Consider the following 57,671-nt stretch of genomic DNA (forward strand, 5'->3'; position numbering starts at 1 on the left):
ATCGTGCAAGTAAGACGGATATTGCTGACGGAGAGCGAGCTCTTGATGAGGTATTTACGCTGGACATGGGCGCTGATTGGCAGTTAAACGAGCGGGTTCAGCTTCAAGCTAGCTGGCGTAACTTAACCAATCAACAGTATTACACCAGTGCCGATGACAAAGCGGCATTTGCGCAGGGAGAAAGTGTTCAACTGGCGATAACTTATCTGTTATGAGTTGTTTAAGCGCTGACGAAATTTGTTCTTTCGATATTTACTTTTCATGGTGGTGTACAGCATGACAAGGCCAGTTACCCACAGCACAAAAAGCAATAGGGCAGCGGGCAGAAACAGCCATAGCTTGGCGCCCTCAAAGAACCAGCTACCGTCATGAATAGCTTCAATGGTGTCTGTGCGTCGGTACGCAACCTGAAGTACATCACCATTTTGTGCATTCAGTTGAACCTCCCAATGGTTCTTCCCTCGCACTTTAATGATGCCTTTTGTGGGGCGCACGTCTAACCGGTCTATATCGTCCCAGCTGTTTAAACTAACCTCAGGCACTTGTTTTACAGCGTGTAGCACGTCGTCGAAGGAAATCGTAGGCCCGTTGGTTTGGGTATTCTGCACTTTTTGTGTTGGTGGTTGGATCCAGTCGAATTCTTTTTTAACCTGCAATAATAAACCGCTCGCAATAACAATGATCACAGGAATAAAAATAACCAGCGACAGCCACAAGTGAATACTGCGGCTGTATTTGCGACTGTTCTTGCGAAAGGAACCGGACATGAAACAACACTAATACTAAAACAATGAGAACATTGCTCACTATACGGTAATCTCAATAGGCAGTAAAAACACTCTAACGCGAGGTTTACCCGTTTAAACGGAATTGCTTAGCGTCATTTGATTGCAGGGTGATTAAAGTGAAGTTTCGTGTCGCAGGTAAGGGAGGTCACAGATTCAGTCAATGTCATTTCACCTATCTCTTGCCATTGGGCTTTATCTATCCCTGCATCGTTAAAATTGGCAGCAGATAAAACCCAAGATAGCGTCTTATTTGGGTAATGCTGCAACGACAATTCATCCCTAAAGTCATCTTTATTCACTAGCGGTGTATCAGGTTTTAACGACGCTTTTAGCCAGTAAGGACCTTGCCTCACGTTATTCGCTATTTCGTCGTTGGGGAGCAATACTTCTGCCAAATGTGAAACAGGTCTGAAACGCGCATTCGCATTTTTTCCGCTAAACGCTTGATCTGCTTCTTCAAGATCGCTTTCCAAGCGATAAGCGGTGAGTAATTGACTGAAAGGCGGCAATTCGCCCAGAGCGGGCTCGTTGGTCATAGGTAAGTTGGCCACGTGCTGGGTTTTAGTGCCACCCAGCGAGTGCATTAAAAATATGTTTTCAGTAATCGTACTTTGAGTATTGGGGAAAAGCTTGATTGCCATACCAAAAGCACGCTTATCTCGCTGCTTTGTACCGCTCAAGCTGACTGACGCTCTTACGATAACCGGCACGCTTGTGCGTGCTTGAAAAAGCCCCGAATAAGGGCTGCTGTGATTAATTTTCCATGTGCCAGCGAAGCAAATACCATTAGCTTGAAGTAGCTTATGCTTGGTACCTAATTCTATAAAATTTGCGTTGGAAGAAAGGGTTCTTTTAGCGTGACTTAGCAGCAGATTTTCACCGTCAGCATCGAAGTGTTTCCGCGACACTTCATATTGCGGTAGCGCCGAATAGGGATCTGAAAAAACACGGCTTTTTACTTCTTCGAACGAAGTCGACGTTGTTGTGAATAGCGATTGGTTTTCAGTTGTATCAGAAGAAGCGAGTGCGTTGCATGACAATAAAACTAGTGCAAAAAAACGGCACGCCGTGAAAGTATTTTTATATGTAATAGGTCTTTGTTGATACTGTGTAGTTCGAAAAAGGCGCATTGACATGGCGTGCTCCCCTGGTATCACTAGAAATCAACAACTTCGTCATACCCAAAAACGCATGGGTGAACATTTTACCCCAAATCAGTTGCTGGGCCGCACGCACACCATAGGTTGTGTTGCTGTTGAAATCACGCAAAAGTGTAATCTTGATTGCACCTTATGCTATTTATCTGAGCATTCGCAAGCGGTTCGCGACATTCCCATTCAAGAAGTGTTTAAGCGATTAGACAATGTCCTTCGTCACTATGGTCCTGGTACCAGTGTACAAATAACCGGTGGTGACCCTACGTTAAGAAAGCGCAGCGAGCTAATTGAAATTGTCGAATATGCCAATAAGCTCGGTTTGCACACCGCACTTTTCACCAACGGTATTGCGGCTTCCCGTGACCTGCTAACAGCTTTAGCTAAAGTTGGCTTAAACGATGTCGCTTTTCACGTTGATACCACCCAAGAACGTAAAGGTTTCCCTGATGAAGCATCGCTAAATGCTATCCGCGAAGAATACATAGAACGGGCCAAAGGCTTGGGGCTTATGATTATTTTTAACACCACCGTGCACACCGATAATTTCAAAGAATTGCCCATGTTGGTGGATTTTTTTGTGCAGCATGCAGACGCCGTAAGTTTCGCCTCATTTCAGCTACAGGCAGAAACAGGCCGAGGGGAATGGGGAGCAAGAGCTGATGTAATTGACCCCGTAACGGTGAAAGCCGCTATAGAAAAAACAATTAGCAAAGCGCTGCCGTGGGAAAAAGTACGTATTGGGCATAACGACTGTCATAGCTACATGCCAACGTTAGTGGCTGATAAACAGGTTTATTCCGTCGTTGATGATGCACTCTTATTTGCGCAGTTCATTGAGGATTTTAAGCACATACAAACAACCCGGCAGCACGGCACGGCACAGATTATATGGGATTACAGTAAAGCACTGCTTGCTAGGCCAAAGTGGATTTGGAAGCTTGCAAAAGCGACCTCATTGAAGCTGTTTGAAATGCGTAGCAGCCTTTTCAAAAGCAAAGGACGTGTGCACAAACTGTCGTTTTTTGTTCAAAATTTTATGGATGCCAACGCCCTTCAGCAAGACAGAATTGATGCGTGTTCATTCATGGTTATGACCGCAGATGGTCCCATCTCTATGTGCAAGCACAACGCCGAGCGCGATGAACATATATTGAAACCTCTGACATATACCGACCGCCATGGGCAGAAAAAGCAGTACCAGCCACTTGGAGAACGCTACAAACAAAATAATGTAATACCCATTCGCGAAATCCCAGATATAACAACACCTAGTTCGCTGTCAGCAAATGCGCATAGTACAAATGGCAAGCGTCACCATCCAGCCAAAAGCGTGTAAGGAGAAGATCATGAAGCCTCGCCGATTTCCTCAATTTGGGAGTGTGTTAGCCATTATCTTGTCCATGCTGCTGTTGTATATTTTACCAGCTGCCAACAGTAGCCAGGCGTCTGATAAGCAGATAATTGACTACAGTGTTGAAACCGCAGCGATAAAAGAGCTCAAGCAAGCCTATCGAAAAGCATCACAAGACTGGGAATATGTACTCCAACACTATGTAGATGAGCAGGGACGAACCGATTTCAAAGGGTTATCTAAAGATATAGCGCCCCTTGAAAACGTCATTAATTTTATTAGTTTTGCTAGCCCTGAAATGACCCCTGAATTGTTTGACTCACCACAATCCATAATGGCCTATTACATCAATAGCTATAATGCGTTAGCCATGTACGGTGTCATTGAAAAAGGTATTCCCGATGGCTTTACCAGTTTCTTTTCACGAGCAGCTTTTTTCAAGTTTCGCGATGTGGTGATTGGCGGTAAAGTCACAAATTTATATGATTTTGAAAACGATGTAATTAGACCGCTTAACGAGCCCAGAGCCCACTTTGCGCTTAACTGCATGGTAAAAGATTGCCCAAGGCTACCGCAAACGCCGTTTTATGCAGAAACCTTAGACGACACCCTTGAACAAGCCACCCGTGAGTTCTTTGGGAGTAAGAAACACTTTTACTTTGATGACAAACGCAAGCGCGTGTACGTTTCGGAAATCCTCGATTTTTATACTGAAGACTTTGTCGCTTCAGGCAAAGTAAAGGACTTGCCACAATACATTAACCAGTATCTAGCCGAACCTATTCCTAAGAATTATAAGCTGCGGTTTATTGATTATGACTGGCGTATTAATGCACAACCGGAACACTCGAAGGTTTCAACATTTACAAATAGCGACGTGGATAATGCTTCAAGTCAAGCCACAAAGAGCCCCATAGTTAAAGCTGCCCTCACTCTGCATTCTAATGAGAGCAAAACGTCAGGTTCAGCCCATGCACTAGCGTCAGAATCAGCGCTATCAACTACGCAGTCATCTACGCCGCTGCTAGCAGCAAATGTAGCGACAGACGTAGCAACAAATACAGCAACCAATGAATCAACAAACACGCCTTTTATACTTACCAGTACGCCCAACCAAACAATCGTCTTGGAACTTTATACATCCCAAGGTTGCAGCAGCTGTCCGCCTGCGGAAAAATGGATTTCAGGGTTTGTAAAGAGCGATAAATTATGGACAGAACTGGTTCCCATTAACTTTCACGTGGACTACTGGGATTATCTAGGCTGGAAGGATCCATTTGCTGACAGTACTTTTAGTAAACGGCAGCGAGACTACAAGCGTGTAGGCAAAGCAAACACCATTGCCACGCCAGGTTTTGCTTTAAACGGTCGTGCTTGGAATGGATGGTTTCGGGGGCAGCCGTTACCTAACCGAGTCGCCCCTCTGTCTGGCGAACTTCATGCTTCGGTTCAAAACAACATCATTGATGTGTCCTTCAACAATATCAACAGAAAGACATCGAACACGCTAGTTGTTCACGCTGCCTTACTTGGCTTTGGCATAGAAACCTCAGTCAAGCGGGGAGAAAACGCGGGGCGTAAACTCACTCACGACTTTATAGTAGTCGATTATGAAAACGCGTTATTGAGTAGCAACGGCGACAATGCTCAGCAATATGTGGCTACTCTGCCTTCGCCCAGTAACACTCATATAAAAGCCATAAAACACGCCCTCGTTGTTTGGGTCTCTGATACCAACGACCCCTCGCCACTTCAAGTTGCAGCGTCCTGGTGGCTCCCTTGAGTAAGGGAACACTCTCGATAGATGCGAATGGCCAAGTAGTGTAAAATATGCGAAAGCGCGCGTTGCGCTACACTTTAATCCATACCAATTACTAGCTACTCCACTTTTCAGGCCCATTTCCATGATCCACAACGATGTTCTACGTCGCCTTCGTTATGCATTAGCGATAAACGATACCGCCGCCATAAGTATTTTTAAATTAGTGAACTACGACATGGAAATTGATTATTTACATGCTGTGATGAAGCGGGAAGGCGAAGAGGGCTATCTGCCGTGTCGCGATAAGATTATTGCGCTGTTTCTAGATGGATTGATTATTAAAAATCGTGGTCGTCAAGAAGGGCAAATGCCTCAAGAACTGGGGCCAAAAGAGCGATTAAGCAATAACGAAGTACTGCGCAAAATCCGTATTGCGATGAGTTATAAAGATGACGATATGATAGCGGTGCTTAAATTAGCAGACTTTAGAATGAGTAAAGGTGAGCTATCGGCGTTTTTTAGAAAGCCAGACCATCGCAACTTTAAACCTGCTGGCGATCAAGTGGTTCGCAATTTGTTGCAAGGTATGGTGAAAAAATATCGACCGGAGTCCACGCGACAAACTTCGCCTAAAAAATCAGATAGCTCAAGCACTTCTGGTACTAAGCCAAGCTCATTTAATAAAGGCGCTAGCAAACAAAAAGAAGCGGCTGGCAAAAACACCAATACTAAAGTGTCGCCAGTGAAAAAAAGTGATGCAGGTTCGGTTTGGGGAAAGCTCCCTAAAAAATAAAAGCGCTGTAAAAATAGGCGTTGAATAAAACGCATCTGAGGTAAAGCGCGTAAGAGGATAGACTAAGTGCTGTTGTGAAAAGAAAATTACCCCTCACTTCTATGCACTCGTTTTTAGGCAAAGCAAGATTGCCTTGCCTTAATTATCTATATCGCTAAGGACGACTATTATGAGCCGACATTTCGATAAGGCCGAAGGCCTGTATGAAGAGAAAGATGCCGCGACACAAGGTTTTGTGTTCAACCAAACTATGCTGCGCATTGCCGACCCCAAGCGTTCGCTAGATTTCTATACGCGAGTTATGGGAATGACGCTAATTAAGCGTCTAGATTTTGAAGAAATGAAGTTCAGCCTTTATTTTTTGGCGGCAGGTGATGATTTCTCTGATATTTCTGACGATGTAGACGAACGTACTCAGCAAACTTTTGGTCGCCCGGCCATGTTGGAGCTAACCCACAATTGGGGCGATACACCAGAAACGGTTGATTATCATAACGGAAATACAGAGCCAAAAGGTTTTGGGCATATTGGTTTTCATGTGCCTGATGCTGAAGCTGCATGTGCACGATTTGCATCACTAGACGTTCCTTTTCAGAAAGGGCTTAATGATGGTTCTATGAAAGGGATCGCATTTATCAAAGACCCAGACGGCTATTGGATCGAAATTTTCAACGCGTCTAACGTATCCGCAACTTGCGCGCCCCATTTGAAGAAGTAGGCGAGGCACGCACTACGGTACCATTTGCTAGCTGGGTTTTAAGTAGCAAGTAGTATCAGAAGTCACTGTTTACAAAAAAGGGTAGCTTAACTGAATAAGCTACCCTTTTTTGTTTAGTGACCTTATGGAACCCTAAATTATAGGGTTTTATTTTCAAGCCAACCCGTTCATTACTTCGCTTCTAACGTTAATTCCACACCGCTAAATTCGGTATGTAAGTCGTGCTGAGTATTAAGCAAGAATAAGCGATTCGCTTCTACCTCAGCTTCATTTGCCAAATAACCTTTCACCGCTTTACTGCGCGCGTCAGCCAGAAGGATTAAGTCACTTTCAGGGATATCAATGTTGTTACGTAGTTTGTTGTATCGGGCAATGCTTAATGCTCGGTTTACACTTTCTTCGTTAATGACTTCCTTATTGTTATCAGCACTCTTTTGGCTCTGTTCATTGTCTGAATTTGCGAGTTCAGGGTAAAGCTGCGCCACCATGTTGTCATATTCTTGATTAAGGTCAGGTGTAAACACCTCAACATAGTAGGATAAAAGCGCATCGGCTAACGGGCCTTCCAGTGGGATACTACTGCCACTTATTGAGTCGCGCTGTACTCTGCCAAGGGTGTTGGAACTTTCATTTTCACCGCCAGCAAGATATTTTTCGTTAGTACTAACGTTGCCGGTAGTTGCAGATGAATCAGCATAGCCGCTTCTTGTTAAAAGTGTAGTGTTCAACTGACGTTGCGCTAGGGCACTTGCATCAGACATGGCGTTGACAGTACCTTCGATATTAACCCTAAGTCCTGGACGTTTTTTAAGGGCTTTGGCAAGGGTATTCAGTTTTTCTTGAGCATCCGCACTGAGCGAATGCTCTCCAAACCCGAACTCAACGTTGTCGAGTTCGTCGTCACTGCCAACCAGGTTCGCAAGTAGCGAAAAGGGTGCAGTAACTGCTTTGGTAATAATGTTACCAATGGCATTGAGGATAATAGAGCCAAAGCTAAAATCTGGGCTGTCGATATCGCCAGACACATCCAAACCCAAATCGATAACCCCGTTTCTGTCTTCTAGCAACGCAATGGCAAGCCCAAGCGGTAAGCTTAATGCCTGATCAGAGTTCGACTTCTTGCCCAACGTTAATTGATCAATAACAACATGATTTTTACCTTCCAGCGCCTTACCGTTTAGTTTGTATTGCACAGCCAAAGACAGCAAGCCTTTGTCAATGTAGTAGCCCATGTAGGTGCCTGAGTAGGGGTTGACTGAAGTCAGTTCGGCGCCTTTGACTGAAAAATCCAAATCAAGGTCTATATCATCTTTTAATGGGTGGATAGTGCCTGCTAGTTTGACCGGAGCATAGTTGTCTATCTTTCCGGTGATATCCACATTGGCAGGGGAAGTTGAGCGAGAGTCAATTCCCAATACTTTGCCATTTAAACTTTCTATAGCAGACGCAAATTTTGGCGTTAATGAATGGTCAGCAAAGTACGCTTTGCCGTTTTCTATTGATATGGTGTTAACGGCGATGGCCAATTCGTTGGCTTGTGAAGGCTCAGCTGTAGTGCCCGCAGGCACGTTTGCGTTTGATGCTTTCGACGCGGTTGCGCTGCCAGTTTCGCTGGCACTTTCACTGTTAGCGGACTTGTCTGATGAATTGACAATCAGCTTACTCACATTGGTCTGTTTAGCTTCATCAATAATAAGTCGTGCAAATGGCGCTTGTAGGTGAATGTTGTCTACGCTTAGCTGGTTCGATGCGTGGTCAAATTCGATGTTGTCTACATTTAAAGACTGCCATTGTAGTAGGGGAGAGCTGGCGTCATCCAGTACGCTTAAATTATTAATGCTAGTACTCGCCTTAACGTTTAGTGAGTCTATATCGTCTTTATCAGCGGCGTTGTTAAATGCCCCATCAAACTCAACGTTTAAATTAAGTAGCCCATCTTCAAGGGTCACATTTGCGTGGGGAGAAACGTACTGCTGGAACTGACTTAGCACCAGTTGTTCAATCGCTGCTTTACCCTGCACAGTTTGTTCTGCAATAACTACGCTGCCGCTACTGCTTAGTGCACCTTTGGATGTGTCGCTAAACGTCTGTGGGTCGGCAGAGACATGTAAACTGGTGGTGTAGGAAATAGGTTTAGAGAAGTCAGTAGTGACTTTTCCGCTTTTAATATTGAGGTTGCTGATGCGGTAGTAAGTACCGTCACTTACGCTACGCTCTAAAAGGTCAATGCTACCGTCATTAAATGCAAATTGGTGAAGTTCAACATACCACGACGTGTCATGTGCTAGTTCTTCTGTGCTGTCGGTTGCTACGTTGGAAACATCCCCATCTTCTGTTTCACTATTTCCCTTTTGCGCTGTGCTATTACTTGTATGCGCTGCGCTATTACCTATATGCGCTGCGCTATTTCCTTCTTGCGCTGCGCTGGGGTTAGCGTTAGCTGATGTAGCATCTGCCGCTGGGCTTTTTGGGGTAAACAGACGCTGTAAATCAAGCTCTGACTTGTCAAATAGGCCCGACACTCGAACGTTGTCAAAAGCAACTTCAGCAATGCTAACTTGCTGTTCTAATGCGTTTACGTTTATATCGTGTATGGCAAACGCGGGTATGGCAATGATCTCTTGCGAACTCTTGGCGGTGCCTGTTGTGGCAGGCGAAGAATCTGCGTTAAACACAAGATTGTTAACAGCAAATTCGCCACGCTCTAGAATAAACTGGAAGGCTGTATTTTGTTCAAAAACTTCAGCATGTAAGCTTAAGTTAACCTTGCCGTCTACTAAATCTGCTTCTATCAAATCTTTCGAAAGTGACCAAAGCGGCGTAAGCGCTACATCGTTTATTGCTATGTCTGTCGTGACTTTTAACGGAGATAGCTGAAACTCGCCATCAATGGCGATGTTACCTTTCTCTGCGGTGAGCAAGTTAAATTGATATTGATTGAACGCTAACTTACCTTTTGATTGAGCACTCTCACTTTTATCGCTTTTAGGGTTAGCGTTTTTGTTGCCAACACTGCTTGAACTGATCAAAGCGTGAGTATCCAAATCTTGCAAGTCAACGCTCAATTCTGGGTAATCAAGTAGGGTGTTGGTCACCTTGTCTTCAATAACCACTCGCCCTGCGTTAAGTGCAAAATCACGTAACGTAATTCGGGGAATTTGCCCTTCGCTAGTGTCATTAGGCTCTTCAGGTGCTTTTGTACTGCGTTTCTCTACGTGGGTAAGAATGTCAGAGAAGTTGAAGATTTGTGTGTCTTCACTTTCGCTTAAACGTGCAATGGAAACAAAAGGTTCGTCTATGGTTAGCGATTCAACGGCAGGAGTGAAGGTGAAAAGTGATTGCCAGAATCCAACGTCCAGTGAAACATTGCCTACGCTAAAGAAATGATTTTCTTGGTTCAGGATTACGACGTTATCTTCGCTTTCATTTGAAGAGTGTATATTTGGATAGATAACAAAATTAGTCACTTCTATCTTTAGCAAGAAAGGGTTGATTGCAATATCTTCAACAGCAGCATCTCTTCCAATGTTTTCTTTTACTATGTTGGGTAACTTTGCCTTTAACACCGCAGGCGTAACTACGCCGATAAGAAGCGCGTAAGTAAGGTAGATGAGAACAAGATAAGTGGATAGTCGAAACCATTTGGGCTTCGTAGAAAACCGAGACATTGCATTTTGCATAGGCGATTAGGCTGTGTATTTGAATGTAAAAAGATAAACAGGAGTTGCTATTTCACCAAGCTAAAAGCCCCTGCAAAAAAGTTAAAGCGTATTAATTTGGATTGTAGAAGAGAATTAATACGCCTTAGACAGGTTACAGAGCGGTTAGCAAATTATCTAGGCCAGATTTAAACAACGCCTGTGTTTCTTCATCTGCATTTACATTTAGATACGAGCTGATTTGAGTGACAAAGCTGGCAATCATATCGGTTGAAAGGCCTAACGCTTCAAATTGTTGCTTTAAGTCGTTTACCGATTTAAGTGTAGAGCTGTACTCAGAGCCCTTGTTGAGTAAGCCTGATAGTGAAGAACTTGAGCTTGCTGCTGAGTTACCACTAAGAGAGGGAACATCTTCAAGCAGGCTATCAATACCTGGAATGCTGCTTGCCAACTGGGCGTAATCAGCGCCTGAAAGGTTGCCTTGTACATAGTTCATAATTGACGCTATGCCACCTTCTGATTGGTTTTCAGACACGTTAAGGTTACCTGCAACTGAACTCACTAAGCTAGCCAAGTCGATATTAGATGCTGCGCTGGTTGCCATTTCAGTTAGGCTACTGGAAGTGACTGTCGATTCCGCTTTCTTACCGCCTAACAGACCTTTAAGCTGATCAATATTGGCATTAGCACAAGTAGTAAAAAAAGTAAGGGCAAGCACTGTAGGTGCTAAAACGATACGATTCATTATAGATTTCCTTTTTGTACACCAGCAGCGAAAGCCCGTCTGGAGTAACTTGATTGAAAATAACCATAGCAATTGCGCTATCGACTATTTAAACCTTCCATAAATTAGAAGTTTTCAGGTGTGTGAATACTCACATTCTAACGTAGTGAGGACGTAAATTCTCTATAGAAATTGTAAAGGCACTTTACATTTTATAAGAGACTTGGGTGATCGAGTGGTAGTGTGCAGCAGGCAGGAACTAAGTCAATTAGACAAAACACTAAAAGGAGCGATACGCTCCTTTTAGTATTCTGACAATTTTGGGGCTTACTTGCTCTGTTTGGGTGGAACGATTATACGCTCTACATCAGGGGAAGCGTTCTTTTCAACACTCGCCGTATCAAGAGAGGCACCAAGCTGATAGTCTAGCTGCACCAGAAGGCCGGTCTGCCTCACGCCTTTGCCACCTTGAATACGAGGCTTGTATTCCCATTGTTTCAGGGCAACTTTTGCACTTTTATCAAACACGCCAGCAGGTACCGATTTTACTACTTTTACATTATCTGTAGCGCCCGTTTCAGTAATATCGAAAGAGAGTACAACGAAACCTTCTACATTTTGCTGCGCTGCTTTTTCTGGATAGCTTGGTGGAACGCGTTTAACCGGCGATGCCTGGTTAATCTTAGCTTCAGATTTTGTCTCTGCTACTGGCGCATTGGCTAAAGCCGTGTTGATGGTAAGCATGGCGGCAATTGAAAGTACGCCTGCAGCCAGTGCCTTATTGTTACGCATAGGTTGCTTTATCGCGTTTAAACGTTTGATCATAGTCCTTTTTTCTCCAAAGGTTGGGTAAAGCCCGCGTGTAAAGTGCAGGGCGTCTGAACCATGCTCGGCACACTGCACGAGTGCTTTTGCATAGGTAAGTTTTTCGTTGTCTGTCTTGTCTTTCAGTACTGCGTGATCACAAGCCAATTCTTGATTAATTCTGAAGGATTTTAGCGCAAGCCAAACCAGTGGGTTGAACCAAAATACAATAGCGATAACCAGCGCTAACGCGTTCCACAGGTGATCGTAATGTTTGCGATGCACGTTCTCGTGCTCTAATACCAGTGCTTGTTGTTGAATCGAAAATGCACTTTTAAATGAGAAGGGAATAAGCACCTTTGGGAAGATAAAACCAAATAGCATAGGTGTGGTAGCTTTACTGGAATAGTAGGCATTGATGTGGATAGCGTGGCGCTTTCCTATCGATGCCCATATTTTAAGATGATGCGCTAAGACATAGGCTGTAATTGCGCTTACGCCAATCGCCCATACAGTAAACCAGGTTTCAAACTCAACGGTGTTTAATGTGGGCTTAACGCCAACCACATAGCGAGCAAAGCTATTTGATGGAATGTTAACCAGCGACATTGGAAGGTTGTTGACTATGAGGCAAGCTGGTATCAGCGCCCATAGCTTATAGGTAAGCGAAGCCCCAATTTTGTTAGTGAAAAAGTGTTCGCACACCATGAGTAAAACAAGCGCTAGCGACAAAATACCCTGCTGAGCAATAATCCAATCAATCATTGTTTTCTTCCCATTTCTTGATAAGGGCTTTGAGCTCGTCCACATCTTGTTTAGATAACGAGTTTTGATTTGCAAAACCGGCGACCATAGGGGCGATCTTGCCTTTAAACAGTCGGCTAACAAAACTCGTGGTTTCTTTCTTTGTATAGTCTTCTTTAGCAATCAGCGGATAATAAAGATACTGGCGCTGCTGCTTTTCAAACCCTAACACTTCTTTTTTTACTAAGCGGCCTAACAAGGTTTTGACGGTTTTTTCGTGCCAGTCTTTTTTGTCATTAAGTCGCGCAATAACCTCGTTCGACGTGGCAGGATGGTCGTCCCACAGTACGTCCAGCACTTCAAATTCAGCGTTTGAAATTTCGGGTTTGTCTGACATTTTACTCATAATTATGACGTCTGTTATTTTGATTACATTTGTAGTCCATGCTTTTAGATTACACTTGTAATTCTAAAGCGCAAGCTTTTTCTGCATATTTTTTAAACGGAGAGATAGTGTGAGATGGAGTACTACGCTTGGCGCTTCTTTGAAAGCGTTACGTTGGACGTATCAGTATAAAACGGTGAAATTAAGCTCGTTAGCTTCTAAGAACTCGCCGAGTATTCGTGCTTGTTGATTTCCACGTGGCACCATTACATAGCACGGCGGCTTTGGGGTTACTTCTTGTAAGTCGTACCACAGCGTATCCAGCACGTCGCTGCCGTGTCTCAAAAAGGTTTCACCCCAAGACGTCGTATAAAGAATGGATACATTCTCTACCGTGGCTTTTTGGCGTAGGGTGGGGAAGTTCACAATGGCAAAACATGCCGTTATGCGTTCTGGCGCCAGCAAGTCATTACGCGGTAGTGACGACACTTTGACAGGAGGAAAATACTTGCACAAATGCTTAAGCAAATCGTTCAAGTCTAGTTCGCTCACTTCACCGTAATTGTAATCGAGATAAACCTTACTGTTTGTATCTATTATTTTGCTCGACACAAGCCAGACCATCAGTGCAATGGCGCTAGTCGCTTGAGTAACTTTTTGTGAATCGTCGATAATGCCCGATTTACTCAGTAAATCACCAGCATAGGCTGACCATACTTCATCACCATTTTTGAGCTGACGCATAGCAATGGTGATTTTTTCGCAGTAAAGGCTTTCGTCAAAAGCGCGTCGCAAAAACTCAATTTTATCCGGCTTTTTAGCGTAATAGGTACTTAATCGGCGGCCCAGAACGGTCATGTCTTTTTGATCCATCACCTGTTGATGGTGACTAATCTCTTTGGAGATGCGGCGATAACACTTTAATAAAAAGCGGTGAATTCGACGGCTCAGCTGCACACGTTCATTGAATGTCCAATCTTGTTGGTTATCCAAGTGGGCAAGTAGTTTGCGGCTCCACCCCCACTGTTTTGCATACGAGGCCATAATTTTGCGTTTGAAATTCGCTTGCTCACCTTCTACAAGCGGGTGGCTCAATGTACACCCACATTTCAAATATAAACACTGCTGCAATACAGCAATATCTTCCGCCTGACCATTGGCTTTGTAGTGAGCGATGAGTTCGTCAAACATGAGTGCGTAGGGGTCGATATCTGCAACATGCCCTGGAGCTTCAGCACCGCGGTGTACATGCTTTTTCAAAAGGTTGCACAGTGGTTGTCCGTGAGAGATATTGGCAAGGTATACTTCAAGCTTTGCCATTTTTAATACGGACTTGAATGGCGAGTCCATGGCTTTGCCTAATTGCCAGATGGCGGCGCCAAAAAGTTCGCTTGCGTCTAGTCGCTCTAAGTGACCCAAGTCCATGAACCAGTCTACGTCTGGTGAGCCGCCTTTTTCCAAACTATTGTAAATAGCCTGATACTGCTTCTCTGTTGTTTTCTCTGGAGTAAGCCACCAAAACGGCGCTTTGCCTGCTACTACTATATTGGTGTTGTAAAACTCAGCTTTTAGAAACAGGGCTTGCGCCGAGCCCGCGCTTTCACCTTCAGCGACGCCAAAATCGTTTTGCTTAACCTTATCTATTTCAGATAAAAAGAAATGCACTTCAATACCAAAGGTGATATCCGCCCATTTTTCAATGGCTGTTAGCTTTTGTTGAAGTAAAGCTAGCTCAGTAGTCGAAAAACGTTTACCGTCAATACACACCCAAAAATCAAAGTCTGAGTCGTCAGTCTGAGCAATAGTCCCCACGCTGCCCATTAAAACCAGTGCATCAACCGCCCGCTGTCTTGGCCAAATTTGCTTAATGTCTGAAAACAAGTGACTCTGTGCAGGAAAACAGCGCTGCAAAGCTTGTTCTACATCAGGTCTAAACGAGTAATTGTTGATACCAAATGGAACGGTTTCACCCGAAGTGAGTGGGGCCACATATCCTGGAAGGGCTTCGTGGTTAACATGTACAAGAAAGGGAAGCACATGAAAAAGCGGCCTGTGCTTTTCAGGCATGAGCGTAAGTGCACGCTCAATACGTGCTTTGTTGTATCGCAATACGCGCAATAACCTAATGGTAAGGTTTTGCTGAACGGAAAGCGGCTGTTGCGCTGCCATTATGTCAATCTGCACTTCATCATGCAGCCAAGCATAGCGTTATTTCGCGTCGACTTCCTCTAATTTCGCACAGAAAAAGTGATTCTTAATTTGTGATATTCCGTACTTACCTGCTCTCGTGTAAGAGGGAGGTAATGAATAGAGACTTATTCACTTTGTAAGATTGCCCTTACTGCTTATCAAATGCATCAATTAGCGCATCAGTTTTACCATCGGAAGAAAAGCCGAACCCGTTTTTATTGAATATCAGCGTATTGTCAGACGTCACTGACGTTCGGGCTTCTTTTAAAAATGACTGGATAGTCGCTTCGTCAGTGCCTTTCTCTTGTAGTGTTGATGCAAATGTCGTGGCATCTCCCCATTCTTTGAACTGAGACAGACGAGATGTTTGTTGAATAAGTGACGTAAGGTTGGTGTCCTTTTCTAGGTACTGTTGTAGGCGCAACGTGGTTTTATCAAGCTCTTGCTCGCCCTGACTGCTTTCAATTACCAGCTCGCCTTTACTCACCGTTAGCTTTGTATCGTCTGAAATACCAAGTTTTGCCGCTAAATCACTTAATTCCGAGGCAAGCTTTTGCCGATTAAAATCGAGGTAGTTTGCAATTGTGTTGCCGTTGAGTGAGGCCTCGCCGCTTTCTATTTTTTCAAGATATGTGTCAATTTGATTGCCCTGTAGTTCACCATTAAACGCACTGAACGCATCACCGAGAGCATTAGCCTGCTTGGATTTTTCTACAACATCTTGAAGTGCGCTTTGGGCATTTGCTGTGTCGCCCAAGTAATTGAATAGTGAAGGTGAAGATGACAACTGGCTGTATGTGGTATCCATTTCTGACTCTGTGTAGCTCACTTCATAGCGTGGGGCATAAAAGTGGGGGACCTAATATAGGCATTCATACGCAAAATCAGCGCCAAGTTCATCGTTATGAAGAGTTTTTATGGAGTAAGGGCTCTTGCGAGCCCTTAGCGAAGAAGTCGGTTCTTATTGCTGACCCAGGTGTGAGCTATCTGTTAGACGGATATTGTTCAAGGAGCCTGATGACGAGTTCATCAAGTTTATTTTGAATGCTGATACTGTCTTTCGACTCCAGCTCTACCGCTCCTGACGCGCTGTAAACAAATGTACCGTCTTTAACCATGTCAATTTGAAGCCCTTGTTGAAGCGTGGTTTGCTCTCCAACCGGAATGCTAAAAATGCTGCCCAATGAAATGCCGCCAGAGCGACCGTAACTTCCGGTGCCCAGCCCTAGATTCAAGGTGGTGCCATCCTCTTTAGTGGTGGTGGAAGGTAGGTATCCCACCGCGATATCGGCGTCCTCCTCCGAAGATGGGGTGAGGCCTTTCTCAATGAGGCGCTGGGTAATGGCTGAGGAAAGATGATTGGCCAGCGTCGCGTTGATTGGGTTTAGAGGAGGCTGAATATAGAACGTTTTAATATCGGCAAAGTTTTGTGTTTCATCCATATTTACCTGAGGCTTACTACTACTGCATGCGGCAACCACGACCATACATGCTGTTAAAAGTAGCACTGTTTTCAAATACTTTGCCTTTTGCATTAAACCAGTTTCACGTTTTTTCATCATACTGCTGTGCATAATTTTCAGTAAAGTTTGTTAGCTCTTAACTTAAACGAGAGCATACCGTGTTTTGGATCTCATAAGTGGTAAAGCTAGTTTCACCACTTGATTTTCGTCAGCCTGCATAGATAAGCCGCTAAAAGGTGTTCCACATTCACGATAAGACCGTATGCTTTATTCCATTCAGTTTTGTTAATGCGCACCGCTTTGTGGTGTGTGCTGACAAGCGAAGCCACTAATTAAAGGTAAAAGGACATGAATACAAAGCGTATAAAACTAGGGTTACTTGCCACCACTGTCGCCGCACTTTTTTCTGTAAATGCAATCGCGCAACATTCATCAGACGCGAATGTTGAATTAGTGGGCGACATAAAGGGCACGCAAATTACCGGTGTTACGGTAAGTAATGATGGACGGGTATTTGTGAATGCGCCCAACTGGCGTGACGGCGTTCGCTTTTCCGTAGCTCAGGTTACCGACACCGGAGAATTTGTCGCTTACCCTAATAGCCAAACAAATGAATGTGTGGCACAAAGCGAAGTAAGAAAAGACTGCTTTTTAGCGGTGCAGTCAGTGGTTGCGCACAAGGATAAGCTGTATGTGTTGGACACCCGAAACCCTAAGTTTAAAGGTGTAGTGGATGCACCTCGCTTATTTGTTGTTGATTTAGCCTCAAACGAGATAGAAGGAACCTTGATACTTAGCGAAGACGCTTACCATCCTGATTCGTACATTAATGACTTGCGAGTAGACGAAAAAACGAATCGCATTTATATGACCGACTCGGCTCACGCGGGTTTAGTGGTATATAACCTTGATGACAATACCAGCTATCGAATTTTAGATAACCATAAAACCACTAAAGCTGAAGTCGATGCGTTAAGTATTCAGGGCAAACCCTTTACTATGCCTGTTCAGTCTGACGGGATCGCGCTAGATACGTTAAACGACACACTATATTTTCACGCATTGTCTGGTTATTCGCTGTATGCCATCAACACATCAGACATCGAGAAATCGTCAAACGACGTGTTGGCAGAAAAAGTGCGAAAAGTAGCGACGACAGGCGCACCAGATGGCATGATTTTTCATCAAGGTAATGTCTATTTAGCTGACCTGGAAAAGCAAGAAGTACAGTACCTTACGCCAAGTCTAGACCTTCGCACCCTTGTGAAAGGTGATGTGGTGAATTGGGCTGATACCTTTAGTATCTACAACGATGCGCTTTACTACACCAATAGCAAAATACAAGATGCGGGTAGTGATGTTAGCGACATGACATTTGAAGTGTATAAGACAGCGCTACCTGCGCGTTAAAGTTCGAGGAATTAGCAATGAGCATCACAAAAGGGGTTGGCAGCGCGTCACTGGGGGTTGCAGCAGCACTCTTAGTAGCCGGGCAAGCTTCAGCTAAATCAGATTTTGATTATGGCCCTGTGTTTGACACTTTCGGCAAGCATGCTCATGTTGAGGGCGTAAGTTTTCCTGAAAATCAGACATTCAAGGTTGCGTTTGACGTAGCCAAAGCGGCAAGCCCTGGTGAGGTAAACCGCAAGTTTGAGTCGCTGGCACGGTTTATCAATATGCACGTAGCCAACGGCGTTAAGCAGGAAAATCTTTCGCTTGCGCTTGTCGTTCACGGCTCTGCCACAGAAGAAGTGCTTAAAACTGCAAACTTCAAAGAGCGTAAGGGCTTACCTAATGGAAACGAAACGCTACTTGTAGCGTTGATGGCGAAAGGTGTAGACGTAATAGTGTGTGGGCAGTCTGCCGCTGCCCATGGCGTTGAAAAAAATGCGTTGATAGACGGAGTGAAAATGGATTTGTCAGCCATGACAGCACACGCGCGCCTGGCACAAAAAGGGTATTCGGTTAACCCTTTTTAAGTGGTGAGTTAATTCCTCTTGCGCACATGAGCTTAACTATAGCTCCTGTACATTGTCTAGGTAGGGCCTGTTGACCTTTGCTGTACATTTTTGCAGCGGTCTGTGTGCCATCTAGACAAGGCGAATGTTTGACGGTTTAGTGGTTCTAAATCGAGAACATTCAACGCAGTATAGATGGCACAAAGGCGCTGCCCGAAGGGGTCGTTATGGAAGCCTTTTACTCTTTGTCACAGTCCTTTAACTTAGCCCGCTAGGCTTGCAGGACTGTTTCGCGATTAAAAGGCTTCCATTTAGACCAAAATTCGTACACCAAAGGTCAACAGGCCCTAGACGATACCTGCCCAAACGCAATAATTTTCTCAAACGGTGTGGTGTCGGGTAATGTACCTAAGGCAAAACCACATGCATTGCCAAGCCTTGATTCACAGAAGGTGTGGGCAATGTCGATAAGGGCGTTGTCGTTATCGAGTGACGTAGCAAGAAGTGAACATGCTTGTAGCGCTAGCGCCATTTGTTCTGTTAAATATCGGCTGCGCGTTTCCATATTCTGCGTGTTTGATAGCTCGTCAAATAGCTTACTAAGATGAATATCATAGTGCTTGTTTTTGCCTGCTTGTGTTTTAAGCTCACTAAACAAAGCCTCTTTAACATTGGGCTCTTTGGCGAGTGCGCGCAGTACATCTAAACATTGTACGTTTCCGCTTCCTTCCCAAATAGAGTTCAGAGGCGCTTGGCGATAGTATCGTGGCATGGGGTTTTCTTCAACGTAACCAATACCGCCTAAACACTCTTGAGCTTCGTTAACAAACATAGGCGTGCGTTTACAAACCCAGTATTTTCCAATGGCGGTGGCCAGCCTTGCCAGTGCAGCTTCATGATTATTGCTCGATGCACTATCAACCGCTTTGGCAACGCGCATAGTGAGTGCAGTAGCAGCCGCACATTCAATAGTGAGGTCTGCCAACACATTTTGCATTAAAGGCTGATTGACTAAGGTCTTGCCGAATGCGTCGCGATGACTTACGTGGTGTAAGGCGTGAATCAGTGATTGTCGCATAAGTGCTGATGAGCCAATCATACAGTCTAACCGCGTAAGCGACACCATATCTATGATCACCGGCACACCGCGGCCCTCTTCGCCAATCAAATATGCCGTGGCTTCCTGAAATTCAACTTCAGACGATGCATTGCTCCAGTCACCCAGCTTGTCTTTCAAACGCTGAATTCGCACGTTATTGAGTGCACCATTTTCCAACAACCTTGGTAGCAAAAAACAGCTTAGTCCGCCTTCGGCTTGCGCAAGTATAAGATGAGCGTCGCACATGGGGGCTGAGAAAAAGAATTTATGCCCTACGATATGGTAACTTCCATCAGCCTGTTTCACCGCTGTAGTGGTATTACGCCTAACATCCGACCCACCTTGTTTCTCAGTCATCCCCATACCAATAGTCAGTCCATGTTTCTGACTAGCTGGCAGGGAACGAGGATCATAAACACCATTAATGGTTTTCTCTAGGTATACGGGTGGCAGCTGCTTTCCATACCGCATGGCCGGAATAGCTGCGTGAGTCATAGTCAGCGGGCAAGACGTGCCAGACTCTGCCTGATAATGCATATACATTAGCGCTGCCCTGAAGGTGTGTGCGCCTTCAATGCCTTCGTGCTTCCACGAATAGTTGTGTACATTGTGCTGCATCGCACTTTCCATAAGCGCGTGATAGCTGGGATGAAATTCAACATCGTCAATGCGGCGGCCATAGCGGTCGAATGTGTGGAGAGTTGGCTTATTCTTATTAGCAAGCTCTCCGTGAGCCATAAGTGCATCCCCCGCGATTTGACCATACTGGCCTAATAACCCTTCGTCAAGCTGGTGGGATGATGGCAAATGCTGATCGACTAACACGCGCAGTAAGGTGTCATCACGCCACAAATTGTAGGGCATGGAAATGGTGGGTTGGTTTTCTACAACGTGCGTAACAAATCGATTTGATGAAGTCATGGCATTTCCACTTGGTGAATATACAAGGTGTACCCTTGAAATGGGCTTTTACTTTAAAGGGCTACGTTAAAGCACTATCTCCAAGTACTACCTTAAAACATTACATTAATAGTTGTAAATTGGTATTTCATGTAATGTTTGTGCGCGGCGCGTGTTTATATAATGATGAATGCGTATATGTTTGGCCTTAAGCCAACTTATATTTTAATTAAAATTACGTCCTATCTGAGACAAAGAAGTAAATAGAGTTTGCAATTAGAAAAACAGAAAAAGCCCAATGCAAGAAAGCTACTGCTAAAGCTATTGGGCTCCCGTGACAATATTCAAATGAATGCCAGCGCAGCTGTTCGCGTAGGGGCGCTGTTTGGTATTTCTGAAAATAACATTCGGGTAACGCTCACGCGTTTACAGTCTGCACAGCTTATTACCTTGGTTGAACGCGGTTTTTACAAGCTGGGCGACAAAGGCATTCGTTTTGCAAAGGAAATTCATCAGTGGCGAGAGGATGAGGATGGGCTTGTACCCTGGCAAAACGATTGGGTTGTCGCTCAAACCAGCACGCTTCCTAAAAGTGATAAAAAGCAGCTCAGAAATAATGAACGAGCGCTGAAGCTTTTGGGGATGAGAAAGCTGACAAACGACGTTTACCTCAGACCGAACAATTTCTCAGGCGGAGCAGGCGAAGTAAGAGACAAACTTTACACACTTGGTCTATCGAGAAAGGCGCTCGTGTTTAGTGCCAGCGACTTTGACACTAAATCACACAGCAGGGCGATGGGATTATGGAGCCACCTAAACCTAGAGGCACTTTATAAAGACGGATGCATCGAAATAGAGGAATCTCTTGCTCGATTAACGTCTTTACCCCTTGAAGAAGCAACCAAAGAATCTTATGTGATAGGAGACAGGGCGTTATACCATTTGGTGTTTGACCCCTTATTGCCATCGCCACTTGCAGATGTAGCAATGCGTGAGCGCTATCGTAATCTAGTAAAACGGTACGATGATGCCGGCGCACAAATTTGGCACCGCTTTTTAAATCAAAACTAAGCGAGATTAAAGGCAAACAGCTCAAAAAGAGGGTTACAGATACGTTACACACAGTTGAGCGTAAATTTCACATATAGATGTATTGTGTGAGAATGCTCAGAAAGATGAGACGGTAAGTAATTATTTGGCCGCATAGAACGCTAAGTGTAATTAGCTCTAATGGAAGTAGCGTAAATGGAGAGAAGATGACCGCATCAAGACCGTTATTTAAGCATATTCGCAATCATACAGCGCTTTTCAATGAGCTTTCTCAGTATCGAAACGCCGCTGTAGATACCTTAGGGTTTACGGGGTATGAATTTCATAAAACGCCAAAGTTCGTAACCGAAGATGGAAGTCGGCTTACCATCGAACCAGAGAGAAGCATTGTACTGCCTAAAGTTCATGCGTTGTCGGGTTTGAAGAATAAGCTGACACAGGCTATTCCCACGTTACATATGGTTGAGCATAGTGAAATAGGCTATCGCTACCCAACAGCAGCGTTGGCTGGGCTAGACGCGCCATTTATTAAACGTATGCGTTCTGAGTATTTTCACAAAGTGGATGAAGATAGAAGTATTTGCCGCCCTGTGAATTTGTCGTTCGGGATTAAAAGTCGCGGAAAAGCTGACAACCGACAAGAATACGAAGTGTGGATGCCAGATGAAGCGCCAGATCAAAATCCGCTTCCTTTGCTCATCAATGCCTATGGCGAAGACTTACCCGATGATGTAAGACACTTTGTTGAACAACCCTCAAGAGTACACGGTTGGATGGGGGTTAAGCGGGCAGCATTTGAAGCGCTTTACACAAACAAGCAACATTGTGGTGATTTGATCATTTGCGTCGCCATGAGTGTAGACGCCTACAACATTGGCGCTAAACCTGATCTAGCTTATTCTCCTGAAGCAGAAAGCTCTATTGCTGTAAGCAACGCAGAGTTTGAGTGGGAAATAGAGGGGTACTATGCTCCGCGAGGCTGGGCGTTTGACCACGATGAAGTGTGGGCAGCAATAAATCACACGTTAGAAGCTATCAATGCGCCGCTCGATGATTTATACGGCAACGAAATCATTCCTATTGCCGAAAGTAAAACGGAGCGAATTTTGTCAACATTGCAATCACTGGGCGTTAGGCAGGAAGAAGTAGACGAACTCAATCTTCAGCCTTGGGAGTTCATGCTAACCGAAAGTGAGCATAGGGTTAAAGCGCACGATCCTAGCCGTTCGGTTAATTTATTAGGTAGACTAAATCGACTCTTTTACCAACCAGAGCAGCAGTTGCCTTCACTAAATTGGATGCATGACCTCATTTTATAGGTTTACACTTTTAAGTTTACTCTGCTACTCAACTTGATTTCTTATTATTGACAAAACGAAGCGCGCTGAAAGCAATTTCATGCGCGTTTTTTTGTGCATCTCGACTCTACACCTGTAACTAAAAAGACTTATATGTAAAATTTTATATAAAATATGTTTGTTTTTGTAAATAACTTTCAGTTTTGTCGTGATCTGTCTGTTTATTTTGCTATTTCTGTAATTAAATTACGAAAAATGCTTTATTTTTTGAAAGTATTGTTCATAATGTATTCATCACTCAGGTGATATCTAATTTAGTTACAAAATAGGAATTCAAAAATGAAACTGTCTACTTTCGCTATTGCTCTAACATTATCTGTTGCTGCCACTCAATCTTTCGCAAAAGATGTCGTACTAAAGCCAATTAACGACAACATCGAAACACAAGCATGTTTAACTGCTGCTGAAGATGGTTTTGGTCCTGCATTGCGTCTTATCCGTTCAAAAGGTTTTAACGCAGAAGAGTTCAGTGCATCTGTACGTTGCAACGGCGAATCACTTCGCACTTTTGCTTACATGTACAAAAACAACAAGGCGACTGAAAACGCGAAAACTGTAGCACTTGTTGCTAAAAACCAAGATGTTGCGTCACAGGCTTGTCTAGAAGCGCTTTCAGTAGGTAAAGAAGCGGCACTAGCGAAGTTTGGTTTGGAAGGTGAGAACATTATTTGTAACCACAAAACAATGTCTGATTTTGTTCGCGAATACAGTGCAGAGAACGTAGTTGTTCGCACTGCTGCTGAATAAGACTGCGTTTTAGGATAGCAACCTACTGCTAATATTTAGTACAGTTTCATGGCCTTTCGCTTGAAAGGGCGAAAGGCCTGACACTTTACGCTTCGCTTGATTTAATTCTACGTAAGTCTTCTCGCATCGGCCAACCTTTAGCCGCACCGTTCAGTTTTTTCATTTTATATAGGCCTTAAAATAGGCGTAACGCTACACCTATAGTTATTGGTTTTCATCTGAATAAATCAAATGAAACTCAGTTTGCCTGCCATCTAAATAGGTTACTGACTGACCGTCAAAAAATGCATCTTCTTCCAGCATAATTCTAATTTCTTTGTTCCACTCTTTAATAAAGCTTGCTGCATTGAGTTCTATCGAATAAGCCGTCTGTGCAAACACTGGATAGTCACCTTGAACTGGTACTCCTTCCTGTGCATCCCACATTCCTATCGTTGGACCTGCCGCGTGCCCATGAAAACCAAGCGGGTGGGTGTAAATAGCGGGCGTAATGCCTTGTTCGATAGCCTGCTGTCGCGACATACTCAAAATAGTGTTACCTGTTCTGCCTACTTTAAAATTACCGGTCAGAATGTCCTGCAACTGGTTTCCAGATTTAAGTGCTTCCTTAAGTGAAGCTGGCGCGTCTTTTTCACCAGGCTTTAACACGTAAGCATGCTGCTGTTGATCAGTATTAAGTCGAAGGTAAGTAATGCCGAAATCGACATGAATGAGATCGCCCGGCCGAATGATGTTTTCACCAGGACGCTTGCTAAACGCGGTAATTTGGTCGAAGACTTCACTGTCTTTACGTTGAATTGAGACAGTAGGATGAAACCAGTTGGTCAGCCCTAAAGCGCGCGTTTGATCACGCAGCCACCATACTACATCGTCAGTGGTGGTCACGTTAGGGGTTATAACTTCATTTGAAAATGCCGTTGCTATCAATGAATGACCAATTTGAGTAAGTACCGGATAATATTGCATTTCAAGGTCACTGCGCGTTTCCAGCCAACCGATTGAGAGTCTTTCGCCACTTACAACGCGGCTTTTCAGCGCTTCAGGAAGTACGGCCATAAATTTATCGTGTTCGGTAGAGGTCATGCCATCAGCGAGCGCAAATGAATCAGACGTATTAATTGCAATTTTAACGGGATTCCGGGCTTCGATAACGTGTTTCAATGCCTTCCACTGGTCGGGTTGTGCTTCCTTATCCCACGCTTTTTTAAATAGTGACCCTACCGCATATCTTGCAACCGCCAAACGTTCTAGCGGTTGACCATTGCCGGGGTTATAAATGACTAACATGGTATGACGTCGTGCGGAAATCCAAGTAGAAGGTAACATGGTTTTTAAAACGGGATCTTCGTTGTATTCCCGGGACATTAACACCCACATGTCGATGCCTTCACGCTCCATAATTTGGGGCAGCACAGAATTGAAGCGTTCAACGGTGATCTTATCAATCAGCTCGCTTCGCTGTTTCATACTAAGAATGTTATTCGCCCATGCGTTTGCCGATAGGGATAACATTACTAAACCTAAACTTACCGCTAGTAGCTTTCTCATCCATGTTTCCTGTCTATTATTATTAAAATGATCACAGTGCGCGTTCATTTTTAGTAAACAAACTTAGCAAACAAAGATATAAAGTAAAACGCGCACGAGTGAGGTAAGGTTAATCTAACACTAAAATTGAAAGTTCAGCTAGGTGTATCACTTAATAGCCCTAGTTATATGAAACGACTTCAATCTCTATGTTTTGCTGAGCCATGAAATAAAAGCGTCTACCTGGTTCATAATCGCCATGGCTAAAAGTATTGAAATTTAGTGCCAGAACCCGCTGCTCTGTTTCGTCTAAATTAGGCACAACAATACCGATGTGGTTGATATTGGCGAGGGTTTTATAATCGCTTTCTATATCATTGATAATTTTAGGTCTGTAAAGGGCTAGGTAGTCTTTATCGTTTCCTACGTGCACCGTGTAGCCGTCATTTTTGGCGCCGCCGCTCCACCGTACTTTCCAACCAAATAGCGTACAAAGTAAGCTGGCTAGCTCATCTGGGTTTTCAACGGTGATATTCGCGTGCTCTAAGTATGCAATTGTCATGTGTTTTTCCTTGTGTAGATAATCAACGAAAAACAGCTTAATATCTAAAGCTAACTTTAGATCAAGCATTTTTTACCCGCTATTTCGAAATTGGAAAAGGGGCGTTATGGCACCAGAACCTATGGTAAGCATTGGCTTTATTGCTGAACGTACTGGCAATGCTGTTTCATTAATTCGCTATTATGCCAACGAAGGGCTTATTCCTTCTGTGCGCACAAATGGCGGAAATAGAGCATTTCCTCGCTCTGTCATTCGTAGAGTTTCCTTTATTTTGATCGCGCAAAATATGGGGTATTCCCTTGCTGAGATAAAGAGTCTGTTGTCTACACTTCCAGACAACAGAACGCCAACACAAGCTGATTGGGCAAAATTAAGCACGGTGTTTAATCAGCATATCGAAGCCAAAATTGCAGCGCTGACCAGTTTGAAGACGTCGTTAGAAGGCTGTATTGGCTGTGGGTGTTTGTCATTAGACCGCTGTAGGCTTTACAATACCGACGATAAAGTGGCAGCCCAAGGTAGCGGTGCCCAGTTGCTCGATGAAAACGTGCAATCCCAGTTCTTAGTTTCACACAAAAAGTAGCGCTTCATGCACCCAAAAAATCTTCACAAGAACGGCTATCCTATGGATACGCTGTGCCAGACATACCCAGCGCTCAAGTCTTTTCTCGTTCGTGCTAAAAGCGGCAATACCAGTATAGATTTCACCAGCCCAAAAGCGGTGAAGGTGCTTAATGCGGCCTTACTTCATCACTACTACCGCCTTGAATATTGGGATATTCCTGATGGCTACTTATGCCCCCCTGTACCTGGAAGAGCAGATTATATCCACGGTATTGCTGATTTATTAAAAAGTAGTGCGCAGGGTGAGCAGAGTCAACAGGGGAAAGATCAAAACGTTCGTGGGCTTGATATAGGCGTGGGCGCAAATGCTATCTATCCTATTATCGGCGTTACATCCTATGACTGGTCGTTCGTAGGGAGTGATGTTGACGACGTCGCAGTAAAAAGTGCTAAAGCTATTGCTAGTAAAAATAGTGTGTTAGCCCATAAATTCCAAGTGCGTAAACAAGCGAATAGAGCAAGTATTTTCAACGGCGTGATTGAAGCAAATGAACGATTTACGTTTACTATGTGCAATCCTCCGTTTCATAAGTCTGCGCAAGAGGCACTGTCAGGCACGCGAAGGAAGACATCAAATTTAACCCGCAATAAACAGAAACGAAGTGGTACAAAGTTCACCGATAATCGTAAGCAAGGTTTTGGGCATCGTACATCCAAGCTACAAGGTAAAAATGCCGCTTACCAAGGTAAGGACGCAAACTTAAATTTTGCGGGCCAAGCGAATGAACTGTGGTGCGAAGGGGGTGAACTTGCCTTTATTCAGCGCATGGTTCAAGAGAGTGTCTCTGTAAAAGACAATGTAGAATGGTTCACCTGCTTGGTGTCGAAGAGTGCCCATTTGAAACCAATTAAAACCAGTATTGATTATTACGGTGCTGCGCAGTGTAAAGTGATTGATATGGGACAGGGAAGTAAATTGAGTCGTTTTGTTGCGTGGACTTTTTAACCGTCGTATCGCTAAGTTAAATTGACCGAGTACAGTTGAAGCAGCATAGTGCGAGCACGCATAGCATTTGCTAAGGAAAGTGGTTCTTGTTCTGAAGAACCACTTTCCAATTCAACGTTTAGAAGCTGAAGGTTTTTGATACACCAAACACAATGCGCTCATCGGCGGTATCAAAATCAAGATTGGTGTTTTCAGCAGCAATTTCGAAATCGAACCCTTCATAGCTTGTTTGGTAAGCCAAACGGTAGTGGTAGAAAGAGGTGTCATCACCATTCCACAGCCACTTGTCACTGTCTAGTGAGTTAGATACGTCAAAGCTTGCACGTAAATGATGGTTGGGTGCGAGTTCAAAGGTATGAGCTACCATTGCGATAGCGTGTTTTGCGCCTGTTCCAAAGTAATCCCACGTGTACCAGAAGTTTAGTTCTGAGCTACCGTAGTCACTGGCATAACCAAACTTAGTATACACCTCTGGGTAATTGCCATCACTTGAATCATCGCCACCGTGATAAGAGTAATAAGCGATGCCGTAGTCCAAACTCACCGTTTCGGTTAGCATTTGGTAACGACCCACGTAAAAATCCCACTCAAGGTTTGTATCGCCACCAAAATCTACATTAGATGCCCACGTGCCTGCATAAGTGCCGTTATCAAATGCTTTATCAACACCGCCTTGTAGTGCAGGGTCGTTTTGCGTTTGGCTAACGCCGTTGAAGGTATAATCTGAAACCGCAGAGATATTGGCGCTCCAATCAGCGAATGAAGCTGAAGAATATAACGCTGCGACAATAGCCACTGTGAAAATATGCGTGGATGTAAAAAAAGAATTCAAATTTTTCATTGTTAAACACCTGTTTTTATCGTTGTTTTATTTGGCCCGCTTTCTAGTTAATGCGCTTTTACGCCGGTTTCGGGCAACACTTACCCCCATTGGCTCAAAGTGAGCCAATGTTAATGAGGTAAGAAGTGATTGATTTAATTAGTTGAGATTTTCTATCTTGGTAAAGTCGATTTTGTTTTCTTTCGGCGATGTTTTGATGGCCGTCACCGATTTAAACTTCTGACTTAGAATGAAAGCAAAGCAGCTAAAGAAGATAGCGATAACTAACGCACCCACCCACTGAATTTGCAAGAAGTCTAGTTTGAACAGCAGCGTGAGTAGCGAAAGCGCCACGATATTGAGAGCAATGTAATTGCCTTTACCGATGCGTTCAACGGTCATGTTTAGATTATCTGTGTACAGTCTAATCAGTGAATCAAGTGAGTTGATCACAAAGACGACACCCACACACACCATGGCTAAATTGGTTATCCCCTCAGTAGGAATACCTGCACTGTGATAGTGGTACAGTACCGAAAACCAAGCCGCAATCGGGATAGATGGAATGACCATCATAGCCAACATGACTTGATAAGTTTTAAGACCGCCCACGAAACGAGACGTAAACTGACCAATCATGATGCTCCAGCTGAACCACCAGAATAGATAGAACTCGTGATACTCATTAATGGGCAATACGAAGTTATCGATGTTCGCAAAGTACCCGCCAATAAGACCTAGGTTGGTAAAATAAGCCGTTATCTCACTTTCGCCAAATACAAATGCTGCCGCCCACATGCCAACAATGAGGGCGATGAATACCCATGTGGTTGTTAGGCTTAAAATACGCACGTATTTAATGCTAGTGCTCGAATATACGGCAAAAGCAATGGCTGCAAACACAATCAGGTAGAACGCAGGCACGACAGATTCTCCGTCGCCTATCGACGGTAAATACCACGGAAGGTTAGACAGTAATAGAAACGCCGTGAAAGCACAGGTTCCGATGATTACAACGTTGTTTACGAACTTAACAACCGGAAGCTCGAAGAACTTTACTTTAGGTTCGATTACGCAGAAATAAAAACAAGTAAGAAAGTAGAATCCCCAAATTAAGAATCCCCAAAAACCAAACTCAATGGCGAGCGGATTGGTGAAGGCATATTCAGGACTTGCGCTTATGTCAGCATAACCAGCAAATTCAGTGAGCGGGAACATAATAAGGCCCACGTCCAAACCTGAGGTAAAGAGAATGGCAATAAAGGTAAAGGTTCTAACTGGCGTTACGCCGACCACTTTCATGTTGCCCCATTTAAACAAAATATAGGCTACAGAAAGTAGAGTGAAAATAATGCCTGCACTAAGCCATACTGTCATTATCACCCTCCCAATATTGATAAAAATGAAACATGTTTTTTCCTTTTTTTCGTTATTAAACAGTCCACCCAACTACACATTAAAGCCTTATATGAAAGGCGGCATGTAGGCACTGTGGAAGGTGCGCTTGTTTTAACAACAAGCACACTGGTGCGAGATAGTTCAGAAATCTAGCGTTGCTCTGTTTGCCAATGCGGGTGAATATCCACGGGCACATTTTGTGGTGGCAAAGCGGGTTTACCCAGAATGATGTCTGCCGCCTTTTCCGCCACCATGATGGTTGGCGCATTTAGGTTTCCGTTTGGAATTGTAGGGAAGATAGAAGAATCCACCACTCGCAATCCTTCAATGCCATGAACATTGGTTTGAGAATCTACCACTGCCATCTCATCTTCCCCCATTTTGCAAGAGCATGATGGATGGTAAGCGCTCTCAACGGCTTCACGCACAAAAGCGTCTATTTCTTCATCCGTTTGAATGTGCTCGCCAGGCTGAATTTCGCCGTCTCTGAAGTCGTCGAATGCTGACTGTGCGATGATTTCTCGTGTAAGTCTTACGCATGCTCTAAACCCTTCGATATCATCTGGATGCTGCAAATAGTTAAACAAAATTTTAGGTGGAACCGTCGGGTTAGCCGACTGAAGGGTTACGCTACCTCTACTTTTAGGTTTGTTGTGACCTACGTGCACTTGAAAGCCATCGCCATCAAACGCGGACTTTCCGTCGTATCGAATAGCGGCAGGCAAGAAATGGTACTGAATGTCAGGCCACTCTACGTCTGCTTTCGAGCGAATGAAGGCGCAAGACTCAAAGTGATTCGTAGCGCCTAACCCAGAACGGTTTAGCAACCAGCGAGCGCCGATCAACCCTTTTGAAATTAAGCCCAGTTTGCGATTTAACGTAATTGGCTGTTTGCACTTGTACTGGAAATAAAATTCCAAATGATCTTGCAGGTTTTGACCTACACCCGGCAGGTGGTGCTTAACATCGACACCTGCTTTTTCAAGAATCTCTTTGTCGCCAATTCCAGAAAGCTGCAGGATGTGTGGCGAGCCAATAGAGCCGGCACTTAAAATCACTTCGTTAGATGTGGCGGCAGTTTCGGCTTTGCCGTTAACTACATATTCAACGCCTTTTGCGGTTTTATCTTCCAGCACAACTTTAGTAACCAGCGCGCCAGTCACTATAGTTAAATTCTTACGCGATTTTATCGGGTCAAGATATTCACGGCTTGCCGAACTGCGTACACCATCTTTAACGGTCATATGCATAGGGCCGAAGCCTTCTTGCTGCTTACCATTGTAATCGCTAGTGATATCGTAGCCCGCCTGTTCACCGGCTTTAATGAAGGCCGTATAAAGCGGGTTCTTCATTTCGTTGCCGTTGTTAACGCCGAGTTCACCATTGCCACCTCGGTAAGCGTCGTTACCTTTGTACCAGGTTTCAGCTTTTTGGAAATAGGGTAGGCACGCCTGATAATTCCAGCCCTCTGCGCCGTGAGCTTCCCATTCATCAAAGTCTTTAGCGTGGCCGCGTACGTATACCATTCCGTTAATGGATGACGAGCCGCCCAACACTTTACCGCGTGGGCAGTGCATTTCACGGTTGTTTAAATAGGGCTCTTTTTCAGTGTTGAATTGCCACGCATACTTGTCGGTATTCATAGGAATAGACAGCGCCGTTGGCATCTTGATGAAAATGCTTTTATCTGAGCCACCGGTTTCCAGTAGCAACACCTTGTGCTTTGGGTTTTCTGATAAGCGGTTCGCTAGCACGCAGCCGGCAGAACCAGCTCCAACAATAATGTAATCAAATGTCTGCATATGTACTCCTACTGCGGCTTAAAACGGGCTCTCAATTTGGCTCATACCTACATAAACCGATTTGGTCTGTGTGTAGCTATTAAGCGTTTCAACGCCGTTTTCACGTCCAATGCCAGACTGTTTGTAGCCCCCTACAGGCATTTCAGCCGGAGAGTTACCATATGCATTTATCCAGCAAATACCGGCTTGAAGCTGGTGGATAACGCGGTGCGCGCGCTGGATGTCCTTACTAAATACACCGGCAGCTAAACCTAGCTCAGTGTCATTCGCGCGTGCGATCACTTCGTCTTCATCATCGAAGACTAACACGCTCATCACTGGTCCGAAGATCTCTTCTTTAACGATAGTCATATCGTCAGTGCAGTCAGTGAAAATTGTTGGCTCAACAAAATAGCCATTTGGCGCAGATGCCGGAGAGGCAGCGTTCCCGCCGGTTAACAGCGTTGCGCCTTCTTCTTTTCCTTTGGCAATATAGCCAAGTACTAGCTCTTGGTGCTTTTTAGAAATAAGTGCGCCTAGGTTTACGTTGGGGTCAAGTGGATCGCCCATAACAATGTTGTTTTCGGTACGGGCTTTAAGCTCATCAATAAAGGCTTGATAAACAGAACGTTGAACGTAAACACGGGTGCAGTTAGTGCAGATTTCACCTTGGGTGTAGAAATTACCAAGCATAGCGGCGCTAATAGCTTGGCTAATGTCGGCATCTTCGAATACTACAAGCGGTGACTTCCCGCCAAGCTCCATTGTTACGTCTTTTAAGTTCGACGCAGCGGCGCTTTGCATCACTTTTTTACCTGTGCCTACTTCACCAGTAAACGATACTTTCTCTATGTCAGGGCTGTTTGTAAGCCACTGACCTACTTGTGCTGCGCCTTGAACCACATTAAATACGCCGTCAGGTACGCCAGCTTCGGTGAAAATTTCAGCCAGTTTAAGCGCACCCATCGGGGTTTCTTCTGACGGCTTAAATATAAACGCATTACCTGCGGCAAGGGCAGGGCCTGATTTCCAGCAAGCGATTTGAATAGGGTAGTTCCATGCGCCAATACCGGCACAGATACCTAGCGCTTCTTTGCGCGTGTAGAAGAAATCGCCACCCACAGGTTGCTGGGTACCTAGTTGAGTAGGAGCTAGGCCGGCATAGTACTCAATGACATCAGCGCCAGTTTCAATATCAACACAGTCGGCTTCTTGAATAGGCTTACCGGTATCGAGTACTTCAAGTTTAGCGAGTTCGTCATTACGCTCACGAAGCAATGCAACCGCTTTATTAAGAATGCGGGTTCTTTCAATTGGCATCATTGCTGACCACACTGAAAAACCTTCTTTAGCGCTTTCAATTGCTTCTTGTTGAATAAACTCATCAGCCACTTCTACGTGGTAAATTACCTCACCGGTTGCGGGGTTGGTTACAGCAAAGGTTTCTTTGCTTTTGTTTGCCATCGGCTTGCCGTGAATGAAATTCTGATAAGTCGGTAATGACATGCATAAACTCCTACTTTTAAAAGGACTAAAACTTTCGCCAATTTGCGGGTACTGCGAATTAACTTCTATTACAAATACCTAATACGTAGAAATAGTTTCAAAATGATGAATAGTGTTGAAACTATTTTCTTTATTGAAGTGCTAACTTGCTCGAATAGAACACTTTCGCTTTGTAAAAGTCACCCTGTAAAAAACATCATTACCTACTGCGCCAATGACGCATTATTGAAGGTTTTAGGACGTAATGTCGCACGTCTTTTTACTGATGCTTTTATTTTAATTGGTCGTTCAATAAAAATAAATTGTATAGTGTTCTAACTATTGTTTCAACTTGTGAGCATTGTTACAGAAGCGGAATGGCTAGGAGTAACCTGCGAAGCTTGCTGGTAAGTGAGTGATTTTAAATAGTAAAAGTGTAAACATTAAATATATAAAGAATTAGCTATCCCCATGCTTAATTCCTTTTTGATTGACCAATTAAAGGTGCGAAAATGTTTAACTGAAACTAATTGAGTTGGAGGTAAGGGTTAACCTTGCGGGGCTAAAAGCTATTGCTCTTCGCAATTTGATACTGTTGAAAAGAGAAGTTAAAAGGGCAGCTTAGGCCCTTTCATCATGTGAGGTAAATATTAAGGTAGAGACTAAGCCTAAAACAGACAAGTAAGCGTCGATTTCGCTTTAGGTGCTTAAACTGCAATGGTAATAACCTGAGTTGATCGATAGGGTAGCAACATCACCTTTATTCCAAAACACTACGTTCTTGTTGTTGGTGTATTTTGCCCCCGATGCTGAACGTGATAACTGTACAATGTGATGGGTGTTGTTTAATGATAAAGCCAATGTGTCAGGCCCCAGCGTATTTACGCGTAATGTAGCGAGATTGGCATTAGGCGTTTCACATTTGTACGTTTTGGTCGACTCTTGTTCATTTGAGCCAACCACATCTTGTTTTTGCGATGAAGCCAGGTCAGACAATTTCGTATCTACATTACTTTTTGTCGCACTTGCCGATTTGTTTGTCGTCGATTGAGAAATCTGTGCAGCAATCGCTCTAATCGTTTCATTGCCATTACTGTCGTAAAGCACCAACCAAGTATTTTCCACTATCGAATAAGTTGCCGATGCGGTTAGCATTTCGATGAAGCGTTGCTCTTGCTTCATTAGCGCGGGCGCACATGCCTTTTTAGTGAGAATGAGCTTATCAGTGGAAAAAGATTCAGCTGAGCTTTTATCACTAAATACCGTATCGGCTTCATCAACATCTAGCGCTCCGGTAAACTGATTACAACCTGTACTTCCGCTTACTCTGCTAGTGTCTCCGTTTGAATTTACGTTAAGCGTAACATGGCTGAAATCGATAATTCCTGCTCGGTCTATACTTTCAACCTGCCAATGACTGTCCGCTAACGTAAGGGGTTTGCCTTCGGTATGCTTTTCACTACCTTCACTTTCATTTGAATAGAGAGAGGAGACCGAGCTGCACGCTGTTAAAGAAAGAAGCGCAGAACCTGTCAAAGCCCAAAGGTACTTCCTGTAAGTCATGAAAACTCCAATTGTTTTTAATCAATTTCACTATGATTCGCGATAGCCAACTAAGTTCATCTTTAATCTTTGAGCTCAAATAGCACGAAGAGCACCACTATACCTCCACTTTGTCGTCAAAACGACAGTTCGTAAGCGAAAGAACGGAGTAAACTAACACCTTGATATAACTTATGGGTGACGCAGTATGAAAAATTTAGAACAGCACTTGAGTGAGTACGCCAAGTACCACAGAGATCAAAGAAACATATACACCCATTATGTCGGTATTCCGCTAATTGTTTTCTCGGTTTTCTGTCTACTAAGTAAGCCTGCGTTTCTAGTTAGCGCGCCAATTTTTGGGGAAATGATCATAAGCCCAGCGCTCTTTGTTTGGGCAATTGGTAATGCGTTCTACATTAAGTTAGATATAAAACTTGGCATAGTTATGACGCTTATTACGGGGGCTATGGTCTATTTCGCTCAACCCATCGCACAGAATGAAGTGGGAACATGGCTTGCTATCTCACTTGGCATTTTTATTGGTGGTTGGGTGCTTCAGTTTATTGGTCATCACTATGAAGGTAAAAAGCCTGCGTTTGTCGACGACATAATGGGGCTGGCAATAGGACCACTATTTGTGCTTGCAGAATTAAGCTTTGAGCTAGGCCTTAGAAGCGCACTTAAAGAAGAGATAGAACGCCGTTCTGGACCCATAAAGTAACTGCTTTAGATAGCGCGTTGAAACAACCAGTCTCAACGCGCTGTCATAACATAATCGCTAAGCTTTCATCTTCTCTATCGTTTCTTTACGCAATTGTATTTTAGACTCAGCAAAAGACTGTCTAGGCAACATCTTCAACTTTTCTGCATAACCCATGGCCGTTGCTAAAACCTGCTCTTGAGGCACCGCAGCGTCGATAAAGCCCGCTTTCACTGCTTCTTTACCTTGGTAAATACGTGAAAAAAGCAATGCTTCAGTTTGAGACGTATTCGCTAGTCTGGCTTTGGCTAGCTCCATACCAAAAGGCGGCAGCACCATACCAATGGCGGTTTCATTAAGCCCATATTTAGTATCTGCGTCTTTACCAATACGCAAGTCGGCAGCTAAAAGCATAATAGCGCCCATTGCAATGCTGTGACCTTCAGCAGCAACGACAACAGGTAGTGGGAAGCTATAAAGACGTACGATTAACTCCGCGCCTTTTGATACCAACTCGTGTTGTTTTGCTTTGTCGTCGGCTTTCATTACTGATAAATCAAACCCTCCGCAAAACTTGCCTTCACCGCCGTGTAATACAACCGCTTTTGCGTTTTGCTCTGCTTCATCTAAGGCATCATTAAACTGCTGAATAAGATCAAAGCCTACGGCGTTAACTTTTCCGTCGTCAAAGGTGATTACTGCAATATCGTTATTAATAGCTAAATTAAACGCCATGGTATGTCCTGTCACTTTCTTAGTAGGAATTAATTTACGTTACACTCTGTTAAGCGCAACTTTCTAGCAGTGATTGTAGGTAATTGATTTCTTTTATGATAGTGCTTTAGGCTTCATCTTCGGGATATGTGCTATGAATATCGGTAATAATTCGCGGAAGTTCTGCAATAAGCTTCTTTTTATATCGACGTTGCCTGCGTCGCGCTTTTGCGTTATTAGCCCGCCATTGCGCACGTTTGTCTTTCACAATTCGCTCTAGGTCTTGACCATCCTCTATCAAAATTGCGTCGTTAATGGTTGTTCGTTTTGTCATACTAAAACTCCAGTTTTAGCTGCTTATTGCGCCATTTTTTCGAGCGTTGGTTGAGTGCGTGAAGCGAGACACTCTCAGTGGCTATTTGTTTGGCAAGGTTTAATGCTGCGCTGGCTTGCTCGTCGGTCAGGTTTTTATAGGCCGGCGAGGGAATGACCTCATACCACGCACAGCCGACAATATTGTCTAAAATCACTCGCATAAAGCAGTGGTCATGATGTATTGGCCAGGCGTTTTTCTTTGCAGATGCAATAGAAGGGAGCACATTTTTCGCGTAGTGTAGAAATTCTCGTAGGTTCTTCGTGTGCTCCGTTGATTTTGAGAGATAAGCGTGTGGGAATTGGTTCTGAAGGGAAGGTGTGTGCATGCGTGATTTAGCCCTCGTCCAATTCGTTTACGCACTTTTATTACGACATAGCAAGAGTTTACACGACACCAGTGAAATTCAGAGTTACACTATTTTTAGTTTTACTGTTTTTGTTTATAGATTCTTAGTTTATTGATTCTTAGTTTTATGAGTTTTTAGCCTCGCGCTAAATGCTCATTATTAATTACATGGTTGGTTAATGCGCCCTCATTTAAAAATTCTTGTTATAGAAGATGCTGTTGATTTATTGGAACAAATCACTTCGAGTATAGGCAACACCATCACTTACTTTGACCGAAGTGACGTTGAAATAAGCCTGCTTGAAGCGAACTCTGTTGCAAAGGCACTACAATTTGTTCGTGAAGACGGTGACATTCAGGCTGTGGTATTTAGCTGGGATGTGGTGGCGAAGGTTAAAGAGCTGACAGACGTTGTGCCATTAAATGGCGTACTTAATGAAAATACAAGCCCCGCAGCCGAAAGCGCTAGTTCACAAAACGCGAACGAGAAAACCACAAGCGAAAAGTCGTCTGCACGCAACGCTGTTATTGATAATAACGCCAGAGTTATAGACGCCATTAAACGCATTCGCCCTGAACTCCCCGTGTATGTCTTAGGCGATGCAGTAAAAGGGTTGGATATTGTAAACCAAGCCAATGGCATTGAATCGTTCTTCTATCGTAACGACATTATTTCAGACCCAGAGTCTATTTTGGGTTATATCATCAATGACTTTGATGATAGAAACGAAACGCCGTTTTGGACTGAATACAAAGACTATGTAGTAGAGTCTAATGACTCGTGGCATACGCCAGGTCACAGCGGTGGCGCAAGCTTTAGAAATTCACCCTATATCAGTGATTTTTATCGCTTCTTTGGTCGTAACGTGTTTGTTAGTGACTTATCGGTAAGCGTAGACTCGCTGGGCTCACTATCAGATGGCACTCACGCTATCGGCAAAGCGCAAGCCGCTGTCGCGAATACATTTGAAGTTCGCCATTCCTATTTCGTCACGAACGGCTCTTCGACATCAAACAAAATCATTTTGCAGACGCTGTTGCGTGAGGGCGACAAAGTAATTGCCGACAGAAACTGCCACAAGTCAGTGCACTACGGCATTATTCAGGCGCGCGCTATGCCAGTGTATTTAGACAGTGTATTTAACCCTGAATACGGTATTTTCTCACCGCCTAGAATGGCGCAAATTAAGCAGCTTATTGAAGAAAATACTGATGCTAAACTTATCGTACTGACGGGCTGTACCTACGACGGGTTATTGACTGACCTTAAGCAAGTCGTAAATTTAGCCCACGAGCATGGCATTAAAGTGTTCATTGACGAAGCATGGTTTGCGTATTCCTTGTTCCACCCTGCATTGCGTGATTACTCGGCTATCGCCGCTGGGGCAGACTATATTACTCACTCTGCGCACAAAGTGGTGTCGGCGTTCTCGCAAGCATCCTTTATTCATGTAAACGATCCAGATTTCGATAAAGACTTCTTTAAAGAAGTGTTTGCAATTCACACCAGTACCTCGCCCAAGTATCAACTGATTGCCTCGCTTGATGTATGTCGTCAGCAGCTGGAAATGGAAGGCTACAAAATCCTTAATGAGCTATTAAGCAATGTTGCCGAACTCAAATCGCAAATGGCCAAGTTCAAGCGACTTAAAATACTCTCGCCTAGTGACTTTGCAAATATGTTTTCTCACTTTGAAAGTGACAACATTGGGCACGACCCGCTTAAAATCCTAATTGACGTATCGGCGCTAGATTACTCTAATCAAGAAATACATCGTTTCTTAATGGACGAAGTCGGTTTAGAAATAGAGAAGTTCACTCATAGCACTATTCTAGTACTGCTTACGCTAGGTGGAATGCGCTCTAAAATTGTAAGGCTATACAACGCGTTAAAACGTCTTGATGATGGCGCCGTTAACCTAAGCAAACGCAAGAGCAAGAGTCCGTTACCGGCAGACATTCCGCCAATTCATTTAGACGACCTTCCGTCAAAAGCGTTTTTCAGCCCTAGGGAAGCCATTCCATGGCAAAACAGCGTTGGTCGTACTGCAGCAGGTTTAATTACACCGTATCCGCCTGGTATTCCGCTTATTGTTCCTGGGCAGAAAGTGGAGCAAGCGCATATTGATTACCTTCAGGCCCTGGCAAGCCAAAAGCTTACCGTGCAAGGTATTTACGACGGTGACATTTATGTTGTCGCTGAAGAATAAACTGAACTAATAAATAAAAACCTCAAAGTTAAAAGGAATTAAAAATGATGAAACGTTCTTTGCTTGTATGCGGCTTAATGTCAGGTCTTGTCGCTTCACCCTTAAGCGCTAAAGATTATGTAACAAGCGAACAGTTACCTGAGTGGTTTAATACATCATTGAAGAAAGAGGCGAGGGACTTGCCTCGCACCCGAGTCTCGCTACCGGTGTTCCCTATCAATGCAACCGCTATTGGTACGTGGTCTGATGCTAAACCAATTGATGATTATTGGTATTTTACCGTTGATATTGGTTCAGAGTCTCCCGTCGAATGCTGGGCTTTTCAAGACTATGACGGCTTAGCAAACTCTCTTGTGAATATGATGAAATATGCAGTATCCAATATTTCAAAAGCACAGGAGAAAGTGCTCGATAGCCAGTTTAATTTTAGTTTAGATATGTCAACGATGGGTGATACACCGGTTTTCGCCTACAACTTGCTGTACAACCTTGGTGAGCCTGAACAGCGCGTGTCGGGCCTGCTCAAGGGGATGTCTGCTGAAACAGCAAATGGGCTTCAAGTGTGTTTACACAATGAAGTCGGCTACCGAGAAACATTTAAAGACGTGTTTGCCTCTTTTGTGAATGCCGTAGACAAATCCTCAAACCCGCAGCCTTTCTTTCACGCTATTAATGGTATGAAAATGCACGGCGAAATAGTGGGAGTAGTGTCGGAAAAGTTTATAAAAGATGCCGACGGCGATGTGGAGATTGTTGAGACAACGTCGTTAATATTACCCGTCGACGAAAACACGGTAGCCTCCACTGATGTTCGCGTTCGCTCTTGGAGCCGGGCTGATGGTACGCTAATTAACGCTTATCAGTATGCAGTAGAAAATAGTGAATTAAGTTCTGCGATGGGCGTTTCTATGCCAGACGATAAATGGGTGTTAGAAGGTGAAATTCAAGGGAAGGCAATTTCTTCTGAACTCGCTTTCACCGGAGAGTTTATTTCAAACTTTGGCGCCTATCTTGAAACGCAAAAACTTGCGGCATCAGATAAAACGTCGGCTACCTATTATATGTGGAATGCTGACACAGACCCCACCCAGGCGACAGCTACAGAGTTGCAAAAAAATGGCACTGAAAATGGCTTACTAAAACTGACTGCGGACGTCATAGGTTTTAAAGTCAACTATACAGTGGATGATGCGTTTATCATGCAAAACGCTGAAATGAAAATGGGGCCTATGGATTTCCACATTTCACCCATGTATGTGTCTGGTAAGCCAACAGAGTTGTAACTCGGCTTTCGATAACTTATGAAACATACAATAGTCAGAAAAAAAGTCGCTATTATCACATTATTGCTTAGCATTTGGGCTTCCAATACTGTTTATGCGCAAAGCTCGCCTAAGTTCGCAGTAATTCCTCTAACGTTAAGCGAAAATGTGTCGTTGCCCCTTGGTAATGAGATATTGCTTGATGTAAAGGTTTACGACCCCGACTTAGTGAGTTCGGTTTTAGGCCAGTGGCGTGGCATAGAAGTAGCAGGTTACCACAATGGTGTATTAAGGCTTTCGATAAGTGATAATGTGATGGCGGTGGTAGATGCCCAATCCCCAGACTCTCAATATCTTGCTAATACGTTTGTAATTGACTATGAAGAAGCGTCGGTTAAAGCAGTAACCGACGCTTTCTTGTCTGATTATGGTAAAGGTTTAAAAGCAGAGGATGAAGGCATAGGCGCTAGCGTTCAAGAAACAAAAGTAGAGAGTTACTCTGCTGAGGTAGGCGCGGAGATTGAAGCATTTGTTGCAAACTATATTACCGAGCCTTCTTATATTCATAGCTTCTCCTTTGCATCGACGGTTGCGAAATCTAGAAGCGGAGATTGCACAGAGTACGCGGTACTTTCTGCCGCATTAGCACGAGCGCTGGCTATCCCAGCCAGAGTCGTCGTTGGTACGATAATAGTTGACGACGGCAGCACTGTAGAAGCGATTGGGCATGCATGGAATGAGTTTTGGTTTGATGGGCGTTGGTGGCGAATAGACGCGGCAATGTACGGTGCTGAGTCTGCTAAAACGTTTTATTTACCTTCCCATATCTTAAAAAATGAAGGGCCTGGTTATGCTTTAAGCCTCTCTAAAGCGGTACTAAACAGCCCCGAGAGTATTACTGTTGTTAAAAAAAGATAGGTGATTCCTTCTCCTATTGGTAATTGTATGACGCCTTTTTTACCGCACTATTAAGCGTTGCCGCTTTGCGTTTTGGGTTTCATACCTTACACTTGCGCCGAAAGTTATAAAAAGGGCAGTGCAAATGAAACTAAGTGACGTGAAAAAGCTTCATCAAAAGAAATTTAGAACGCAGTTCGGATTCTATTTGGTGGAAGGAGAGCACTTAGTTTTAGAGTTAATTAATGTTGCTCAGCATGACAGCAGTACATTAGGTGATATAACCCTTTATGTGACAGCTAATTATGAGGCGTGGCTGAAAGAAAAACTTGATTCTTCAGTCTCTAATATGAAGGTGGAAACGGTATCGTCTCAACAAATGCAGCAACTCAGCGATACTAAGTCACCTCAAGGTATTATTGCTCGCGTTCCACTTCCTAACTCCGCGTTATATTCAGAGCGGTCACAAACCAGCATTTCAGCAAACAAATCCAGTGCCGAAAAGTACATTTATTTGTATGAAGTTCAAGACCCTGGCAACTTAGGCACCATACTAAGAACGCTAGCGTGGTTTGGGGATTTTACATTATTACTAAGCCCAAATAGCGTAGATCCATACAACTCGAAAGTTGTACGTTCAAGTATGGGGGCTATTTTCCATGTAAACATGGAATTAAACGTGGCGCTTGAAAGCCTAGGCGAGCGGTTCGAACGTTTCGCTTTCTTGGATATGAATGGTAGTAATATCACCTCTAACACCTTTGGTGATTATCAGTGTTATCTGTTTGGTAACGAAGCCCGTGGCGTGCCTGTTGACGCACTATCAAAGCTAAACGCAACGGCGTATACCATTGCGGGAAGCGGTAAGATTGACTCGTTAAACTTAGCCAGCGCTGTGAATATCTGCGCTTATGAATCAACCCGTTAAGCACACTCCCCTCAACTCGATTACGATAGGAAACAACCATGGCATTACAATGGTTCCCAGGGCATATGCACAAAGCCCTGAAAGAAATTAAAGAGTCGCTTAATCAAGTAGACATTCTTATTGAGGTGCTTGACGCGCGTATTCCATATTCCAGTGAAAACCCCGAAATTGCAAAAATACGCGGCGATAAGCCCTGTATTAAGATTCTTAATAAGTATGATTTGGCAGACCCAGAAATTACTGCGCGCTGGCAGGAGAGCTTAGAGAAAGAGCGCGGCGTGAAGACGATCACGACCTCTAGCGATAACCCGGGCAACAGCAAGCAAATTATGCAGCTGGTTAAAAGCATTTGTTCGTATAAAGAAGGTCAGCCAAAAGCAATTAAAGCTATGATCACGGGTATACCTAACGTGGGTAAATCGACGCTAATTAATATTTTAGCCGACCGAATCATTGCTAAAACAGGCAACGAGCCAGCTGTAACGAAAAGCCAGCAGCGCATAAATTTAGGCAGCGGTATTATCTTGTTTGATACACCGGGAGTACTGTGGCCTAAGCTTGAAAACCCACATTCAATTTATCGGTTAGCTTCATCGGGCGCTGTAAAAAATACTGCCATGGAATACGACGATGTTGGTTTTTTTGCGGCAGATTACCTCATTAAAGCGTATCCAGAGGTAATGAAGGAGCGCTACAAGCTGGACGAGTTGCCAGATACTGAAATAGAGTTTCTGGAAGCCGCCGCCAAAACGCGAGGGGCAATTCAAGCGGGTGGTCGTGTAAACCTTCATAAAATATGCGAGATCCTGCTTAAAGAACTGCAGTCGGGTAAGTTAGGGCGAATAACCCTTGAGACACCAGAAATGCTGGAAGTCGAAAAAGAAGAAATGGCACTTGAGGCGGCGAAGAAAGCTGAAGCGAAAGCTAAGCGTAAAGCAAAATTCAAAACAGGCTCGTTAACGCCGGATAAGAAAGATCGGAAAGAAAAACGAGAAGAAAAGCGTCAAGAACAAAGCCGCAGGATGAAGAAAAACAAGCGCTAACCAAAAAATAGACTTAATCGATTAAGGAATAGGTTGCAAAAATTCATCATTACTTGATACTAACATTAGGTTAACAACTTTTGTTGGATATTTTATGCGCGTATTTTTGCTCCTTCTATTGGCCGTCTCCTTACCTTCAATAGCTAATGAGTTGTCGGTTCTCTCCCCAGATAAAAAAGTAAAGTTATCGTTCACAGATGATGGCGAATTAGCGCAATATCGGGTGTCATTTAACGGAGAACCCGTTTTAGGGCTCGGTAAGCTTGGTTTTACTTTTGCAAAAGCCGCCCCTTTATATCGCGACTTTAAAGTAGAAGAGATAAGCAGGAATACGGTGGATCAAACATGGCAGCAGCCGTGGGGAGAGCAGCGAGACATTCGCGACAACCACAATGAGCTTTTGGTCAAGTTCTATAACCCAAGCGATAAAGACCGCACTTTTCTTGTAAGAGCCAGAGTTTTTAACGATGGTATCGGCTTTCGCTACGAGCTACCTGCAAGCGGTAATCGCATAATTACTAGAGAGCTGACTGAATTTAACTTAGTCGATTCTAATCAAGCAAAAGCGTTTTGGATCCCTGCCCATGGTCGAGATAGATATGAATATGTTTATCAATCCACTAATCTGCAAGACGTTCACACCGCTCACACGCCATTCACGGTGAAGTATGAAAACGGCACTCATGTCGCTATTCATGAAGCTGCCCTAGTTGATTACGCAGGTATGAGCCTTAAAAGACAAGAGTTAGGGCGTTTTACAGCGTCGCTGGCACCTCGTCACGACGGGAGTTTGGTGCATAAAACCGGTAGTTTTGTTACCCCATGGCGCACTATTACGTTAGGAAATGACGCAACGGATTTGGTTAATTCATACCTTGTTTTGAATCTTAATGAGCCAAATAAACTCGGTGACGTGAGCTGGGTTGAACCAGGAAAATACATAGGTATTTGGTGGGGAATGCACATTGATGAGTATACGTGGGGCTCTGGAGACAAGCATGGTGCTACTACTCAGCGCACAAAGCAATACATGGACTTCGCCGCTAAACACGGTTTTGATGGTGTATTGGTTGAAGGTTGGAATAAAGGTTGGGATGGTGATTGGATAGCGAATTCAGAGTTATTTTCTTTCACAGAAAGTTATCCAGACTTTGATATTGAAGCGGTGACCAGCTACGGCGAGAAAGTTGGCGTGAAGTTAATAGGACACCATGAAACATCAGGAGGAATAACCAACTACGAAGCGCAAATGGAAGACGGTTTTGCCCTGTACAACAAGCTGGGGGTTTCTCAAATTAAAACGGGCTATGTTGCCCATGGCCAAAATCTCAAAGTGCGCGACGACAACAACGTACTGCGCTATGAATATACCGACAGCCAGGACGTGGTAAATCATTTCATTAAAAACGTCACAACCGCTGCGAAATATCAGTTGTCTATCAACACTCATGAATCCGTAAAAGATACTGGCCTTCGCCGTACTTATCCGAACTGGATATCGCGAGAAAGCGCTCGTGGTCAGGAATACAACTCAGGGTGGGCGGCGCCTAATCCACCCAATCATATTCCCATGTTGGCGTTTACTCGCATGCTCGCTGGTCCGATGGATTTCACACCTGGCATTTTCAATTTTGACTACATAAGAAAAAATGACGGCGGAATAGAGTGGGGCAAAGGAGAGGTTATGCGCCCTCAAACAACGCTTGCCAAGCAACTGGCCCAATATGTAGTGCTGTACAGCCCTATCCAAATGGCAGCAGACTTACCTCGTAATTATGAGAATAATTTACCGGCGTTTCAGTTTATCAAAGACGTCCCTACAGATTGGTCTCATAGTAGAGCGCTTCAGGGGAAGTGGGCGAATATATTGTAATGGCGCGTAAAGCGAGCAAGCACACATCCTACTCTGAAAACGATTGGTTTGTTGGTGCGATTACGAATGAAGAAGCCAGAGAGTTATCGTTGCCACTAACCTTTCTAGAGGAAGATCAACAGTATGAAGCGCAGCTCTATCTGGATGGAGAGAAAGCGCATTGGAAAACAAACCCCTACGCAATGAACATCGAGAAAAAGGTAGTGACGTCTGCTGATGTCTTGTCATTAAAGCTTGCGCCATCGGGGGGAGGAGCGATACGCTTTAAATTACTATCGCAATAATAGACAGGGTGTGATGTTGGATAAGATTCAGTATTTTGATAAAGCGTTGTTTGAAACGCTTAAACAGTCGGCTGAGGAAAGTCCTCGCCGACGGGCTAATTTGAACGTACATAAATCTTATACCGACATGGTACAGCGTTTGTTTATTGCAATGATGCCTGACTCCTACGTGCGGCCTCATCGACATGTACAGTCTCATAAGTGGGAGTTCTTCATGGTGGTAGAGGGCGAGTTAGACATTCTATTTTTCAGCGACGATGGCGACGTTGAAAACAGAGTGACGCTAACGGCTCGTGGAGAGACCAGCGGAATTGAGATTCCTCCTAATACCTGGCACGCAACGGTGTGTCATAGCCCAGTAGTTTTCATGGAAGTTAAACAGGGTCCTTACGAAGTCACCGATGATAAAGGCTTTGCAAGCTGGTCTCCTGAAGAAGGAAACGACCAGGTTCCCAATTTTCTAGCATCACTTAAGAAAGCGGCGGTGGGTGATAGCGTAGCCTTTTAAAGGCACTTCTTGTCTAATTACGCACTCATAGCATGCTTTAGGCACTTTCCTTTTTGGAAAGTCATTGCTATTGCTTATCTACATGGTATGGTTAAGGATAAGTGACAGAAGGCCGCTGCTGAGTTTTTGAAAAGCACCGAAGCCTCAACATTTAGCTTAGTCGCGGCACAGGGTCGTTTGTACAAGCACATTGTGAAAAGAGAATTATCATGCAAAACGTTTCAACTGGTTATTTTTATAATTTTAATTACTGATTGCACCTGACCGTCGGTGTTCAGGGGCAAGTATTGGCTTCTGGGCACTGCAGGTAGAACGTTTTGCAAAAGCCCAGAAGGTATCACCATCTGGGCTTTTTTAATGCCCGTAATTCTCGGTAAAAGACAATGAAAGAAATCACACTAGGTGACATCAGAAAGCAGCACAGAGTTAAACAGGAAGTCGTAGCAATGGCGTTATCGGTTACGGCTTCTGGCGTAAGCAAATTGGAATCGAAACGTATTCAGGACGTTTCACTTCAACGTGCAGCGGCTTATTTAGCAGCGGTTGGTGGTAACATGAAGATTGAAGTGACTATGCCCGATGGCGCTACTTTGCAAGTAGGGTAGTGAAATTGTAGCTAAGACATATTTGGTGTTTTTCAAAAGTGTGTATTCACTAGGTAGTGTTTATCAATAATAGGGCTTTGTTAAAGAAAGCTGGCTCTATTTGTCTAGTGCACGCATCGAATAGACATATTTTTACGACTAATCGCTTTAACTAAAATACTTCTGGGTTAAAATATAGCTAAATCGATTACAAGGAGTCTTACATGGCCGTTCACGAAATTACCCACCCGCTTATTGCGCACAAACTAGGGCTTATGCGATACGCTAAAATTAGCAGCAAAGACTTTCGCGAGCTTGCTTCTGAAGTGGGGAACCTTCTGACTTACGAAGCAACGCGAACACTGCCTACCGAAAGGGCTAAGATCAAAAGCTGGTCGGGCGATGAGGTAGAAGTAAGACAAATTAAAGGCAAAAAAATTACTGTCGTTCCTATTCTTCGTGCAGGCCTAGGTATGCTTGAAGGGGTACTTGAACTAATTCCAAATGCGAAGATTAGCGTAGTGGGTCTGTACCGTGATGAAGATACGCTTCAGCCGGTCGCCTACTTTGATAAAGTGGTTAAAAATATTGATGAACGTACTGCACTGATTGTTGACCCGATGCTAGCCACTGGCGGTACTTTGATTGCAACAATCGACCTTTTGAAAAAGAAAGGCTGTCGAAAAATAATGGGACTATTCCTTGTTGCTGCGCCTGAAGGCATTAAAGCCGTTGTTGAAGCACACCCTGATGTTGATATCTTTACCGCCGCAATCGATGATAGATTGAATGAGAAAGGCTATATCCTACCGGGATTAGGAGATGCTGGAGACAAAATCTTTGGCACGCGCTAAGAGCGAAAATCTCTAAAAATTAAGTCATTGAGCAATTTGTTACACAACTCATCGAATTAGCGCTAAATTTCACGCGTTAAACGTTTAAGTTAATGATATAGTCAGAGGGTAGTCAGAGCGCACGCTTGCTACCCTTTTTTGTTTTTAAATCTGGGTAGTTAGTTTCGTGAAAAGAGCTAAAAATAATGAATAAAACAAAACTTACCCTAAAAGATGTTGCTGAACAGTTGGGCGTTTCAACGGCAACCATTTCAAATGCATTTAACCGCCCGGACCAATTATCAAAAGCGAAGCGCGAAGAGATTTTAGCGCAGTGCAAAAAGATTGGTTACAGCGGCCCCAATAAAGCAGCACAGATCCTCAGAAAGGGCACATCAAATATTGTGGCTTTAGTATTAGCCGACAGCATTTCATATATGGTGAGTGACCCCGTCGCGAGTACTTTTATTAAAGGTGTTTCTTCTGCGCTTCAAGAAAATGGCAAGCATTTGTTACTGTACGCGGGCGACTCTGACAGCATTCTTGATGTTGTAGATTTTGTTGATGGTTTTATCTGTTACGGACAACCGCGCAACAGTAACTTGGTAGCGGAGTTGGCAGTGTCGCCAAAACCTGTGGTCACCGTTGACTTTGATATCGAAGACAAGCCATCTATTAATATTGATAACGAAGAGGCGGCCTATCGCGTTGCGTCTCATGCGTTAAATGAAGGTGACAATGTGGCAATCTTTGGGCTTCGCCTGATTGACTCGCCTTCTACATGTCGTATTTACGATAGTCCGTTGATTGATGTAGACAGCTCAATTGCTCACCGTCGACTTGATGGTTATTTAAGGGCCGCTGAAGAAAAGAACATCACGGTAAGCAATGAGCGTATTTGGCACCTTCCAGAAAGTGACAGACACTTTGCAAGACAGGCAGCCAAAGAAGTACTGACCAGCTCTCCAAGACCTAATGTGGTTTTGTGTATGAGTGACATTATAGCACTTGAGCTACTTCACTTAGCCTTGGATATGAATATTAAGGTACCGGAAGAGCTGAAAATTACAGGGTTTGATGGTATTGGGGAAGCCGAGCGTGCGCGCCCGCGTCTTACTACAGTTTGCCAATCCAGCAGTGGCAAAGGCGTAGAAGCAACAAAAGCATTGCTTAATCAAGTAACAGCAAAGAGTACGCTGCCTTTTGAATTGCAAGTCGGCGAGACGGTATAGGCTGAGCCAAGAGGTTCAGCCCGCGTTAAATAAGGTAGATTGCTTATCAAAGTTTAACGAGCAGCGATTAAAAAATGCGGCAAGTTTCTTTTCTTCAAAAAGATCGCCGCTTTCCTTCAAAGAAGCGGGCTGATTGAGTGCCAGTGGCGGGAATACACCATAGCCAGACAACAAACAGTGCCACGACGTAGTGCTGAAATGTCGACCAATACCTTGGCGCTTTATTTCCTCAACAATATCCCCTTTTCTGTACCACACATCAAGTAAACTAAGCAGTGATTCGGACAGCTTCATGTTAGCTCTGTTGTCTCTCCAATAGTCACTGTCGTTGCGCCCGTTTAGCTTGTAATGACACACGATATAATCTCGGACGCGTTCAAAGCGCTCTGAAACTTCCCGATTAAACGCCTGTCTCTGTTGAGCACTTGTTTCGTTGAAAGAATAGTTGTCCGCGAAAAGCTCGATGCTCGTTTGAACTAGGTGTAGTGCCGTTGCTTCTAAAGGCTCAATAAACCCTTGCGACAAGCCTAGTGCAAGACAATTCTTCTCCCAGTGCCTTTCACATTGACCTACACGCATAGATAAATGCTTTGCTTCAACATCGGTATTTTCCATCCCCAATGCACGTCGCAATTCACATTCTGCAGCGTCTTTCTCTTGGTACTGCTGACTATACACATACCCGTTTCCCGTGCGGTTGCGAAGCGGTATCTGCCAACGCCAACCGTTCGACATGGCGACAGATTCGGTTTCAACCGGTAAATTAGCGCATGCTGGTGTAGGCAACACAACGGCTGAGTCATTGAATAGGTTGTCACTAAAGTCCCTAAACGGTACGCCTAGCGTCTTTTGTAAAAGGAGTCCTGAAAACCCCGTGCAATCTATGAACAGGTCTCCATCAAGTTTTTGTCCGTCTTGACAGACGAGATGTGAAATGTCGCCAGATGGTGAGGTATGCACCGATTCAATATTACCAACAACGTGATATACGCCTTTTGATTTAGCGCGCTCGCGTAAGAATCGTCCAAGTTTTAGAGAGTCAAAGTGGTAGCCGTATTCTATATCGAATGGAAAATTATGTGAGGGAAGAGGGGCAAGGTTTTTCTTTGCCAAATACCCCGCCATAAGAAACTTATCAGGTCGAGTTTCAACATCGAGACCCAGCCTTCTGGTTAAGGCATTAACGTGAAATGCTCGTTCACTAAAAACATCTAGCTGGCTAATAAAGGGGTGAGAGTAGTTGTGTGAATTATTGCCATTCCAGCCCGTGAACTTGATGTTAACTTTATACGTTGCTTGGCACTCTTCCATCCAATCATACTCAGGAATATCAAGAGTTTGGAAAAAACGCTTGAGAGTAGGTGTCGAGCCTTCGCCTACGCCTATTGTGCCAATGTCTTCTGATTCTATGAGTGTGATGGTCACAGCTTGATTAGCCCAGCGGTGAGCTAAAAGGTTGGCAGCCATCCAACCTGCTGTGCCGCCTCCAGCAATAACAATTCGGTGTGGTGTTGTCATTAAAGGCTCTGCAATAAAAGAAGGGTGAAATTAAACAGTATCAGAGTTGCGCATTACTGCCACACTTTACATGGCAGTAATGCAAGGCACGTATCCACTATCTAAAGATGCGTGCCATTATTTTCGTACGTTCAAAAGGGATGGTCCCTTTTAATAGAACGAATAGTTGAGGTTTAGCATATAAGAAGGACCAAACTCGCGGCGGAGCGTAACAATGCCCGCATCATCAATGGTTTCTTCTTTCTCATCAGTCAGGTTGACGCCTTGTAACGATACTCTCAGCCCTTCCAAGTACTCAATTCCGCTATCTGCAAAATCGTAGCTAATTTGAGCATCGACTTGGGTAACGGCGTTACGAGTTGCTGGCTCAATTTTGTTTGAACCTCCACGCTGATAAGTGAGGAACTCAGAACGATCGGTTGCCGCAACCCTAATCTCAAAGCCGTTCATCTCATAGTACGCTGTAATGCTGTACGTATTGTCTGATTGGCCTGGAATGGCTGTTCCATCTTCAAGCTCCGCATCTAGGATTGTTGCAGAAGCGGCAATACCAAATCCATCCAGAGAGTCAGTGAGCATTCTCAAAGGAACATTGGCCGTTAGCTCAACCCCTTTCATCTCACCTTTTAGGCCATCTTCGAAGAATGAATAGAAGCCTTGGTCTGGCGGAGTTACTAAATCGCCCACTTCGTAAGGCGTGTCTTGCGGGCCGTAGTTACCAGCAACATCCACGATCCTGTCATGGAATCCAGGGATGAAGTAGTTAGCACCGTCATTGGTCACGTCATTCGTGAAATCAATAAGCTGGTTGCCATCGCGGGTCCAATTAACCAAATCTTTATAGAATAGCGCAATTGAGACATAACCTTCTTCATCGAAGTAGTTTTCAAATGAAATGTCAAAGTTATTGGCTTCTAACGGACGAAGGGTTGGGTTACCTGTAAATTTAGACCAAGGCGACCCGAACTCTCTCACCGCCGCCTCAGAATTCTCTGTGGCAATCAGCTCAATATTTTGATCAAACTTAACAAAGCCCGATGCTTTCATTTGGTCGATACGCGCTCGACTAATGGTTTTCGATGCCGCCAAGCGCAGGTAGCGATTCTCATTAAGTTCGACACTTACGTTCAGGCTAGGCAGGAAGTGAGAGTAATCGTCGCCATCGGTAATAATACAGTCCGCATCAACCACTTGGTTGCCATCGTCGTCACACACGGCAAAGTTCGGGCCTACAATACCAATGAAACCCGTTGAGCTTTGGTCTGTTTGTACATATTGTGCACCCACGTTACCTTTTACATTGAAACCTTGAACTTCAGTCTCAAAGTCTAGCTGGGCGTATAATGTAGTTACTTCTTCATCAATGGTGTAGGTATCACCTAAACGATCAGGCTCTAGAAGCCCTGCATCATTAAGCGTATATTCACCATCGTTGTAAGGGGCAAAGCCGTCGTAGGCTACAACGTAACCCATGCCAGCCCAGGTTAAGTCAGCTAAGCCGTTGTACAGATACTGCTCAGGGATCGCTTCAGAAAATGGATAAGATGATGCGGTTGCGAAGAAACCTTTGTTATCTTTTGCTTTGTATCGGTCGCTATAGTTTACGCCGGCCGTAAAAGTGTTGAAGATTCCCCAATCTACATAACCAACTGCCTCAAAACGTATTGTGGTCAGCTCTTCTTCAAAATCAGCAAAGTTCAGGAAGCCATCTTGAGCGTTGAAATAGCTGTAAGGTTGACCATTTGCCTGTAAAACATCGGTGGTAAACTGATCGGCAATGTTAGCCATACCGCCCCCCCAAACTTGAGGACCCGCAAGCTGTAACATGGTGGGATCAGAGAATGCATCAAGGCCGCTACTGCCGGTAAAGTAAATACCATCAGTGCTCATTTCGAATTGACGTGAACCTAATTGCTCTTCGCCGAGCGCACCAGAACGCGCTAAACCAGCGTATGATTCACCACGCAAGTCACGTTTGTTCGACTCACTGTCTGCCACGTCTAAAGTAAGAGACCACTCATCGGTTATGTCGTATTTGATATTTAAACCGAAGGTTTGAAGCTCGCCATCTTTTTGCGCGGGATCTGTACGCAGTACTGGATTCGCGTTAACTTGCGTGCCCGAGTTGTTAATGCCTGTACCGCTAACATTTGCCGCAGCGAAGGGTTCGATGAAACCGCGAATAACACCCGAGTCAGAATAATCAATATCTAGCGCATCAAAAACAATGTCTAGTCTATCGGTGGGACGCCATTGAAGAATGGCTGAAATCGTGTCGCGTTCTAGCACGCGGCTAATGGCCTGAGTGTCTAAACCAAACGGAAGCACTTGGCCATCGTCATTCTCACCATAACCCCAAACACCGTATTTTCTCTCGTTTCTGGGGGACTCCGTTGATGCAATGGCAAGTGCGAGACCTACCGTGTCATCTGCAAACTTTTCTACAAAAGAAAGGGCAAAACGGTTACCGCTATTGTCGAATTCTGGATTATCTGAATCATTGCCACCAAGTTCGTAGACCCCAGTGACGGTAAGGGTTTCCTGGGCTGCTAGAGGGCGTACCGTTTGCAAGTCTACTGTACCGCCAATACCTTGGACAATAAGCGAAGCGTCAGAGGTTTTGTAAATTGTGGCACCTGTCATGATTTCAGCAGGGTATAAGTCGTACTCTACGCCACGGTTATCGCCAATACCAATAAGTTCTCGTCCGTTCAGTGAGGTGCCGGTAAAGTCTTCTTTGAAGCCACGTACCGAAATACCAGACGTTCGTCCGCCTACGCGCTCACCTGATAGGCCTGGCAAGCGGGCAAGTGATTCTGCGATTGAAGAGTCTGGAAGCTTACCAATGTCTTCTGCGGAAATGGCCTCAACAATGGAATCGTTGTCCATTTTCACCGCTTGGGCGCGCATCAAAGAGCCTCGAATCCCCGAAACTTGAATAATTTCTACTTGTTCGTCGTCTGGTGTGTCTTGTGCTACTACTGAACCGCTGTTAAGGGCGGCGGTAATTGAAATAGCGATTAACGCAGGTTTAAACGTACTGGTGTGCTTCATGAGTCATACCTTGCTGAGTGTGTTAAACAAAGGTTTTATTATTTACAACGTTTTAACAATAGTAGTTGTTTTACTCATACGCAAGTGTTTTCTTAATTGTTTAAGAAAAGTGTTTTTAAATACAGGTCATAAACGGTTATTCTTGGCTAGCAAGAATGCTTAATGCTTTTTCTTGCTACCTCTAGATAGTACCGAGAAAGTTTGGATAACGCCGATTGAAATCTGGCAAAGGGCAGAAGGGGGAGTGGCAAATTTTTTAGAGAATGAGAAGCGGACAATAAATGCTATAGCCCGCAACAGGTATGAGGTTCAGTGACCGCTTATTTTAGTTAGGTTACTCGACGTTGGGATTTAGTCCCAAACCAGTTCTTTAAAGTGCTTGCGACACATTGATTCATAGGTGTCGTTGCCGCCAATTTGTACTTGATCACCATTTTTTACTGCATTGCCATTTTCGTCTAAACGCACCACGAAACTTGCTTTTTTACCGCAATGGCAAACGGTTTTTAGTTCAGATAGTTTATCTGCCCAAGCCAGCAAATAATGACTGCCTTCAAAGGTTTCACCTAAAAAGTCGGTACGCAGGCCGTAGGCTAGTACCGGCACATCAAGTTCATCAACTACGTCCACTAGCTGCTTTACTTGTGCCTTTGTTAAGAACTGTGCTTCGTCAATAAAAATGCAGTCGGGCTTTAACGCTTCGCAGTCTTTGCTTATTGAGGCAAACAAATCATCGCCTTTTGCGTATAGCTTGGCATCTGCTTGTAAGCCGATACGAGAAGTGACTTTCCCAACGCCGTATCGATCGTCAAGCGCTGCGGTATAAATCACGGAATGCATACCGCGTTCACGGTAGTTATAAGCTGATTGGAGGAGTGATGTAGACTTCCCTGCGTTCATAGCAGAGTAATAAAAATAAAGTTGAGCCATGGTTATTAGTAGTTTTCGTTATACCAAGAAATAAGGTCGTTGGCGTTCATTGGTCTAGCGAAGTAAAAGCCTTGCAAATAGTCGGTTCCAAGCTGCGACAAATGTTGCCTTTGCTGCTCAGTTTCGATGCCCTCTGCAATGGTTTTACAGCCAAACTCTTTAGCCATTAAAAGTGTTGCTCTTATTATGGTATCACTCTCTTCAGAGCTATTCTGTATAAAAGAGCGGTCAATTTTAATAAAATTGAATGGCATAGATTGAAGACGGTTTAAAGATGAATAACCTGTACCAAAGTCATCAATTGATATTTTGACATCACGGGCTACGAGTTCGCTCACTCGTTTAGTCACTAGGTCTTTATCAATAGCGAATACGCTTTCAGTTATTTCTAGATAGAGGCGTTCTGGTGAAATTTTAGTTGTGCTGAGGGCATTGTCTAAAACTTTAAAGAAGCTGTCATCGAGCAGCTGCGCGACTGATACATTTATCGACATTGCGAGGCCGGGTTTGAACTGCCAATGTGAAAGGTCGATAAGCGCTCTATTTAATACCCACGCACCTATTTCTGGCATTAGCCCACTGCGCTCTGCTAGGGGGATAAATACCGCAGGAGAAATGTTTTCTCCGTCGCAGTTCCACCGTAACAGCGCTTCTACTGACGACAAGGAGTTTGTCGTGACGTCAATGATAGGTTGATAAAAAACAGTAAACTCACTATTTTCAATAGCTAATCTTAAGCGTTCACAAAGGCGCTGCTCTCGCTTTATTTCGTTTTGCAACGTTTCGTTAAATACGCCAATAGAGCCTCTTTGCTTACGCTTTTGATCATACATAGTCAGGTCGGCCTGTTGAATTAAATCAACTGCGCTGTCGCCATGGACGGGGAACATAGCGATGCCGATAGTGGCGTCTAACGTTACCTGATTGTCGTTCGCAATAATGGGAATAGTGACGCCACTGCGCATAGCGTGTGCTACGGCCTTTGCGGTATCAACATTAGCATAAGGAATTACGGCGACGAATTCGTCTCCTCCCCATCTTCCCAGGTGATTTTCTTCCGTATAGTTACGAAGTCTGTTGGCAATTTCGGCAAGGACAATATCGCCGACTTTATGTCCTAAACTGTCGTTAACTTGCTTGAATCCGTCTAAGTCGATAAATAGAAGGGCGAGCGAGTTATCTAGGGCACGTGTGGTGTCTATCAAATTGTTGAGATGCTTGAGAAAGCCGTTGCGATTAAGCAAATTTGTCAGTGGATCTCTGTTAGACAACCGATATAAATCCGCCGTTCTTCTTTCCACTTCCGCTTCAAGGTTGGCGTTAGATGCATCGAGCTTTTCGTTTGAAGCTATGAGTAGTTTGTTTACTTTAACTGTTTCACTACGCTCAATACGCATCTGTTCCATCAAACTATTATTCTTAGCTTTAAGGTGTAACGTACTGATGAAAAAGCGATGGTAGCGAAAAGCACTGGCGAAAATACCAAACCAGAAAACCAAGCCAAGCACACCTAAAATAAAAAATTTCCCGCTAGCATCTATTAACGCACATAACGACATAGGTACAAGAAGAGCAGTAGGGTAGAACCCGACGAGTTTTATGTTAGGAGACAGGACGGTACCAGCTCCGCCGGACATCGCGGCGAGTACAACCATAGTCGCTGCTAGTTCGACAGTTGCCATGGATGAATAGAAAAGCACTGAATAAAGCGCCCAAATACAACCCGTAACATAAAGCCCGGTCGAAAACCGAATCAAAGCAGGGCGCGGGTTATAAGCTTTTCCTGCTAAATTAGTGCGCCAATACAATGCATCAATTAGCCTCAGAAGTGAGACGCACACCATTACTCCCCAAATCTGTAGTTTGTTTGCAAATGTTGAAGGGGAGTCGCTTTCAAAGAAAAATACCAGGCCAGAAAAGGCAAATATCGTCATCAAGAAGCCGACAAAGCTATTGCCAATTAGCATGTCGGTGGTGTCTCGTTCTATTTCAGTTTGTGATATCGATTCTTGATACGTGTTCAACCGGATAAAGCCTTAATTACATTGTGATTCAAATTTAATGCGTGACTTCAAAAGCAAATTTAGTCGTACAGAATAGAGCGAAGCGTACAAACTTAAGTGCACTAAATGATTGTAGTATAGGCTAAATATAATACATATGACGGGGGCATTTTAAAATTCGCCTAAAGCAACCCGCTTTTAGTCTGTCTATGTTTTTTCACAGTTCGTTCTAAATACCTGAAGTGTAGTGTTCTTAATCGATATTGATTTTTATTTTTTATCTGCTATGTGAACCGCTAAATATAGCTAAAACTTTAGTATATAAATGTTAAATAAGGCACTGCAAAAGAGTAAAAACTCTTCACAGGATGTTTACAATGTTGTTCCTTTGTTATAAATTCTTAATCGATTAAGTTTGAATTGTGTTGCCGCCTCCCTACGTTGAAGGGGCAGAGGCTACCTTGGATTTAACAAATTCAACACATTGCCGGAGAAAAAATGAACAAAAATCATACACTCAACGCTTTGACCCTAGCGATTTGCGCCGCTTTTTCGGGCTCGGTTATCGCGCAGGAATCATCAACAGCTGATGCTGACGCAAAGTCGAAAGAAAAATTCGAACAGATTGTGGTTACCGCTGCACCGAGTGGTGCAACGATGCAAGAAGCTAGTGTTTCTGTAAGTGCATTCGACGAAGACGATATTCTTAAACTAGCTCCTCGTTCTACCGCTGAGGTATTTCGCGCGTTACCCGGTATTCGTGCCGAGTCTTCAGGCGGAGGCGGTAACGCAAATATTACTATTCGCGGTATTCCACTTGCGACGGGTGGTTCTAAATTCTTGCAAATCCATGAAGACGGTTTACCTGTTTTAGAATATGGTGATATTAACTTTGGCAATGCCGATAACTTTTTACGCTACGACTGGTCAGTAGCGAATGTGGAAGCAGTGCGCGGTGGTTCAGCGTCAACATTCGCCAGTAACTCGCCAGGCGGTGTTATTAACTTGATCAGTAACACGGGCGAAGTAGGTGGCGGTGCCGTTGGAACGTCATTTGGCGTTGATTACGAAGAATTTCGTTTAGACTTTCGCTATGGCGGTGAAATTAGCGACGACCTTTACTACCACATTGCTGGCTTTGCCCGTGGTGGAGAGGGCCCGCGAGAAACGGGATACAATGGCGACCAAGGCGGTCAGGTTAAGTTCAATATCACTAAGATGCTAGATAACGGTCACATCCGTTTCTTCTATAAAAACCTTGATGACAAAGTATCAACATACCTTCCTTCTCCGGTATTGGTGAAAGGCGATGGTGAATATGGCCCGGTACCTGGTTACGATGCCAGCTCACAGGCATTAAACTCAGCTTACAACACAAATATTTCTACTTTTGACAGCTATGGTAACCCAGAGAATCGCGACGTTCGCGATGGCATCGAGTCAAAAGTAAACTCATTTGGCGTTGAAGTTGACCTCGAAGTAGCCGAAAACTTGTTCTTATTAAACAAGTTCCGTATTTCAGATATCTCAGGTGGTTTTATTGCTCCATTTACTGATGGATTTCCAGCGGGCCCTGGCGATGTATCGAATTTCGCTTCTGCACTTTGTGCCGGCGCTACTGACGGTGACGGAAATGCGCTGAATTGCGACAGCACAAGTGTTGTACTCGCGAACGGACCTGGCGCTGGTGAAGTGTACACAGGACAAGCATTTACAAACCTTCAGTTCGACACTCGAATCAACGATCTGGGTAACATGATCAACGATTTCAGCTTGCGTAAAGAATTTGATAACGGTATCGACCTCACAGTAGGTTATTACTACTCAAACCAGGACATCGCCACAAGCTGGTCAAGCTGGCAGACATTTATACAAACTCTAGACGGTGACAATTCACAGCTTCTAACAATTACAGATGGCGATGGCGTGGAACTTGTTTCAAACGGTTTATTGTCACCAAGCTTCCTTTCGTGGGAGTGGGACTTAAACTATGTAACAAAAGCGCCGTACATGAACGTTGGTTTTGAATTGTCAGATAA

47 protein-coding genes and 1 pseudogene (2 of these 48 only partly in view) are annotated in these 57,671 nt (G+C 44.1%); 24 read left to right on the forward strand and 24 right to left on the reverse strand.

Annotated features, from left to right (window positions below):
* Nucleotides 1–215, forward strand: the end of a protein-coding gene (locus BZA03_RS06610; RefSeq protein ID WP_258364598.1) for a TonB-dependent receptor domain-containing protein. Its footprint begins 1,846 nt before the window's first position; the window shows 215 of its 2,061 coding nt (coding positions 1,847–2,061); its start codon lies beyond the left edge, outside the window; it ends in the stop codon at nt 213–215.
* On the opposite strand, the gene BZA03_RS06615 is transcribed toward BZA03_RS06610, so the two are convergent.
* On the reverse strand, nt 210–767 hold the full coding sequence (locus BZA03_RS06615; protein ID WP_014977147.1) for a PepSY domain-containing protein: 558 nt from the start codon (nt 765–767) through the stop codon (nt 210–212). The two genes, BZA03_RS06610 and BZA03_RS06615, sit on opposite strands and share 6 nt — an antisense overlap.
* 113 nt (nt 768–880) lie before the next feature.
* On the reverse strand, nt 881–1,924 hold the full coding sequence (locus BZA03_RS06620) for a hypothetical protein (protein WP_110288307.1): 1,044 nt from the start codon (nt 1,922–1,924) through the stop codon (nt 881–883).
* On the opposite strand from BZA03_RS06620, the gene BZA03_RS06625 reads away from it, so the two are divergent.
* The 4 genes from BZA03_RS06625 to gloA all read left to right on the forward strand — a co-directional run bounded on the left by BZA03_RS06625 (nt 1,923) and on the right by gloA (nt 6,569).
* Nucleotides 1,923–3,281, forward strand: coding sequence for a radical SAM protein (locus BZA03_RS06625; protein ID WP_110288308.1), 1,359 nt, complete (start codon nt 1,923–1,925; stop codon nt 3,279–3,281). The two genes, BZA03_RS06620 and BZA03_RS06625, sit on opposite strands and share 2 nt — an antisense overlap.
* Nucleotides 3,282–3,291: 10 nt before the next feature.
* The gene (locus BZA03_RS06630; protein ID WP_110288309.1) at nt 3,292–5,079 is read left to right on the forward strand and encodes a DUF1223 domain-containing protein; all 1,788 of its coding nucleotides are present in this window, start codon (nt 3,292–3,294) and stop codon (nt 5,077–5,079) included.
* 121 nt (nt 5,080–5,200) lie between these two features.
* Nucleotides 5,201–5,851 carry a DUF1456 family protein gene (locus tag BZA03_RS06635; RefSeq protein WP_049587962.1) on the forward strand — a complete coding sequence of 217 codons (651 nt, stop codon included), beginning with the start codon at nt 5,201–5,203 and terminating at the stop codon, nt 5,849–5,851.
* Between the two features lie 169 nt (nt 5,852–6,020).
* Nucleotides 6,021–6,569: a lactoylglutathione lyase gene (gene gloA, locus BZA03_RS06640; RefSeq protein WP_014950300.1), complete on the forward strand. Its 549-nt coding sequence runs from the start codon at nt 6,021–6,023 to the stop codon at nt 6,567–6,569.
* Between the two features lie 170 nt (nt 6,570–6,739).
* Here gloA and BZA03_RS06645 read toward each other — a convergent pair whose 3' ends face one another.
* The 7 genes from BZA03_RS06645 to BZA03_RS06675 form a co-directional block, all read right to left on the reverse strand.
* Nucleotides 6,740–10,237, reverse strand: a complete 3,498-nt coding sequence (locus BZA03_RS06645; RefSeq protein WP_258364599.1) for a DUF748 domain-containing protein — start codon at nt 10,235–10,237, stop codon at nt 6,740–6,742.
* A 145-nt stretch (nt 10,238–10,382) separates the two neighbouring features.
* On the reverse strand, nt 10,383–10,973 hold the full coding sequence (locus BZA03_RS06650; protein ID WP_110288311.1) for a DUF2780 domain-containing protein: 591 nt from the start codon (nt 10,971–10,973) through the stop codon (nt 10,383–10,385).
* A gap of 306 nt (nt 10,974–11,279) precedes the next feature.
* Nucleotides 11,280–12,521 carry a TonB family protein gene (locus BZA03_RS06655; RefSeq protein WP_110288312.1) on the reverse strand — a complete coding sequence of 414 codons (1,242 nt, stop codon included), beginning with the start codon at nt 12,519–12,521 and terminating at the stop codon, nt 11,280–11,282.
* Nucleotides 12,514–12,906: a BlaI/MecI/CopY family transcriptional regulator gene (locus BZA03_RS06660; protein ID WP_014950296.1), complete on the reverse strand. Its 393-nt coding sequence runs from the start codon at nt 12,904–12,906 to the stop codon at nt 12,514–12,516. Before BZA03_RS06660 ends, BZA03_RS06655 begins: the two co-directional genes overlap by 8 nt.
* A gap of 162 nt (nt 12,907–13,068) precedes the next feature.
* Entirely contained in the window at nt 13,069–15,054 is a 1,986-nt protein-coding gene (locus tag BZA03_RS06665; protein WP_110288313.1) for a class I adenylate cyclase, read from the reverse strand.
* A 169-nt stretch (nt 15,055–15,223) separates the two neighbouring features.
* Nucleotides 15,224–15,883, reverse strand: a complete 660-nt coding sequence (locus BZA03_RS06670) for a hypothetical protein (RefSeq protein ID WP_110288314.1) — start codon at nt 15,881–15,883, stop codon at nt 15,224–15,226.
* Nucleotides 15,884–16,058: 175 nt separating this feature from the next.
* Nucleotides 16,059–16,634, reverse strand: coding sequence for a DUF4136 domain-containing protein (locus tag BZA03_RS06675; protein ID WP_039228239.1), 576 nt, complete (start codon nt 16,632–16,634; stop codon nt 16,059–16,061).
* A 252-nt stretch (nt 16,635–16,886) separates the two neighbouring features.
* Here BZA03_RS06675 and BZA03_RS06680 point away from each other — a divergent pair, with 252 nt between their 5' ends.
* Nucleotides 16,887–17,948: an L-dopachrome tautomerase-related protein gene (locus BZA03_RS06680; RefSeq protein ID WP_110288315.1), complete on the forward strand. Its 1,062-nt coding sequence runs from the start codon at nt 16,887–16,889 to the stop codon at nt 17,946–17,948.
* A 17-nt stretch (nt 17,949–17,965) separates the two neighbouring features.
* Nucleotides 17,966–18,517 (forward strand): DsrE family protein, encoded by a 552-nt coding sequence (locus BZA03_RS06685; protein ID WP_110288316.1) that lies wholly within the window; start codon nt 17,966–17,968, stop codon nt 18,515–18,517.
* A 316-nt stretch (nt 18,518–18,833) separates the two neighbouring features.
* Here BZA03_RS06685 and BZA03_RS06690 read toward each other — a convergent pair whose 3' ends face one another.
* Entirely contained in the window at nt 18,834–20,516 is a 1,683-nt protein-coding gene (locus tag BZA03_RS06690) for an acyl-CoA dehydrogenase family protein (RefSeq protein WP_110288317.1), read from the reverse strand.
* A 249-nt stretch (nt 20,517–20,765) separates the two neighbouring features.
* Between BZA03_RS06690 and BZA03_RS06695 the strand changes: the two genes are divergently transcribed.
* The 3 genes from BZA03_RS06695 to BZA03_RS06705 all read left to right on the forward strand — a co-directional run bounded on the left by BZA03_RS06695 (nt 20,766) and on the right by BZA03_RS06705 (nt 23,650).
* The gene (locus BZA03_RS06695; RefSeq protein ID WP_039228509.1) at nt 20,766–21,566 is read left to right on the forward strand and encodes a PaaX family transcriptional regulator; all 801 of its coding nucleotides are present in this window, start codon (nt 20,766–20,768) and stop codon (nt 21,564–21,566) included.
* A 185-nt stretch (nt 21,567–21,751) separates the two neighbouring features.
* Entirely contained in the window at nt 21,752–22,864 is a 1,113-nt protein-coding gene (locus tag BZA03_RS06700; protein ID WP_014950290.1) for a hypothetical protein, read from the forward strand.
* A gap of 318 nt (nt 22,865–23,182) precedes the next feature.
* On the forward strand, nt 23,183–23,650 hold the full coding sequence (locus BZA03_RS06705; RefSeq protein ID WP_014950289.1) for a hypothetical protein: 468 nt from the start codon (nt 23,183–23,185) through the stop codon (nt 23,648–23,650).
* 204 nt (nt 23,651–23,854) lie between these two features.
* Here the strand turns inward: BZA03_RS06705 and BZA03_RS06710 are convergent, their stop codons facing one another.
* Nucleotides 23,855–25,198, reverse strand: a complete 1,344-nt coding sequence (locus BZA03_RS06710; protein ID WP_110288318.1) for a M24 family metallopeptidase — start codon at nt 25,196–25,198, stop codon at nt 23,855–23,857.
* A gap of 160 nt (nt 25,199–25,358) precedes the next feature.
* Entirely contained in the window at nt 25,359–25,739 is a 381-nt protein-coding gene (locus BZA03_RS06715) for a VOC family protein (protein WP_014950287.1), read from the reverse strand.
* A 106-nt stretch (nt 25,740–25,845) separates the two neighbouring features.
* Here BZA03_RS06715 and soxR point away from each other — a divergent pair, with 106 nt between their 5' ends.
* The gene (soxR, locus tag BZA03_RS06720; protein WP_110288319.1) at nt 25,846–26,322 is read left to right on the forward strand and encodes a redox-sensitive transcriptional activator SoxR; all 477 of its coding nucleotides are present in this window, start codon (nt 25,846–25,848) and stop codon (nt 26,320–26,322) included.
* 6 nt (nt 26,323–26,328) lie between these two features.
* On the forward strand, nt 26,329–27,309 hold the full coding sequence (gene rlmF / locus BZA03_RS06725) for a 23S rRNA (adenine(1618)-N(6))-methyltransferase RlmF (protein WP_110288320.1): 981 nt from the start codon (nt 26,329–26,331) through the stop codon (nt 27,307–27,309).
* Between the two features lie 118 nt (nt 27,310–27,427).
* On the opposite strand, the gene BZA03_RS06730 is transcribed toward rlmF, so the two are convergent.
* The 5 genes from BZA03_RS06730 to BZA03_RS06750 form a co-directional block, all read right to left on the reverse strand.
* On the reverse strand, nt 27,428–28,150 hold the full coding sequence (locus BZA03_RS06730) for a TorF family putative porin (RefSeq protein WP_014977124.1): 723 nt from the start codon (nt 28,148–28,150) through the stop codon (nt 27,428–27,430).
* Nucleotides 28,151–28,288: 138 nt separating this feature from the next.
* Entirely contained in the window at nt 28,289–29,506 is a 1,218-nt protein-coding gene (locus BZA03_RS06735; protein ID WP_014950283.1) for a choline transporter, read from the reverse strand.
* Between the two features lie 170 nt (nt 29,507–29,676).
* Entirely contained in the window at nt 29,677–31,329 is a 1,653-nt protein-coding gene (gene betA, locus BZA03_RS06740) for a choline dehydrogenase (RefSeq protein WP_110288321.1), read from the reverse strand.
* Between the two features lie 18 nt (nt 31,330–31,347).
* Nucleotides 31,348–32,814 carry a betaine-aldehyde dehydrogenase gene (betB, locus tag BZA03_RS06745; protein ID WP_110288322.1) on the reverse strand — a complete coding sequence of 489 codons (1,467 nt, stop codon included), beginning with the start codon at nt 32,812–32,814 and terminating at the stop codon, nt 31,348–31,350.
* Between the two features lie 678 nt (nt 32,815–33,492).
* Nucleotides 33,493–34,356: an META domain-containing protein gene (locus BZA03_RS06750; RefSeq protein WP_110288323.1), complete on the reverse strand. Its 864-nt coding sequence runs from the start codon at nt 34,354–34,356 to the stop codon at nt 33,493–33,495.
* A 187-nt stretch (nt 34,357–34,543) separates the two neighbouring features.
* Here BZA03_RS06750 and BZA03_RS06755 point away from each other — a divergent pair, with 187 nt between their 5' ends.
* Nucleotides 34,544–35,059 (forward strand): DUF962 domain-containing protein, encoded by a 516-nt coding sequence (locus tag BZA03_RS06755; RefSeq protein ID WP_014977121.1) that lies wholly within the window; start codon nt 34,544–34,546, stop codon nt 35,057–35,059.
* A gap of 57 nt (nt 35,060–35,116) precedes the next feature.
* On the opposite strand, the gene BZA03_RS06760 is transcribed toward BZA03_RS06755, so the two are convergent.
* The 3 genes from BZA03_RS06760 to BZA03_RS20570 all read right to left on the reverse strand — a co-directional run bounded on the left by BZA03_RS06760 (nt 35,117) and on the right by BZA03_RS20570 (nt 36,288).
* Nucleotides 35,117–35,773: a crotonase/enoyl-CoA hydratase family protein gene (locus BZA03_RS06760; protein WP_110288324.1), complete on the reverse strand. Its 657-nt coding sequence runs from the start codon at nt 35,771–35,773 to the stop codon at nt 35,117–35,119.
* A 106-nt stretch (nt 35,774–35,879) separates the two neighbouring features.
* A complete protein-coding gene (locus tag BZA03_RS06765) occupies nt 35,880–36,086 on the reverse strand; it encodes a hypothetical protein (RefSeq protein ID WP_014977119.1) in 207 nt (68 codons plus the stop codon).
* Between the two features lies 1 nt (nt 36,087).
* Nucleotides 36,088–36,288, reverse strand: coding sequence for a hypothetical protein (locus tag BZA03_RS20570; protein ID WP_240491596.1), 201 nt, complete (start codon nt 36,286–36,288; stop codon nt 36,088–36,090).
* A 364-nt stretch (nt 36,289–36,652) separates the two neighbouring features.
* Between BZA03_RS20570 and BZA03_RS06775 the strand changes: the two genes are divergently transcribed.
* The 10 genes and pseudogenes from BZA03_RS06775 to BZA03_RS06820 all read left to right on the forward strand — a co-directional run bounded on the left by BZA03_RS06775 (nt 36,653) and on the right by BZA03_RS06820 (nt 48,127).
* Nucleotides 36,653–38,683: an aminotransferase class I/II-fold pyridoxal phosphate-dependent enzyme gene (locus BZA03_RS06775; protein ID WP_110288325.1), complete on the forward strand. Its 2,031-nt coding sequence runs from the start codon at nt 36,653–36,655 to the stop codon at nt 38,681–38,683.
* Nucleotides 38,684–38,727: 44 nt separating this feature from the next.
* Nucleotides 38,728–39,966, forward strand: a complete 1,239-nt coding sequence (locus BZA03_RS06780) for a hypothetical protein (RefSeq protein ID WP_110288326.1) — start codon at nt 38,728–38,730, stop codon at nt 39,964–39,966.
* An 18-nt stretch (nt 39,967–39,984) separates the two neighbouring features.
* Nucleotides 39,985–40,863 (forward strand): transglutaminase domain-containing protein, encoded by an 879-nt coding sequence (locus BZA03_RS06785; protein ID WP_110288327.1) that lies wholly within the window; start codon nt 39,985–39,987, stop codon nt 40,861–40,863.
* Between the two features lie 124 nt (nt 40,864–40,987).
* Nucleotides 40,988–41,770 carry an RNA methyltransferase gene (locus BZA03_RS06790; protein WP_110288328.1) on the forward strand — a complete coding sequence of 261 codons (783 nt, stop codon included), beginning with the start codon at nt 40,988–40,990 and terminating at the stop codon, nt 41,768–41,770.
* 38 nt (nt 41,771–41,808) lie between these two features.
* Nucleotides 41,809–42,813, forward strand: a complete 1,005-nt coding sequence (gene ylqF, locus BZA03_RS06795; RefSeq protein ID WP_014977114.1) for a ribosome biogenesis GTPase YlqF — start codon at nt 41,809–41,811, stop codon at nt 42,811–42,813.
* A 94-nt stretch (nt 42,814–42,907) separates the two neighbouring features.
* A pseudogene (locus tag BZA03_RS06800) lies at nt 42,908–44,970 on the forward strand (glycoside hydrolase family 97 protein).
* Nucleotides 44,971–44,983: 13 nt separating this feature from the next.
* Nucleotides 44,984–45,478, forward strand: coding sequence for a WbuC family cupin fold metalloprotein (locus BZA03_RS06805; protein WP_039228479.1), 495 nt, complete (start codon nt 44,984–44,986; stop codon nt 45,476–45,478).
* 383 nt (nt 45,479–45,861) lie between these two features.
* Nucleotides 45,862–46,083: an XRE family transcriptional regulator gene (locus BZA03_RS06810; RefSeq protein ID WP_014950268.1), complete on the forward strand. Its 222-nt coding sequence runs from the start codon at nt 45,862–45,864 to the stop codon at nt 46,081–46,083.
* 203 nt (nt 46,084–46,286) lie between these two features.
* Complete coding sequence (gene upp / locus BZA03_RS06815; RefSeq protein WP_014999131.1) at nt 46,287–46,916, forward strand: uracil phosphoribosyltransferase; 630 nt, start codon at nt 46,287–46,289, stop codon at nt 46,914–46,916.
* A 185-nt stretch (nt 46,917–47,101) separates the two neighbouring features.
* Nucleotides 47,102–48,127, forward strand: coding sequence for a LacI family DNA-binding transcriptional regulator (locus BZA03_RS06820; protein ID WP_014950264.1), 1,026 nt, complete (start codon nt 47,102–47,104; stop codon nt 48,125–48,127).
* 15 nt (nt 48,128–48,142) lie between these two features.
* On the opposite strand, the gene BZA03_RS06825 is transcribed toward BZA03_RS06820, so the two are convergent.
* From BZA03_RS06825 to BZA03_RS06840, 4 genes are all read right to left on the reverse strand, one after another.
* The gene (locus BZA03_RS06825) at nt 48,143–49,645 is read right to left on the reverse strand and encodes a tryptophan halogenase family protein (protein WP_110288329.1); all 1,503 of its coding nucleotides are present in this window, start codon (nt 49,643–49,645) and stop codon (nt 48,143–48,145) included.
* Between the two features lie 150 nt (nt 49,646–49,795).
* On the reverse strand, nt 49,796–52,699 hold the full coding sequence (locus BZA03_RS06830) for a TonB-dependent receptor (protein ID WP_110288330.1): 2,904 nt from the start codon (nt 52,697–52,699) through the stop codon (nt 49,796–49,798).
* A 351-nt stretch (nt 52,700–53,050) separates the two neighbouring features.
* Entirely contained in the window at nt 53,051–53,629 is a 579-nt protein-coding gene (locus tag BZA03_RS06835) for a thymidine kinase (RefSeq protein ID WP_014950261.1), read from the reverse strand.
* A 5-nt stretch (nt 53,630–53,634) separates the two neighbouring features.
* Nucleotides 53,635–55,653: a bifunctional diguanylate cyclase/phosphodiesterase gene (locus BZA03_RS06840; RefSeq protein ID WP_110288331.1), complete on the reverse strand. Its 2,019-nt coding sequence runs from the start codon at nt 55,651–55,653 to the stop codon at nt 53,635–53,637.
* 477 nt (nt 55,654–56,130) lie between these two features.
* Between BZA03_RS06840 and BZA03_RS06845 the strand changes: the two genes are divergently transcribed.
* Nucleotides 56,131–57,671, forward strand: partial view of a TonB-dependent receptor gene (locus BZA03_RS06845; protein WP_110288332.1) — the 5' portion only. 970 nt of this gene lie beyond the right edge of the window; only the first 1,541 of its 2,511 coding nucleotides appear in the window; it begins with the start codon at nt 56,131–56,133; its stop codon lies beyond the right edge, outside the window.

The organism is Alteromonas sp. I10, from assembly GCF_003201515.1.
GTDB classification, from domain to species: domain Bacteria; phylum Pseudomonadota; class Gammaproteobacteria; order Enterobacterales; family Alteromonadaceae; genus Alteromonas; species Alteromonas macleodii.

Excerpts from the sequence above, each read along its gene's own strand:
- BZA03_RS06615 (WP_014977147.1), bottom strand. The coding sequence starts at position 767 with ATGTCCGGTTCCTTTCGCAAGAACAGTCGCAAATACAGCCGCAGTATT.
- BZA03_RS06700 (WP_014950290.1), top strand. The coding sequence starts at position 21,752 with ATGACCGCATCAAGACCGTTATTTAAGCATATTCGCAATCATACAGCG.
- BZA03_RS06705 (WP_014950289.1), top strand. The coding sequence starts at position 23,183 with ATGAAACTGTCTACTTTCGCTATTGCTCTAACATTATCTGTTGCTGCC.
- BZA03_RS06760 (WP_110288324.1), bottom strand. The coding sequence starts at position 35,773 with ATGGCGTTTAATTTAGCTATTAATAACGATATTGCAGTAATCACCTTT.
- BZA03_RS06630 (WP_110288309.1), top strand. The coding sequence starts at position 3,292 with ATGAAGCCTCGCCGATTTCCTCAATTTGGGAGTGTGTTAGCCATTATC.
- BZA03_RS06675 (WP_039228239.1), bottom strand. The coding sequence starts at position 16,634 with ATGAAAAAACGTGAAACTGGTTTAATGCAAAAGGCAAAGTATTTGAAA.
- BZA03_RS06690 (WP_110288317.1), bottom strand. The coding sequence starts at position 20,516 with ATGACTTCATCAAATCGATTTGTTACGCACGTTGTAGAAAACCAACCC.
- gloA (WP_014950300.1), top strand. The coding sequence starts at position 6,021 with ATGAGCCGACATTTCGATAAGGCCGAAGGCCTGTATGAAGAGAAAGAT.
- BZA03_RS06625 (WP_110288308.1), top strand. The coding sequence starts at position 1,923 with ATGGCGTGCTCCCCTGGTATCACTAGAAATCAACAACTTCGTCATACC.
- BZA03_RS06780 (WP_110288326.1), top strand. The coding sequence starts at position 38,728 with ATGATGAAACGTTCTTTGCTTGTATGCGGCTTAATGTCAGGTCTTGTC.
- BZA03_RS06645 (WP_258364599.1), bottom strand. The coding sequence starts at position 10,237 with ATGTCTCGGTTTTCTACGAAGCCCAAATGGTTTCGACTATCCACTTAT.
- betA (WP_110288321.1), bottom strand. The coding sequence starts at position 31,329 with ATGCAGACATTTGATTACATTATTGTTGGAGCTGGTTCTGCCGGCTGC.
- BZA03_RS06635 (WP_049587962.1), top strand. The coding sequence starts at position 5,201 with ATGATCCACAACGATGTTCTACGTCGCCTTCGTTATGCATTAGCGATA.
- BZA03_RS06755 (WP_014977121.1), top strand. The coding sequence starts at position 34,544 with ATGAAAAATTTAGAACAGCACTTGAGTGAGTACGCCAAGTACCACAGA.
- soxR (WP_110288319.1), top strand. The coding sequence starts at position 25,846 with ATGGCACCAGAACCTATGGTAAGCATTGGCTTTATTGCTGAACGTACT.
- BZA03_RS06620 (WP_110288307.1), bottom strand. The coding sequence starts at position 1,924 with ATGTCAATGCGCCTTTTTCGAACTACACAGTATCAACAAAGACCTATT.
- BZA03_RS06735 (WP_014950283.1), bottom strand. The coding sequence starts at position 29,506 with ATGACAGTATGGCTTAGTGCAGGCATTATTTTCACTCTACTTTCTGTA.
- BZA03_RS06660 (WP_014950296.1), bottom strand. The coding sequence starts at position 12,906 with ATGAGTAAAATGTCAGACAAACCCGAAATTTCAAACGCTGAATTTGAA.
- BZA03_RS06765 (WP_014977119.1), bottom strand. The coding sequence starts at position 36,086 with ATGACAAAACGAACAACCATTAACGACGCAATTTTGATAGAGGATGGT.
- BZA03_RS06790 (WP_110288328.1), top strand. The coding sequence starts at position 40,988 with ATGAAACTAAGTGACGTGAAAAAGCTTCATCAAAAGAAATTTAGAACG.
- BZA03_RS06730 (WP_014977124.1), bottom strand. The coding sequence starts at position 28,150 with ATGAAAAATTTGAATTCTTTTTTTACATCCACGCATATTTTCACAGTG.
- BZA03_RS06655 (WP_110288312.1), bottom strand. The coding sequence starts at position 12,521 with ATGATTGATTGGATTATTGCTCAGCAGGGTATTTTGTCGCTAGCGCTT.
- BZA03_RS06830 (WP_110288330.1), bottom strand. The coding sequence starts at position 52,699 with ATGAAGCACACCAGTACGTTTAAACCTGCGTTAATCGCTATTTCAATT.
- betB (WP_110288322.1), bottom strand. The coding sequence starts at position 32,814 with ATGTCATTACCGACTTATCAGAATTTCATTCACGGCAAGCCGATGGCA.
- BZA03_RS06670 (WP_110288314.1), bottom strand. The coding sequence starts at position 15,883 with ATGGATACCACATACAGCCAGTTGTCATCTTCACCTTCACTATTCAAT.
- BZA03_RS06835 (WP_014950261.1), bottom strand. The coding sequence starts at position 53,629 with ATGGCTCAACTTTATTTTTATTACTCTGCTATGAACGCAGGGAAGTCT.
- BZA03_RS06775 (WP_110288325.1), top strand. The coding sequence starts at position 36,653 with ATGCGCCCTCATTTAAAAATTCTTGTTATAGAAGATGCTGTTGATTTA.
- BZA03_RS06680 (WP_110288315.1), top strand. The coding sequence starts at position 16,887 with ATGAATACAAAGCGTATAAAACTAGGGTTACTTGCCACCACTGTCGCC.
- BZA03_RS06785 (WP_110288327.1), top strand. The coding sequence starts at position 39,985 with ATGAAACATACAATAGTCAGAAAAAAAGTCGCTATTATCACATTATTG.
- BZA03_RS06715 (WP_014950287.1), bottom strand. The coding sequence starts at position 25,739 with ATGACAATTGCATACTTAGAGCACGCGAATATCACCGTTGAAAACCCA.
- BZA03_RS06810 (WP_014950268.1), top strand. The coding sequence starts at position 45,862 with ATGAAAGAAATCACACTAGGTGACATCAGAAAGCAGCACAGAGTTAAA.
- BZA03_RS06750 (WP_110288323.1), bottom strand. The coding sequence starts at position 34,356 with ATGACTTACAGGAAGTACCTTTGGGCTTTGACAGGTTCTGCGCTTCTT.
- BZA03_RS06825 (WP_110288329.1), bottom strand. The coding sequence starts at position 49,645 with ATGACAACACCACACCGAATTGTTATTGCTGGAGGCGGCACAGCAGGT.
- BZA03_RS06820 (WP_014950264.1), top strand. The coding sequence starts at position 47,102 with ATGAATAAAACAAAACTTACCCTAAAAGATGTTGCTGAACAGTTGGGC.
- BZA03_RS06685 (WP_110288316.1), top strand. The coding sequence starts at position 17,966 with ATGAGCATCACAAAAGGGGTTGGCAGCGCGTCACTGGGGGTTGCAGCA.
- ylqF (WP_014977114.1), top strand. The coding sequence starts at position 41,809 with ATGGCATTACAATGGTTCCCAGGGCATATGCACAAAGCCCTGAAAGAA.
- BZA03_RS20570 (WP_240491596.1), bottom strand. The coding sequence starts at position 36,288 with ATGCGAGTGATTTTAGACAATATTGTCGGCTGTGCGTGGTATGAGGTC.
- rlmF (WP_110288320.1), top strand. The coding sequence starts at position 26,329 with ATGCACCCAAAAAATCTTCACAAGAACGGCTATCCTATGGATACGCTG.
- BZA03_RS06805 (WP_039228479.1), top strand. The coding sequence starts at position 44,984 with ATGTTGGATAAGATTCAGTATTTTGATAAAGCGTTGTTTGAAACGCTT.
- BZA03_RS06650 (WP_110288311.1), bottom strand. The coding sequence starts at position 10,973 with ATGAATCGTATCGTTTTAGCACCTACAGTGCTTGCCCTTACTTTTTTT.
- BZA03_RS06665 (WP_110288313.1), bottom strand. The coding sequence starts at position 15,054 with ATGGCAGCGCAACAGCCGCTTTCCGTTCAGCAAAACCTTACCATTAGG.
- upp (WP_014999131.1), top strand. The coding sequence starts at position 46,287 with ATGGCCGTTCACGAAATTACCCACCCGCTTATTGCGCACAAACTAGGG.
- BZA03_RS06710 (WP_110288318.1), bottom strand. The coding sequence starts at position 25,198 with ATGAGAAAGCTACTAGCGGTAAGTTTAGGTTTAGTAATGTTATCCCTA.